The sequence below is a fragment of the Actinomadura sp. 7K507 genome (genome assembly GCF_004348425.1).
GTDB lineage: Bacteria > Actinomycetota > Actinomycetes > Streptosporangiales > Streptosporangiaceae > Spirillospora.
Genome location: NZ_SMKK01000005.1, coordinates 1 through 57671, shown reverse-complemented (window position 1 = coordinate 57671; position 57671 = coordinate 1). Strand labels below are relative to the sequence as shown.

Here is a 57671-nt window from a genome sequence, read left to right as displayed (position 1 = left end):
CTCGCACACTCGCGGTCTTCTATACGATCGAGGACGCGCAAGGCGCATAACGGGATCTGACGGGCAGGCATCGGGGCCGCCCGCACGGAGGGGAGAAACGCACACGCATGGGCGATCTGAGCTGGGGACGCGTCATCACCGCCGGGGTCGTGCTGGCGGCCGCTCTGGCGATCGCGGTGTTCCTGCGTCTGCTGACCAGCCGGCTGACCAAGCAGGCGGGCAACACCCGGTCGCCGTGGGACGATCTCGGCGCCCGGCTGATCCGGGATCTCGCGGTGCCCATCTCGGTGATCCTGGGCCTCTGGATCTCGGCCAAGGTGCTGGAACTGCCGCGGGGCACGCTCGACGCCACGGCCAAGGTCCTCACCGCCGTGACGATCTTCGTGATCACGCTGTGCCTGGCCCGGCTGATCGCCGCCGGGGTCAGCTCGGTCGCGCTGGCCAGGCAGGGCGTCGCCGGCAACGTGACGATCTTCGCCAACATCACCCGGGTGATCGTGCTCGGCGTCGGCATCATGGTGATGCTGCAGAGCCTGGGGGTGTCGATCACGCCGCTGCTCGGCGCCCTGGGCGTCGGCGGCCTGGCGGTCGCGCTAGCGCTGCAGGACACGCTGGCGAACCTGTTCGCGGGCGTGCACGTCCTGGCGGCCAAGACCATCGAGCCCGGCGACTACATCAAGCTGTCCACCGGGCAGGAGGGGTACGTCGTCGACATCAACTGGCGTAACACCTCCATCCGGACGCTGTCGGACAACATCGAAGTCATCCCGAACATGAGGTTCTCCGACACGATCCTCACCAACTTCAGCCGTCCCGCACAGGACATGTACATCCTGGTGGACGCGAAGGTGCACTACGAGGCCGACCTGGACGCGGTCGAGGACCTCTGCATCGAGGTCGGCCGCGACGTGATGAAGGAGGTGCAGGGCGGGGTGGCCGACAGCGACATCTTCGTGCGGTTCAAGAACTTCGACGACGGGGCCGTCGGTTTCCACGTGATCCTGCGGTCCTCGGAGTTCGGCGACCAGTTCCGCATCAGCCACGAGTACCTCAAGCGCCTGCACCGGGCGATCCGCGACCGGGGCATCCAGCCGCCCTACTGGCAGCACCGCGTCTCCCTCGACGACAGGCCGGCCGGCAACGGCGTGCCCGTCCCGAGGGGAGTCCCGGGGGGAGAGGCGCCGCCGCGCCGGGAGGAACTGGCCCGCGACCGGGGGCAGGGCGGCGACGCCGAACCCGCCGGGGAGGGCGACGCGGCCCTCTGAGCGCCCGTCCGAGCGCCCGTCTGATCGTCCGTTGATCGTCCGTCCGGTCGCTCCGGTGCGGCCCGGTGCGCGGGCGCCAGGAACGGTCTACGCGGGCGGGGGAGTGTCGTCGCCGATGCCGTCCGCGGTGAGCAGGCCGCCGAGGCTGTCCTCCCCGTAGCGCAGGTGCTTCTCCAGGGAGACGAGCGCCCCGTCCTGGGGGAGCGTCCGGAACCGGACGTCGTCGGCCAGCGCCCTCATGATCAGCAGACCGCGGCCCTGCTCGGCCACCGGCTCCGGATGCGGGACGCGCCCGGCGTCGAACCCCGTCCCGGAGTCGATCACCTTGATCATGCAGCGGCAGTCCTGGATCGTGGCCCGCACCGTGTAGTCGGCGCCGTGCTCGGCGTGCCTGATCACGTTGGTGCACGCCTCGGTGAGCATCACCTCGATGTCGTCGCGGATCTCGTCCTCCACCCCGAGGGCGGTCAGCGCCGCGTCCAGCAGCCTCCGCGTCGCCGGGACGCTCGCCGCGTCCCGGGGGAGCAGGAGGTCGAGGCTGATCTCCACATTGTCTCCGTCCACGTTCCGTCCAGGAGAATCGTGCCCTTTCGGACACGCTCAAACATGGAACGGGACGCCCTGCCCCCGCCGGGCGGGCGGCTCAGCCGCTGGCGACGGCCGCGTTGTACTGGCGGACCAGCTTTCGGGCGGCCGCCGCCGCCGGGCCCGTCCGGGCCGTCAGCTCCTCGATGCGCCGCTTGTGCCGCCGCCGGTCCGGCCCCGGCAGGACGGTCTTCAGCTCGCCCGCCGCCGCCAGCGCGACCGCCGCCGCGTCGTAGCTGTGCACATGGGCCACCGGACGTCCCCGCAGTGCCGACGACGCCCCGCCCCACAGCGACTTCACCACCCGGGGATCCTTGACGATGATCTCCTGGCGGGGGATCAGCCCCATCACCCGGCGCGTCCGCACGCGGATCCACCCGTCGCGGACGAGCTCGTCGCGCACCTTGCCCGCCAGTGCCTTGCCGTCCTTGCGCACCCAGTGCTGCCACGACCGGGGCCGTGACTCGGTGATCTGCGCGAGCACCCCGTACGGATCCTCACCCGGCGTGCCAGGGACGGGCTTGCCCCGCTCCTCGCCGAGCCGGCCGTCGAGGTACAGCTCGGTCAGGGCGGCCGCGCGCAGCACGTAGCCGAGCTGCGTCCCCCCTTTGCTCATCTTGTGCTTCTTCAGGTCGTAGGCCAGCAGGTACATCCGCGCCGGCAGCGATTCCGGAACATGGACCATGACTATTCCTCGCCCCCGCCGGGCGGCGGGTCGTTCTCGTCCTCGGTGGTCCTGCGGGGGCGCCCGCGCCCGCGCATTCCCCGGGCCGACCCGGGCATCCGCCCGGCGTCGGCGAGCGCCCGCCGCAGCAGGAACTCGATCTGCGCGTTGGTGCTGCGCAGCTCGTCCCCGGCCCACCGGGCCAGCGCGTCGTGCACGGCCGGGTCGAGCCGCAGCAGGATCTTCTTGCGCTCAGTCACTGGTCGTGGGGGTCACTGGTACAGGCTTCCAGTGTTCACCACGGGCTGAGCGTCCCGGTCGGCGCACAGGACGACGAGCAGGTTGCTGACCATCGTCGCCTTGCGCTCCTCGTCCAGCTCGACGACGCCGTCCTCCTCGAGCTGGTTCAGCGCGAGCTGCACCATGCCGACCGCGCCCTCCACGATCCGCTGCCGTGCCGCGACGACCGCGCCCGCCTGCTGGCGGCGCAGCATCGCCTGCGCGATCTCCGGCGCGTACGCCAGCCCGGTGATCCGCGACTCGATGATGTCCACCCCGGCGGACGCGACCCGCTCGGACAGCTCCGCCGACAGCTGCGCGGTGATCTCGTCGGCGTTGTCGCGCAGCGAGATCCGGTCGGCGGCGTCGTAGGGGAAGCTGCCCGCGATGTGCCGGACGGCGGCCTCGGTCTGGAACGCCACGAACTCCACGAAGTCGTCGACCTCGAACATGGCACGCGCGGTGTCGGCGACCTGCCACACCACCACGGCCGTGATCTCGATCGGGTTCCCGTCCAGGTCGTTGACCTTGGCCAGCCCGGTCTCGTGGTTGCGGATCCGCGTCGAGACGCGAGGGCGGACGGTCAGCGGGTTCACCCAGCGGAGCCCGTCGTTGCGGATCGTCCCCTTGTAGCGGCCGAGGAGCTGCAGCACCCGCGCCTCGTTGGGCGCCACGGGCGTCAGCCCGGCCGCGACGACCAGCCCGGCGATCATGAGCAGCGTCCCGGCGGTGATGCCCGCGGCGAGGCCGGCGACCCCTCCGGACGCGACCCCGATGAGCACCACCGCGACGCCCAGCAGGATCAGCGCCACGGCTAGCGCCAGCATGGCCCAGCCGCCGCGATCCCCTGCCGGGCGCTCCGTGATCTTCGGGCGCGGCATGTCCACCTTCGTCGTCTCGTCGACCATGTGAGTTCTCCTCGTCTTCGTTATCACCAACCTAGCAAAGTGATATCACTTTTCCTAATGCGGGGGTCGGTCAGCGGACGGTGACCAGGTCGGGCTCCTCCTCCTCGGTGATCACCTTGGGAACGTCGCGGAGCGTGATGAGCGAGAACACGGCGACCAGCGCGGCGAGCCCGGCGCTGCACAGCAGGGCCGCGTGCATGCCGTCCACGAACGCGTCCCGGGCGGCGGCGCCGACCTGGCCGGCCAGGTCCCCGGGCAGGGTCGCCGCGGCCTGGAGCGCCCCGGCGATGGAGTCCCCGGCGGCCGACGCCGCCGGGCCGGGCACGCCCGCGGGCAGCTCCAGAACGCTCCGGTACACCGCGTTCAGCACGCTGCCGAGCACCGCCATGCCGAGCGCGCCGCCCAGCTCCATGCCCGTCTCGGAGATCGCCGACGCGGCGCCCGAGCGGTCCTTCGGGACCGACGCGAGGACGGTGTCGCCGGTGACCGTGAGCCCGATGCCCATGCCGACCCCGGCCAGCAGCATCGCGGGCAGCATCATCCAGTACGAGGTGTCCAGGCCGACCGTCAGGAACAGCGTGTAGCCGCACGTGGCGAGCAGCATCCCGGCCGCGACGACCCGGGCCCGGCCGATCGCCGAGATCAGCGGCGGCGCCAGCAGCGCGCCGCCGATCATGGCGCCTGCCGCGCCGGGCAGCCCGGCCAGGCCCGCCTTCAGCGGCGACCAGCCGAGCGCGAGCTGGAAGAACAGCGAGAAGATCAGTGACTGGGCGACCAGCGCGAACATCGCGAACATGTTGGTGACGACCGAGCCGCTGAACGCGGCGCGCCGGAACAGCCGGACGTCGATCAGCGGCTCGTCCAGCCGGCTCTGCCGGACCACGAACGCGGTCAGCGCCAGCGCGCCGGCCGATGCGGAGACGTAGATCCATCCCTGGTCCAGGCCGTGCGCGGCGGCCTCCTTGACCGCGTACACGATGCCGAGGACGCCGGCCACCGACAGCGGCACGCTGAGCAGGTCGAGCCGTCCCGGAACCGGGTCGCGCGACTCGGTCAGCAGCACGGCGCCCGCGACGAACGCCGCCGCCATGACGGGCACGTTGACCAGGAAGACCGAGCCCCACCAGAAGTGTTCGAGCAGCGCGCCGCCGACGACCGGCCCGAGCCCGACCGCGAGCCCGGCGACGCCCATGAACGCGCCGACGGCCGCCGTCCTCTCCTTGGCGTCGGTGAAGGCGCGGCGGATCAGCGACAGGCAGGCCGGCATCAGCGTCGCCCCGGCGACGCCGAGCAGGGCGCGGGCCGCGATCAGCAGCTCGGCACTGGGCGCGTAGGCGGTCAGGACGGACGCGGCGGCGAACAGCGCCATCCCGGCCAGCAGCAGCCTCTTGTGGCCGATGCGGTCGCCGACGCCGCCCATCGTGACCAGCAGCGCGGCGAGGGCGAACCCGTAGGCGTCCGCGATCCACAGGATCTGGGTGGACGACGGGCGCAGGTCCGCGCTCAGATGCGGCACGGCCTGGTTGAGGGCGGTCAGGTCGATGCTGGGCACGGCGGCGACCAGCAGGCAGGTCACCAGCGTGGCCCATTTGCGTGTGGAGGAATCCATGCACGCGACCGTCGCGGGGCGCGCTGACCGTCCGCGCACCGCCGGCTGACGGCGCCGCCGGCACCGGTCAGCGGTGCGTCAGCAGCGCGAAGGCCCGCGGGCGGGGGAGCGCGGCCGCTTCGGCGAACACCGCCTCGTACGCCGCGCCGCCGAGCAGCGCGCGGGCGGCGGCCGCGACCCGCCCGGCGTCCGGGTCGCCGGGGATCCGGCCGCGCCGCAGCGCCGCCGCGAAGCCCAGCAGCCGCGCCGCCCGCTCGCCGTCGCCCTCCGCGACCGCCACATCGGCCAGCCCGATGGCCGCGATCGCCTGGTAGGCGTGGATCGGGCGGTCGGACGACGCGTCCAGCGCCTCGTGGAACAGGTCCAGCGCGCGTCCGCGGTCGCCCTCGGCGGCCGCCAGCCGGGCCAGCCCGACGAGCGCGGAGCCCCGCACCTCGGCGGCGGTGAAACGCTCGGAGGTGCACCGGGCCAGCGCCGTCTCGTACAACCGCCGCGCCCCGGCGGCGTCGCCGCGCAGCCGGGCCACCTCGCCGAGCCCCTGGTACCCGCCGGCGATCTTCTCGGGGGCGCCCGCGCGCCGGGCCGGCTCCAGGCCGCGCTCGTACCCGGCGTGCGCCGCGTCCAGGTCACCGCCGTGCAGATGCGTGAGGGCGCGCTGGTAGAGCAGGTCGGCGGTGTCCTCCAGCGCGCCGAGCTGCTCCACCAGCTCCAGCGCCTCCTCCTGAAGCGCGAGTGCCCGGTCCCGGTCGCCGCGCAGGTCGGCCACCTGGGCGAGCGCGTCCAGCGAGCTGGCCGTGCCCCAGCGGTCACCGCAGGCCCGGAACCCCCGGACGGCCTCGGCGCACGCCTCCTCCGCGTCCGCCAGGTCGTAGTGGATCTGGGCGAGGAACCCGGCGCCCATGCTGAGCAGCGCCTTCGTCCACGGGTCGTCGCCGGTCTGGACGGCGCCGGTCTGGCCGGCGGCGTCCTGGCCGGCGGTGTCCAGGCCGGCGAAGAAGCCGTAGTCGGCGGCGGGCCCGGAGATCATCGCCAGCATCACGAGGGTGGCCGGGTACCTCAGCGGGCCCTCCACGCGGCGCAGCAGCACGGTCGCCCGGTCGAGCCACCCGGCCGCCCGCTCACCGGTGACGCCGCCCGACACCGCGTTGGTGGCGCACAGGGCGTACTCCTCGTACAGCCCCTCCGGCGGCTCGCCGACGACGTCCAGCAGCTCGGACGCCAGCGACGCGCCCTCGATGCGTCCCCTCAGCAGCCAGTACCACGTCAGCGACGCGGTCAGCCGCAGCGCCGTCGCCGGATCCCGGCGGACGGACCGGCGCAGCGCCGCGTGCAGGTTCCCGTGCTCGGCGGCGAGCACCCCGAGCCATTCGAGCTGTGCGGCGCCGCGCAGCCGGGGGTCGGCTTCGCGTGCCAGGCCGAGGAAGTACCGCGCGTGCGCCTCCTCGAACCGCTCCGTCTCACCGGCCTCGGCGAGCCGCTCCGCGCAGAACGCGCGGACGGTGTCGAGCATCCGGTACCGGTCGCCGCCGGCCTGCAGCAGGGACTTGTCGGCCAGCCCGGCGACCAGCTCGTCGGTGTCGTCGGTGTCGCCGAGGTCGCAGACGCCCATGGCCGCCTCCAGCGTGAACCCGCCGGAGAAGACGGTGAGCCGCCGCGCGAGCGTCCGCTCCGCCTCGTCCAGCAGGTCCCAGCTCCACTCGACGACCGCCCGCAGCGTCTGGTGCCGGGGCGCGGCCGTGCGGTCGCCGCGCGACAGCAGCCGGAACCGGTCGTCCAGCCGCGTCGCGACCTGCGCGACCGGGAGCGACCGCAGCCGCGCCGCCGCCAGCTCGATCGCCAGCGGCAGCCCGTCGAGGGCCCGGCAGATCCGCCCGACGGCGTCGCCCTCCATCACGAAGTCCGGCCGGACCGCCTCGGCCCGGTCGAGGAACAGCCGCACCGCCGGATACGCGGCGAGCTCCGCCTCCGTCGCGCCGTCCGGCGGCGGTTCCAGCGGCGGCACCGGCCACAGCGCCTCACCGGTGATCCCGAGCGACTCCCGGCTGGTCGCCAGCACCCGCAGCCCCGGGCAGGCGCGCAGCAGCCGGTGCGTGAGCGCCGCGACGGCCGCCACGACGTGCTCGCAGTTGTCCAGGACGAGCAGCAGCCGCCGCCCCTCCAGCCCGGTGATCAGCCGCTCCTCGGTGTCCGCCGGCAGGCCGGGCACCGGCCGCACCCCCGCCGCCCGGAGCCCGAGCGCACCGAGCAGCGCCTTGGGCACGTCACCCGGATCGACCGGCGCCAGATCGACGAAGCAGACCTCGCCGTCCTCCCGCCGCGCCGCCTCGACCGCCAGCCGGGTCTTGCCCGCGCCACCGGGCCCGAGCAGCGTGACGAGCCGCCCGGCCGCGAGCATCTTCCCGACCCGCCGCAGCTCGGTCTCGCGACCCACGAAGCTGGTGAGCTGCGCCGGCAGCCTGGGCCGGACGGTTTCGCCGCCTTCACCCCGCAGGATCGCCACATGCACGTCCGCGAGCTCCCGCGAAGGATCGGCGCCCAGCTCGTCGGCCAGGATCCGGCGGCCCTCCTCGAACACCGCGAGCGCCTCCGCCTGCCGCCCTTCCGCGTGCAGCGCCCGCATCAGCGTCGCGCGCGCCCGCTCCCGCAGCGGCTGCGCGTCCACCAGCTCCCGCAGCGCCGGAACGACCGCGCCGGCGTCGCCGTCCTTGACCGCGGCGTCGCCGTACTCCTCGACGACCGAGGCCCGCTCCTCGTCCAGCCGAGCCACCTGCGGCCCGGCGAACGGCGCCCCCAGGTCCGCCAGCGCGGGCCCGCGCCAGAGCGCGAGCGCCTCCCTGAACAGCCCGGCCGCCCGCGCGAACTCCCCGGCCGCCAGGGCCTCGCGCCCGCCGGCCGCCAGCAGCCCGAACCGGTGGACATCGACGTCGTCCGGATCGACGGCGATCCGGTATCCCGCCGGATGCCCCTCCACCAGGCCCGTGTCCCCGAGCCCCCGACGCAGCCGCGACACCTGCGACTGGAGCGCGTTCGCGGCACCGTCCGGCGGCTCGTCCCCGTACAGCCCGTCGATCAGCCGCTCGTGAGCGACGACCCGTCCGGCGTCCAGCAGCAGCATCGCCAGCAGAGCCCGCACCCTGGGCCCGCCCACCGGCACGGCGACCCCGTCCGCGCAGACCTCGACGGGCCCCAAGACGCCGAAACGCATGACCCGATTCTCCCGTATCCCTCGACTACGGTGGTGCCACCGACCCCGGAGGAGCACCATGAGCGAGATCCAGACCGTCACCGATTTCCTCTCGGCCCTGGAAGACCTCGACATCGACCGGGCCCTCACGTACGCCGACCCCGAGATCGTCTACCAGAACGTCCCGCTGCCGCCCGCGCGCGGCCTCCCCGCCGTCGAGAAGACGCTCCGCGCCATGGGCCGCTACGGCTCCGGCTTCGAGGCCCGCATCCACAACATCGCCTCCAGTGGCCCGGTCGTCCTGACCGAGCGCACCGACGTCCTGGAAGCGGGTGCGTGGCGCGCCGAGTTCTGGGTGTGCGGCACGTTCAAGGTGCAGGACGACCGCATCACCCTCTGGCGCGACTACTTCGACTGGACGACCGTCCTGGCCGCCTCCGCCAAGGGCCTGGGCGGCGTCCTCCTGTCGGCCCTCTCGCCCCGCCCCAAGACGACGTAACCGGTCCCCGCCGCGCGACCGGCCGGGGCACGCGCGCCCGCCGCTTCCGCCGGGCAGGCCCGGTACCCGACGCGCCAGACCCCGGTCCGGTGGACGGCGGCGTTCCCCCGGTCCCGTCTGCGTTCGCGAAAGAGACGGCAAAATCCGGTGTGATTCCCTGAAGTTTACGTTTCGGGCACCGGGTGCATTACCCGTGCGGTTCCAAGATGATCGAGGAATTGCGTCGCCGGAAAAGAGGGTGGCAATTCCCAAGGGGAACCAAGAAACGGGGGAAATGGGATGAGGCGTACTTTCGCGGCTTCGCTCGGCGCGGTCGTCGCAATCGCCGGGTTCGCGGCCTTCGCGCCTTCGAGCCAGGCGTCGGCCCCAGGCCGCGTCCACGTGGTGAAGCCGGGTCACTCGATCCAGAAGGCCGTCGACAAGGCGCGGCCGGGCGACGTGATCCAGCTCAAGGCGGGCCGCTACGACGGGGGAGTCCTCGTCCGCAAGCCGCTCACGATCCGCGGTGCGGGCAACAAGACCGTCCTGAGCCCGGGCAAGAAGGACCACTGCGCGAAGGTCAAGCAGCGCGGAATGGGCATCTGCGCGGTCGGCCGCGCCGGGCACCCGGTCAAGGACGTCACGGTCAAGAAGCTGAGCGTCCGGAACTTCAAGGAGACCGGGGTGTTCGGCTACTACACCGACAAGCTGACGGTGGAATACGTCCTGGCCATGAAGAACGGCGAATACGGCATCGCGGAGTACCGGTCCACCCGCGGAAAGTTCGCGCACAACCGGGTCGTGCACTCCGGTGAGCACGCCGGCCTCTACGTCGGCGACATCGCGAACGCGCACGGGACCGTCGTCACCGGGAACCACGCCTCCGGCAACGCGATGGGGCTGCTCGTCCGGCATGCCCGCAACGTCAAGGTGTGGGACAACACCTTCGTCCGGAACTGCACCGGGATCACCCTGGTCGACGACGGCCAGAAGGGCGGCCAGGGCAACACCGCGATCTGGAAGAACAAGGTCTCGAAGAACAACCGCAAGTGCAAGGCGCACGGCCCGGTCCCCGCGCTTCACGGCACCGGCATCCTGGCCTTCGGCGGCGACCACAACAGCATCCAGAAGAACGTGGTCAAGAAGAACAAGGGCAAGCTGCCCTACTCGGGCGGCATCGTCCTGAACCGCGGCGTTCCGCCGAAGAACCGCCCCGCCGAGCGCAACCTCATCAAGGCCAACCACGTCCGCGGCAACGCGCCGTACGACCTGGTCGACAAGAGCGGCAGCAAGACCAACCGCTTCCACGCCAACCGCTGCAAGACGTCCACGCCTCGCGGCCTCTGCTGAACGAGGACCGGCCGGGGAGGCCACGCCGGGAATCCACCCGGCGTGGCCTCCCGCAGAAAGGGCGCCCGGGAGCCGAACCGCCGCGCACACCGGGCCCGCCCACGCCATGATGGACCTCTGCCGAACCAGGGGAGGGCCATTGACGTCGACACCGGCCACACCGGCCGACGCGCCGGCCGCACCGGCCGCCCGCGCCCGCCACCCCGAACGCTGGCTCGCCGCCTGCGCCCTCTTCTACGGCCTCACCCACCACATCGGCTTCGGCCTCGCCGGACTCGGCACTGTGGGCGACACCCGGTGGGCCGACTGGGTCGACATCCTCACCCCCTACGCCGTCCTGCTCACCGCCGCCGCCGCACTCCACACCGGCCAGGCCGACCGCCGCAGCGGAATCGTCTTCCTCGTCGGCGCCATCACCTACGTCGAAGGACACGGCATCCACCTCGCCGCGAACTCCGTCGGCAACGACACCCCCGGCATCCCCGTCGTCCACCTCTGGGACGAAGTCGCCGGCCACTACATCTGGTACGCCGGGCTCGCCCTGGTCTTCGCCGCCCTCGCCCGCACCCTCGCGCACCGCCCCGCCCCGCCGTGGCCCCTCGCCCTCGTCCTCGCCCTCACGGTCGCCCTCACCTGGACCACCAACTCCCTCGAAGGCGGCACCGCCCTCATGGGCCTGATCATCGCCGCCGCCTTCACCGCGTGGGGCCTGCGAACCCGGCACCACCTGGGCCGCATCCTCATCCCCGCGTTCGCCCCCGCCGCCGTCGCCCTAGCCGTCTGGGGCATCTGGCACCGCGGCTTCCCCCAGCCGACCGACCTCGGCTGGCTCTGACCCGCCCGCCACGAGCGGAACGCAGGCGAGGACGTGCACACGCGCCGCGTCCTGTGCCGCCTAATGCGGAGACGCGGCGATCCGTGCGCGTTGGCTTTCGTCGTCGGAGAGGAACGACGCCAGCCGCTCCCCATGCTCGGTGATGGTGGTGCGGTCCTCGGGTGAAAGACGCTGAAGCGGGGTGACCACCACCGTGCCGTCGTCGATCGTCCAGGTCGCGGCGACTCTGCCGTCCACCAGGACGACGCGCTCGCCGGCGAACGAGAGGTTGCGGTCGGCGTCGTCGATGATGCGGCTGCGGTCGTGGTAGCCGAGGATCGCGTTGTCGAACGCCGGGAGGAACCGCACCGGTGCGGGCGTGTCGGGGTCGGGACGCGGCGCGCCGGGGAGGTCGAGCAGCTCGCGGCCGCGCTCGTCGCGGAAGGAGACCAGCTCCTCGCGTACCGCGGACACCGCTGCCGGAAGACCGGCCAGGCCGCACCAGGCGCGCAGGTCCGCCGAGGCCGCGGGCCCGTACGCGGCCAGGTAGCGCCGGACCAGCGCCTCGCCGACCGGGTCGGATCCGTCCTCGGGAAGTGGGGCGATCTCACCGCCGAGCCACGAGGGGATCGAGACGTGGCGCACTCCCGCCTTGGTGCGCCACAGCCCGCGCGGCGGGGCCTGCGCCAAGGGGACCAGCGAGATGAGCATCTCGCCCAGTGCGAGCCTTCCCGCCTCCGGCCAGCGTCCCTGCACGGCCTCCGCGAGTTCCCTCGTGGTGCGGGACTCGCCGCCGGCCATCACCTTACGGCCGGCCTCCGCGAGCTCGTCGAGATCCACCGTTTCGAGTTCGCGGCGGTAGATGCCCAGGACCCGCTGGCGGAACATGGCGTCGAAACGGAACCGCCAGGCGAGGACATCGCCGGCCGTGAGCAGGTGCACGGTGCGGCGCATCAGGTGGGTGCGCACCACGCGCCGCTCGGTCAGCAGGTCCGAGAGCGCCGACGGGGCGAACGCGCGCAGCCGGGACCAGAGCCCGACGAACGGCTCCTGCGGCTCCTGCGCCTGCAGCCCGCCGAGGTGCGCGACCGCATCGAGAACAGGCATGTCGGCGGGGTCGAGCAGCAGCTGCCTGGCGAGCGTCGCGCGGTTGAGCGCCCGGTTGTTCAGTACGGTCATGCCGCCACTCCACCACGTCCGTCGGACATCCGGGCCGCCTCTGCGGTCGGGAACGTCCGAGCCGCAACACGGCCGCGGTGACCGCACGCCGCGGATGCTAGTACCTCAGCTGGTGGAGATCGCGGCTCAACAGCCGGCACGGGGCAGCGTGCCATCGAGGAGGTAGGCGTCGACCGCCCTGGTCGCGCAGCGGTTGTGGGGGTAGGACCCGTGGCCCTCGTCCCGCACGGTCAGCAGGACGCCGACCCCCGCGCCCAGCTCGGCCGCCATGCGCCTGGCGCCCGCGTACGGCGTCGTCGGGTCGCCGGTGTTGGCGACGACGAGGATCGGAGAGGCGCCCTCCGCGCTGACGTCGGGGTTGGCGCGCTCGCCGTCGAACGGCCAGTCGGAGCAGAGGTAGACGTACCTGGACCAGGCCTTCCCGAAGACGGGGGAGGCCGCCGCGATCCGCTTGACCATCGCCTCGGACGCGGTGAAGCCGGGCCGCACGTTGGAGTCGGCGCAGGTGATCGCGACATAGGCGGACGTGCCGTCGCCGTCCGAGGTCTCGCCGCGGACGCCGAGCTCGGCCGCACCCACGGCGCGGCGCTGGGAGCCGTGGCTGTTGGTCTTCTCCAGCAACTTGCGCCCGGTGCCCCGCTCCATGACCTCGGTGAGCGCGTCCGCCAGGGGCCTCCAGCCTTCGCGGCCGAGGTCCAGGAAGTTCGCGATCGCGGAAGCGGCGAGGCCTCCGTCGAGTTCCTCGCCGCCGGCCGGTGCGGGCTTTTCGTCCAGCCTGCCCAGCAGCCGGACGACGTGCCGGCCGGCCTGCGCGGGGTCGCTGCCGGTGGGGCAGTCGTCGTAGGCGCCCGCGCAATGCCGGGTGAACCGGTCGAAGGCGAGCTGGACGGCCTTGACCTGGTTGAGGTCGCTCAGCAGGTGGTCAAGGGTCGGGTCGACGGGGGCTTCGAGCACGAGCCTGCCCACGTTCTCCGGGAACAGGTGGGCGTAGACGCCGCCGAGCGAGGTGCCGTAGGAGACGCCCAGATAGTGCAGCTTCTCGTCGCTGAGGAGATAGCGCATGAGGTCCAGGTCCCGCGCCGTGTGCGAGGTGCCGACGTAGGGCAGGAGCCTCCCGGAGTGCTTCTTGCAGGCGTCGCCGCCCCCGTACCCGTCCTTGCCGCATCTCACGGGGGCGGTCCCACCGACCCCCCGCGGGTCGAAGCTGACCAGGTCGTAGCGCTCGCCCAGCGAGGTGTAGTCGTCCGCGAACTCGGGGAGGCCGACGACGCCGGACCGTCCGGGGCCGCCGAAGTTGAGGAGGAGCGACCCGATCCGTTCCCGCTCCGGCCCGGTGGCCCCTTTCCGGATCAGCGCGACGTCGATCGTGGCGCGGCGGGGCCGCCGGTAGTCCAGCGGCGCCTTCATCGTGGCGCACTCCCAGCCGTTCCCCGGGGCCTTACCGCCCCCCTGGGCCGCGGACGGTGCCGGGCAGGCCGACCAGCGGAGCCGCTGGCCTGAGGTGAAGGCGGCGGGCAGGCCCGGCGGCGGGTTCGTCGCCTTCTTCTCGACCCGGCGGGTCGCCTCGCCGCCCTGGAACGGCCCCGGGCCGCCCCCGGCGACATCGCACCCGGCCCCCGCGGCCACGACCACGATGGCGAGCAGGCCGGCGGCGGAGCGCCGGCGCAGCGCGGCGGGCGCCATGGCGAGCCGCGAGATCCCGCTCCGCGCACGCACCTGCGAGTCTCCCTGCCCTTGACACCCCGGACGCCGGTTCCGGCTAGGACGGCAGGAGATGCCTCTCGTAGGCCGTGGCTACCGCTGCGGCCCGATCTTTGACGTCCAGTTTGGCGTAGATATGGGTGAGATGGGTCTTAACTGTGGCTTCGCTGATGAAGAGTTCGGCGGCGATCTCCCGGTTGCCGGTGCCGCGGGCCACCAGGCGCAGGACCTCCAGCTCGCGGATGGTCAGGGACTCGCCGCGGGGCTCGCGTACGCGGGAGACCAGGCGGGAGGCGATGGCCGGGGACAGGACGGTGCGGCCTTCGGCGGCGGCGCGGACGGCGTCGAAGAGGTCGTCGCGGGGGGCGTCTTTGAGGAGGTAGCCGGTGGCGCCGGCCTCGATCGCCGGGATCGTGTCGCTCTCGGTGTCGTAGGTGGTGAGGACGAGGACCTTGCAGGGCAGGCCGCGGCGGGTGAGTTCGGTGATGGCGTCCACGCCGCCTCCGCCGGGCATGCGCAGGTCCATGAGGACGACGTCGGGCCGCAGTTCTTCGGCGAGGGCCACGCCTTCGCGGCCGTCGGCGGCCTCGCCCAGGACCTCGAAGCCGGTGGTGGCGGCGAACATGCCGCGCAGGCCGTCCCGGACGACGGGATGGTCGTCGACGATCAGCAGCGTGATGTCAGCCATGGCGGATCAACGGTACGCGGGCGGAGACGGCCGTCCCGCCGCCGGGTTCCGACTCGATCTCCAGGGTTCCGGCGACGCGTTCGGCGCGTTCGCGCATGGCGGTCAGGCCGTATCCGCCGGACGGGCCGCGGGACGGGCGGGTGAAGCCGCGGCCGTCGTCGCGGACGTCGAGGGCCACCTCGTCGTCCATGTAGGAGAGGGTCACGCCGATGCGGTCCGCGCGTGCGTGGCGGGTGGCGTTGGTGAGGGCCTCCTGCGCGATGCGCAGGAGCGTGGCCTCGAGTTCGTCGTGCAGGGATTCCACCGTTCCGGTGACGGTGAGCTGGGCCCTGCCGTCGCTGATCTTCTTGAGCGCTTCGGGGAGCGTGTCGTGGTCCAGGTGGGTGGGCGCGAGGTCCTGCACGGAGCGGCGCGCCTCGCGGAGGCTCTCCCGGGCGAGGTCGGTGGCGCGGCGGACGTGCTCGCTGTCCTCGGCGGCCTGCAGCTGGGTGATGACGCCCGTCAGGCCCTGCGCGATGGTGTCGTGGATCTCGGCGGCCAGGCGGCGGCGCTCGTCGCTGACGCCGGCTTCACGGGCCTGGACGAGGAGCTGGGCGTGCAGGGCGGCGTTCTCGGCGAGGGCCTGTTCCAGCCGGGCGTTGGCCGATTCGAGTTCGGCGATGTTCTCGGCCTGGATGCGGGCCTGCTCCTCCTCCCGGCCGGCCAGTCCGCCGATGATGAAGACCAGCGCCGAGTTCAGCACGAACAGGCCGCCGAAGATGGCCGCTTGCCCGGCGCCCGACGGTGGGAGGCCGCCCGACTGGGCGCCGGACATGATGACCGCCGTGATCAGCAGCCCGGCCCGCGCCGGGCGCGCCGTCAGGTAGCGGTGGGAGTCGAAGTACCCGAACGTGGCGTAGACGCAGAAGAAGGGGTTCAGCCAGGACAGGGTGAACGCGACGACCGTGCGGATCCAGTAGTAGACGATGACCGGGATCTTGCCGGTGGCGTGGAGGCCCTGCAGGACGAGGGCGGTGACGACGAGGGTCGCGGCCGTCCGCTGCTCCGCGGCCGACATGCCGATCTCCGGGATCAGCAGCAGCGCCAGGAGGGTCGCCAGAGCCAGCAGGCCGAACGGTCCCCAGCGGAAGAACCGGTCCCACTGCTGCTGAATCGTCTCCATGGATCTATGGTGTCCTATTCCCAGCGGAACCAGCGCGCGGCGGCGGCGATCAGGACGGCGGACCAGGCGGCGATGACGCCCAGGTGCGTCCAGTCGGGCCAGCCGCCCCCGCTGGCCTGGCCGAGGGCCTGGGACGCGGCGCCGAACGGGAAGTACTCCACGACGCGCTGCAGCACGTCGGGCATGGCCTGGACGGGAATCCAGACGCCCGCCAGGAACATCGTCGGAAACACGACGATCATGCCGGCGACGTTGGTGGCCTTGGCGGTCCGCGTGACCGCGGTGATCGCCGAGCCCAGCGCGAGCGCGCTGAGCGCGCCGAGCAGCAGCACCGCCAGGTAGCCGGGAATGTGGCCGGGCAGCGCCACGTCGAACGCGACCCGGCCGACGGCGATGGCCAGCAGCGCCGACCCCAGGGCGGCCGCGAAGTGCAGGACGATCTGCGCCGCCAGCAGCGAGGCGGGCCTTACGGGCGTCGTGGACATGCGGCGCAGGATGCCGTGCTCGCGGTAGCCGGACAGCACCGGCGGCAGCGCCATGAGCCCGGCCATGATCATGGCGACCAGCACGGTGACCGGGACGTACACGTCGATGACCCGGTTCCCGCCGAGGCCGGGGTCCGGCTCCCGGAACGAGGGGATCAGGCCGAGGATCCCCAGCAGGATGCTGGGGAACAGGACGATCCAGAACAGGCTGAACGGCTCGCGGAGGAAGAGCCGGAACTCCGCTCTGACGACGGCGGTGGATGCGGACACGTCAGTTCTCCCGGTCTTCGGTGAGTTCGAGGAAGGCGTCGTCCAGCGTCGAGTCGGTGACCCGCAGCTGGTGGGCGGTGATCTTGTGGCGGGCCAGCAGAGAGATGACCGCGTTGACGGTCGTGTCGGTCCCCTGGACGGTGAGGCGGCCGTTGCGGCGTTCGATGGTCGCGGCCTCGGGCAGGTAGGCCAGGTCGCCGTCGTCCAGGGGCCGGGACGGGGAGAACGAGATCACGGTGCCGGCGGCGCTGCGGCCGACCAGCCCCTCGGGGGTGTCGAGGGCGACGATGCGGCCCCGCTTGAACACCGCGATCCGGTCGCAGAGCCGCTGGGCCTCCTCCATGAAGTGCGTGACGAGGAGCACGGTGACGCCGGAGTCGCGGACCTCCTCGATCAGCTTCCACGTCTCGCGGCGGGCGCGCGGGTCCAGGCCGGTGGTCAGCTCGTCCAGCACGACGACCCTGGGGCGGCCGATGAGGGCGAGGGCGATGAAGAGGCGCTGCTTCTGGCCGCCGGACAGCTTGCCGAAACGGGTGGTGAGCTTCCCGGTGATCCCGAGCCGCTCGGCGAGCTGCCGCCACTCCGCCGGTTCCGGATAGAACGCGCTGTAGAGCTCAAGGGCCTCCCGGACGGTCAGCTTCTCCTGGAGCTCGCTCTCCTGGAGCTGGACGCCGAGGATCCTGGTGAGCGCGGCGCGGTCGGCGCGCGGGTCGAGGCCGGCCACGCGGACGGCGCCGGCGTCGGGCTTGCGCAGACCCTCCAGGCATTCGACGGTCGTGGTCTTGCCCGCGCCGTTGGGGCCGAGGATCCCGAAGATCTCCCCCTCCTCGACGGTGAACGCGACGCCGTCCACCACTGGTTGGCCCCCGTAGCTCTTGCGGAGGCCGTCGACTTCGATGATCGCCATGTCGCAAGCATCGCCGGGGGCGGCTCCCGCCCACATCGCCCAGGCCGCCCGTCCCGCCATCAGCCGATCGGTTGACCCCGCCCTACGACCGGCGCTGCGCTATGCGAGCCCGCCAGGTCCGGACCGCAGCGCGGCCTCGTGGTGCGCCGCACGTGTTTTTGTGAGCTAGCACAAACTTGCCAGCATTTCCTGTCGTGGTTGTGACAAGCCTTGAGGTGTGTCTTCGAGGACCATCACCGGCATGAAACGTGCATGGATGATCGGAGCCGCGGCCGCCCTGGTCGCCGGGCTGGCGGCCCCCGCCCACGCCGCCGAGCGCCCCTGGCGGACGATGCCCGCCCCCTTCGGCCTCTGGCCCCAGAGCGGCCTGACCGACGTGACGGCCCGGGGGCCGCAGGACGTCTGGGCGGCCGGGTTCGAGGGCCACGCGTGCGTGGAAGTGCCCATCACCGGCGGCGTCCCACTGAGGCTCTGCAGTTCCAACGCGATCGTCCGCAAGTGGAACGGCTCCTCCTGGGAGAACCGCAACCCGCCCGGTCTATGGAACATGAAGGTCCGGGATCTGGAGTCCTCCGCCTCCGGGGACGTCTGGCTCTCCGGCGAGAAGAACAACGGGGCGTACCTGGCCCGCTGGGACGGCTCCGGCTGGTCGCGGGTCACTCCGCCCGAGCCGTGCGGGTCCGCGACCAACCTGCGGGTGGCGCCCGTCGGCGACGCCGTCTGGGCGTCCAACGGGTGCCTGGCCAGATGGCGGAACGGCACGTGGACCGCCTACGACACCGACTTCTACGTCCACACGATCCACCCGGTGAGCGACACGGAGCTGTGGGCCAGGGGCACCGACCTGCCCTTCCGGGACGTCATCGCCCGCTGGGACGGCGACACATGGGTGGAGGCGGACGTCCCCGAGGGCTACACCTTCCTCCTGGCGGCCGGCCCGCAAGGCGCCCTGCTGAGCGGTCCCGGCAAGACCGAGTTGATGCTCGGTACCGGCGGCACCTGGACGGCGATTCCGAGGCCGCCGTCCTCCGGCGGCTATCGCGTCGGCGAAGACGGCGCCCTGTGGTCGGCCGACGACCCCGACGACCCCGACGAGCCCGGCGCCCGCTTCTACCGCTTCGACGGCCGGACCTGGCAGTCCACCCCGATGCCCGCGCTCGCGCGGACGGGCTTCGGCGACACCGATCGCGGCGGCTTCGACCTCACCGGGATCCCCGGCACGAACGGCGCCATGGTCGCGGTGGCCACGGCCGAAGACGGCGGCCCCCTGGCGATGACCGACCTCCCGTGACCGGACGGGAACCCGCGTGATCAAGTCCGCCTCCGATGGCCGGATGCGGACGCCGTGCGGTGGGGACGCGACCGGCGCCGGCGGCATCTTGAACACTGGGTGACCGGCCCGTCGGGGATGCGAACGGGACCAGGGGATGGGGGAAGATGGAGCCGCTGCGTCCCGCCCTGCACGTTCTGAGACACTGCACGTTCCGAGACGCCGTCGCCCCGATCCGCCGAACGGACGAACATGTACGCACTCATACCCATCCTTGCCTGCAGCGGGATTCTCCTGGCCTTGGGCTGGTTGCTGGTGCGTGACTGGTGGAGTCTGGCCCGCCGGGGCACGGCGGCGACCGGCCTCGTCGTCGAGTACCGGAGGCGGGGTCCGACGGAGGTCGCCGGCAAGCAGATCACGGCCATCTTCGAGTTCGCGACCGCCGAAGGCCGTTCCGTCGAGGCCGTCAGCTACACGCGCACCCTGAGGACGCCGCGCCCAGGGGAGGAGGTCCCGGTCTTCTACGACCCGGCCGACCCCGCGGAGAAGGCCGACCTGGCCAAAGTCCTCCGCTTCAAGCTCGTCGCCGGCTCCGCGCTGCTCGTGCTCGCGACGATCATGCTGGTCGCGGGCACGCTCAGCGCCTTCGGCTTCTGACCCCGCGCCGTCGCTGGGCCGATGGGTCAGCGATGGGCCGCGATGAGGCGTCGCATTGCGGCATGGGCGGGTGGGCCCCAGGTGGGCTTGCCGCCGGGCCGGCCGTGGACGCCGGCGTCCGCGATGAGGATGCCGCTGAGGGCGCGTAGCACCGCCCATCCGCGGGCACGGCGCAGCGTCGCGGCGTCCGGAGTCGGCTGGTAGGCGCCATGGAAGTGGCCGGCGGCGCCGTCCGGCAGCAGGATCCAAGCGGCAGCAAGATCGCAGGCCGGGTCGCCCGCGAAGAGGTCACCGAAGTCGACCACCCCGCAGATGGCGCCGTCCGCGGTGAGGACGTTGGCCGGATGCAGGTCGCCGTGGAGCCAGAGCGCCGGGCCGGACCAGTCGGGCGCGGCGGCGGCGTCCTCCCAGACCGCGCGGACGGCGTCAGGATCGGGGACGAGTCCCAGCTCGGTGGCATGGGCGAGCTGCTCGGCGAAACCCTCGGAGTAACCGGCCAGCGGCCCTCCGCGGCCCCGACCGGCGGGCGCTTGCTCGGGGGCGGCTTGGTGAAGTGCCGTGAGGAAGCCGGCGAGCGCGGCGGCCGACTCCGGAGCACGCGTGATAGGGGCGCGGTCGGCAGGCGCGCCCGGCACCCACGTGGTGACGATCCAGGTTCGCGGATACCGCGCTGACGGCTCGCCGAGGCGCTGCGGAATGGGAACCGGCAGCGGAAGGCTAGGGGCGAGTCCGGGTACCCAGGTGTGCTCCTTGCGCAGCAGCTCGTCTGCGGACTGCGTCGCCCAGGGCAACCGGACGGCGAGGTCGTCGCCGATTCGCCACAGCTGGTTGTCCCAGCCACGCGCGCCGAGCCTCACGGGGCGATCGGCCAGGTCGGGGTGCTGGTCGCGCAGCAGACCCCGCACCAGCTCCGCGGTGATCTCGATCTCGACATGCGTCATGCGGGACAACAGTAGCCATCCCCGATTCGCCAACACGACAGACGATGATCAGGGGTGTTGCCCAGGCGTCACCGGCTCTTGTCTCGGGCTTCGTCGAGCGAGCGCCGTCCGGTGATTACGAGGAGGATGTCCTTGGAGGTCATCGCCACGACGGTGGATCCCTCGCCGACGACCGCGCCGGAGTCGGTGGCGGCCAGTTTCCTCCCGGCGAGGTCGACCCCGAAGTGTTTCAGCTGCCGGGTCGTGTTCGATGCCAGGACCAGGGCGAGCCGGTCGGCCGATGCCGGGGGCAGGCCGAGCGGCTCGGTGAAGTCGAGGCCGTGGATGACGTCGTGGCTGAGGGCACCGGCCTGCCCGCCGCCGGGCGGCTGCCAGGGGTGGTCGATGTTGCGCTGGAGAAGGTCGAGGAGTTCGGCCTCGCTCATCGCCCGGGCCGCCGACCGGGCGTCCCGGTCGGCGTACCTGCGGAACGAGAACCCGGCCCGGACAAGCCCTGCCATCATCCCGATCGGCTTGGTCCGGAACGGCATCGTCATGTGGGCCACCACCTCGCGGGTCCGCCAGCCGTCGCACAGGGAAGCCATGTCCCACTGCTCCGGCGTGAGGTCGCCGAGCAGGCCGGCGAGCCGCTTCCGCTCCTCGCGGGTCTCGCTGATCAAGTGGGCCGAGGTCGTCATCGGGCTGTCCTTCCGCGTCGTCGGGTTTCATCGACTTGTACGACGCGTCGGGCCAGGACTCATCGGTCACACGGTGACCTGCTCCGCACCTCGGAGGGACTCCGGGAGGCCGAACTCGGCGAACCTGTGCTGTGTACCGAGGAAAGTCACCAGGTGGGCGATATGTCCGTCTCGTATGTCGACCGATACGAGCGCGAACGGGCGAAGGACGCCGTCGTCGCCGGGCCGGTACTGCCCGAACCCCGGGGCACCGTTGATGCGGCAGGGCACCAGTCGCGCGCCCGCGCAGGAGTCGCTGGTCCCGATGACCGCGGCGATCTTCCGTGCGCCCTCCAGCCGCCACTGGAACGGCGGCATCGACGCCACCGCGTCCTCACGCATCACCGCGGTCAGTCCGGCGATGTCATGGGTCTCGAAGGCGGTCACGTACCGGCGCAGCAGATCACGCTGGCCGGCGTCTTCGGGGTCGTAGGTGTCGAAAGGGTCGGGCCGGTCGGCGTCCAGCGTGGCCCGTGCACGCTGCAGCGCGCTGTTCACCGCGGGCACCGTGGTGCCGAGGATCTCGGCGGTCTCCTGGGCGGTGAACACCAGGACGTCACGCAGCACCAGGACGGCCCGCTGCCGGGGGGCGAGGTGTTGAAGCGCCGCGATGAACGCCAGCCGGACCGTCTCCCGCCCCAGGACCACGTCACCGGGGTCCTGGCCGCCCAGCAGCCGCGAGTCGGGCATCGGCTCCACCCACGCCTCTGGCGGAAGCGGCGCACCGAGATCCGAGTTCTGGGCCGACGCCACGTCCATGACCAGGGCCCGCCGCTTCGCCGCCCGGAGCATGTCGATGCAGACATTGGTGGCGATCCGATGCACCCATGTGCTCAACCGGGCCCTGCCCGGGTCGTACTGGTCCCGCTTGGACGATGCTCGGATCAGCGTCTCCTGCACCGCGTCGTCCGTGTCGGCCGAAGAGCCGAGGAGCCGGTAGCAGTAGCCGGACAGCGGGACGCGCAGAGCCTCCAGATCCTCGATCGCCAACTCCCCTTCCCGCACGAGCCACCTCCATCGACCGGCCGCGACGTCCCACCCGAAGGCTAGCTCCCGGCAACCGGCCGCGGCTCCCGTCCCGTGCGGGGTCAATCTCTTCCTTACTGTAACGAACCGGTGTGGTTTGGTTACGATTCCTGGGTGTCTGCCTCGACTCCCACCCGGCGTGAGTTACTGAAACGCGGCGGCCACCGGTGCGCGATGTGCCAGCGGTCTCTGGTGATCGACGCCGGGGCCGGGGGAGACGAGTACAACATCGCCGAGGCGGCGCACATCGTCGCGGAGAGCCCTGCCGGCCCCCGGGGTGCCGCCGGCCGTCCGGCGGACATCGACGGCATCGACAACCTGGTGCTGCTCTGCCCGTCGGACCACCGCACCATCGATAAGGGCGCCGGTGATTGGCTGTGGCCGTCTGAGAAACTGCGCCGGCTGAAACGCGACCACGAGTCGTGGACGGTCGTCATGGACCAGCGGCCACCGCTCCAAGCGCAGAGCCGCGGGAAACGGAAGCGGACGCCCCCGGGCCCCGGCGACGTCGTCCTGGTGGACGACGAACCGTACCGACTCTGCGGCGAGGCGGGCCGCGCGCCGGATGTCGCCGGCCACGTCGAAGGCGCCTACGAGACCGTGTTGCACGACGACGGCTCGACCTGGTGTCAGGGGCACGCGTACGGCGAGGGCTCCACGGAGGGCCACGCCTGGGTGCGCCGCTTGGAGGCGTCTCCCGGCACCGGAGAACTGCGGGCCATGCTCGCGAAAGAGATCGAGCTGCTCGTCGAAGTCCCCGTCCTCCCAGGCATGCCGCGTCTCCTGGGCGTGGAGATGACGGCGGAGGCCATCACGCTCGTGACGGAGATCCGGTCCCCGGTATCGGTCCGCGGCAGGCTCACCCGGACGCGGCCGATCCCCGGACGCGATGAGCTGATCTTGCTGGTGGACGCGCTCCCGCACCTGTGCGAGGCACTCGGGAGCCTGCACGACCGCGGCCTGGCCCATCGCGCGCTGGGCCCCGGGACGATCCTTATGCCGAGGCCGGGCCTGCTCATGCTCCGCGACCTCGGTCTCGCCGCCGCCGAGCCCCGGGTGGGGGAGCGGGACGACCGCTACCACGCACCCGAGCAGGCGGCGGGCACGACGGTTCCGGGGCCGCCCGCCGACGTCCACCGGCTGGCACGGATCCTGTTCGAGCTGATCACCGGACGTCCGGCGGGCCGTCGTGAACGGCAGGCGGCGCCGTCCGTCCTGAACCCTGACATCCCGCCCGCCTGCGACCCGGTTCTCCGGGACGCCCTGGCCTCCGACCCGACACGCAGGCCCGGAATCGGCACGTTCGCCGCCGATCTGCGGGCGGCACTACGCAACCCCCGACCCGCGCGGCCACCCGGACAGCACCGGAACTGAGCCCGCACCCGACGACGGCCGCAAGGGAGGACGCGGTGCACGACCATGTCGACCTGCCGAGACCGGTTCATCTCGTCTCATCGCTCCGCTTCGTGGAGAGGCTGACCGAGCAGCGCCACCGCTACCCGCGCCTCCCGGACCTGCCCGGCATCCGCCGGGACCTGCGCGAGGTCGCCTCCAGAGGTCCCGTGCCCGCCCGGGTGGAGCGCGGCCGCAACGGGCGCGAAGACTTCCTCAAGCTCTACATCGACGGCCGGTACGTCCTGACCCTGAACGTCACCAGACGCGGCAACGGATACTCGGTCAGCGGCGCGTACCCGATGGGCTTCGAGCACCACGACGAGATCGTCCGGGGCGCGTTACGCCTCCGCACACCCGCGTGGATCTACCACGACCGTATCCAGGACCTCCCGGTCGACAACGACGCCGGATGGGACTTCCTGCGCGAACGGTGGCGGCAGGCCGGCGCCGGCGCGACCGCGCCGGCCCCATCCGCCGCCACGATGCCGAAGCCCCACGAGGAGTTCCTCGACGCCCTGGACGCCGTCATCGAAGAGGGCCGCCGCGCCGAGCTGGCCGCCACCGAGACCGACGGCATGATCTCCTACCGCCGGGTGGACGCCTCCGCCGCGCGCCGCAGGTCCGCCCGGAGCATCCACGACTTCCAGCTCGTCGGCACCCGCCGCCCGCTCGTCGGCACCCGCCTGCACGTCCGCGACCGACCGGACCTCCGCGGACGGGTCGACCTGCTGCGCGGCACCCTGATGACCGTCCGCTTCGAACGCCCCGTGGACCTGGACGCGATCCCGAAGGTGGGCGCCTTCACCGAGTCGCCGTCGGACATCCCCTTCAAGCGGCAGGCGGAGGCCGTCCGGATGCTGCGCGACAGAGAGGCCGCCAACCCCCACCTGCTGGACGTCCTGGCGGGGCACCGGTTCCGCCCCTACACACCGGCGGCGGCCGAGCCGGCCCGTGCTCTGGATGAAAGCCAGATATCGGCGTTCCGCAAGGCCGTCGCGGTCCCCGACGTCGGGCTGATCCTGGGCCCGCCGGGTACCGGCAAGACCCGCACCATCACCGAGATCGCCCGAGCCTGCACCGCGTCAGGGGAGCGGGTGCTGATCACCTCCTACACCAATCGCGCGGTCGACAACGTCCTGCAAGAACTACCGGACGACATGGTGGTGCTGCGGGTGGGCCGCGAAGACGGCGTCACGCCCGGCTGCGAGCATCTGACGCTGGACGCGCAGGCGGCGACGCTCCAGGGGGAGATCCTCCGCCGGACCGAACCCGCCCTCCGCGATTACGTGCCCGCCGGGAAGGGCCGGGGCGAGGCGGACACATGGCTGCGGCAGCTGGACGCCTCCATCGCCGGGCTCCGCGAGGCGGACGCGGCCGAACGGCGCAGAGCCGGCCTCCTGGACGACCGGTCCGCCCAGCTCACCGCAACGGTGGACGAGCGAGCACGCCGCCTGACCGCCGCCGCCGACGAACACCAAGGTGCGCTCGCCGGCCACGACGCGCACCTGGAGGCCCTCACACGGAGCCGGGACCGCGCCGCGGCCAGAGCCCGGCGCCCGCTCATCGGCCGCCTCCTGCGAAGACGAGTGAACCGCCTCGCCGCCGAGCACCGGCAGGCCCGCGCCGAACGCGAGCAGATCCGGGACGCGCTCGCCACCGTCCTCCGGGACCGGGACGGCGCCGAGGCCGAGGCCCGGCAGATCGTCGCCACCTCCCCCCAGCTCCTGAAGCTCCGCAGCGCACTGGACGACGCGAGGACCCGATCCCACGACCGCGCGCAGACCGCCGTCGACGACGCCGAAGAACTGCGCGCCCTGATCAAGGGCGCCCCCGTCCCGCCCGCGCCCGGCCCCTCCCTGACGGCGCTCGACGCGTTCCGCGATCGGGCCGCCGATGCCCTCGACCTGATGCGCCGCCGCCTGGACCTGCTGACCGAATGGCGCGCCCACCTCGGCAGCCGCACCGAGCAGCTCTACCCGGAACTGGCCCGCTACGCCGACGTGATCGGGGCGACGTGCATCGGCGCCGCCACAAGCCCCGAACTCCGCGGGCTCGACTTCGGCCTCGCCGTCGTCGACGAGGCCGGGCAGATCAGCACGCCGAACGTCCTCGTCCCGCTGGTGCGGGCACGCCGCGCCGTCCTGGTCGGCGACCACAACCAGCTCCCGCCGTTCGTCGACCAGCAGGTCGAACGCCGCGCCCGCGACGACCCCCGCGCGCTCGACCTCGTCACCAAAAGCGCGTTCGAGCTGCTGTTCCCCGGCGTCCCGGACGGGCACCGCGAGATCCTGCGCTACCAGCGACGGATGCCGCCGGTCATCGCGCGGTTCGTTTCCCAGCACTTCTACGGCGGCTTCCTGGAGTCGGCCGTCGAACGCCCGCACCGCGACGCCCTGTTCGCCTCTCCGCTGGTGTTCGTCGACACCGCCCGCCTTCCTCAGCGCACGCGTCACGAGCGCGCCCCCCGCCCCGGCGAACGCTGGGCCGACAAGGGCTACGCCAACGACACCGAGGCGGGCGTCATCTCCGACCTCATTGCCCACTACCACGGGACGGTCGCCGACTGGGCGGCCATCCTTCCCTACCAGGCGCAGGTCGGCCTGGTCACCGAGATGCTCGCCGGACGCCTCGCCGACGAGGAGGCGGCCGCCGCCGGGGTCGGCACCGTCGACTCCTTCCAGGGCGGTGAACGCGACCTCATCGTCTTCGGATTCACCCGCAGCAACGCCACCGGTGGCGTTGGCTTCCTCAACGAACTGCGCCGCGCCAACGTCGCGTTCTCCCGCCCCCGCAGGCTGCTGATCCTGGTGGGCGACACCGCGACCCTGACCCAGGCCCGCGACCCCGCCTTCCGCGCCATGGCCGGGGCACTGCTCGACCATGTCCGAACCAGCGGGGACATGCACGACGTCCGCGAGATCCAATCCCTGATCGCCCGGGAGGGGGAACGGTGAGAGAACCGCTCTACGACCCGGCCCGCGCCTTGGAGGACGTCGCGCTCATGCCTGGTCTCCGGCCAGTGCGCCTGCACCGGATAGCGCTCCCGCTGTTCGCCGTCGAGATCGACTCCGTCGTAGAGGCCCGCGAGCCCTACGAGTTGCTCGACCGCTTCGCCGGCCGCGCGATCGCCGAGGCCCGGCTTGACACCGTCCCGGACATCGCGGGCTTCCTCGGCCTGGACGAGGCGATGGTGGACCGCGTCCTGCGCTTCCTGGGCGGCATCGGCCACGTCGTCTCCCGCCCTGACGGCACCCTGGCCCTGACCGACCTCGGCGCCCGCTCCGTCCGCGACGGCACCCGCTACGTCTCCAAACGCGACCGCCAGAAGCTCTACTTCGACGGCGTCCTGGGCGAACCCCTCCCCGCCGCCTACTACGGGCGCAGAGTCGTCGTCTGGGATACCGCCCAGGCCGCTGAACAGAAGTGGCACCGCCTCATGAGCCACGCCTGCGCTTTCCGGGACGACTCCCTGCACCATCTCGCGTCCCGCCCGGACCGCCAGGACTTCAACGTTCCGGACGAACTCCGCGAGGTGACGTCCCACTCAACCGGGCTGGCCTACCTCCCCTGCTACGCGATCCGGACCCAGACCGACCAGGGGCCGTCCTTCCTCACCTACTCCGCCGTTGCCGAAACGCGCGACGAACACCTCGAACGCATTTGCCTCCACTGGCCGGCCCTTACCACCACCCTGGACGCAGGCGACACCGACGACGTGCGCGCCGAGTTCGAAGACTGGCTGGCCGAACGCGACATCGACCCAGCACACCTCGACTGGACGACAGGCGAGACCCTGCGCCTCACCCTCCCTGCCTCACGCTTCGCCATCCGTCCCGCACCGGGCAGCCCCAAGGGCACCTTCGCCCTGACCCGGGTCGGCTCCTACGTGACGCCCCGCAACCACGTCCTGCAACTGTGGTGCGACGACGAGGATCTGCGCCGCGAGGCCGCCCTGGAACGCGCCCTGACCCGCGTTACCGCCTCCCGCACGATCGAAGCCACAGAGGCGGAAGCGTTCCTGTCCCGCCTCAGCACCCAACTGGCAACGGCCCTCACCCTCGACGACCTCCGCGTTCACGCCCACAAAATCAGGCAGGGCCCCCTGCCCTTTTAATCACCCTTCGACTGCGGGGAATGGCCGGTGCCATGATGGCGGTGACTCCACCCACCGCACCGTCCAGTGGTGTTCAACGGGCTTCTAGCGAGACATCCCAAGAGCTTTGAGGGCACGATCTCGCTACAGGAATCTGGGGGGTCCAGGAACCAAAAGTGCTCACCTGCCGGCGGCTACCAGGCACCGAGTCTGCCGGATGGCGACTCGCTGGCTCTCATTAGGAATCCCGGTCGTTCACGGCCGGGAGGAATCGCTTCCCTGCCCAGAGCCCGGACGTGAGTCCGGGTTCTTGCTGGTCGATGTGATCACGGTCCTTGACCGCGAAGACAAGCTGGCTATGCAGGGTGAACGCCGCATCAAGCCGCGCTTGACAAGAGGATCCGAAACTCGCCGTAACGGCAGAGTCACATACTGTTATGGTGCGGGTGTGAAGCTGGTGGTCCAGGTCAAACTGCTGCCCGACGCCGCCACGGCGGAGGCGTTGCGGGAAACGCTGAAGCTGTGCAACCGGGCCGCCGGTCACGCCTCCCGGCGGGCGCACGCCACCGGTGTGACGGGCAAGACGGCGCTGCAGCGGCTGGTGTACGGCGAGTTGAAGGCGATGGGCCTGTCTGCGCAGCCGGCGATCCACTGCGTCCGCAAGGTGGCGGGGGCCTACGCGACGCTGGCGCAGAACTTGAAGGCGGGCAACTACGGGCCGCCAGGTTCACGGCGCCGCGCCCGGGTGGAGAACGCCCCGGTGCGGTTCCGTAAGGACGCTGCGCAGCCGTTCGACGACCGGTCGCTGTCGTGGCGGATCCAGGAACGGACCGTGAGCATCTGGACGGTGCGCGGTAGGCTCAAAGACCTGGCCTTCGCGTGTTCGGCCGAGCAGGCGGCGATGCTGGCCGCGTACCGGCGGGGCGAGTCGGACCTGGTGTGGCGGGGCGGCTGCTTCTACCTGTACGCCACCTGCGAGGTTCCCCCAGCCGAGCAGTACGTCCCGGACGGGTTCACAGGGGTGGACCTGGGCATCGCCAACATCGCCACCACATCCGACGGCACCGTCCACTGCGGCAAGCACATCAACCAGGTGCGGCACCGCAACCGCCGGCTCCGCCGAAGGCTGCAGGGCAAGGGCACCAAGTCCGCCAAGCGGCTGCTGCGCCATCTGTCGGGCCGTGAGGCGCGTTTCGCGGCCGACACCAACCACCGCATCTCCAAGCAGATCGTGACCGAGGCTCAACGCACCACACGCGGGATCGCCCTGGAAGACCTGGGCGGCATCCGCGCGCGGGTCCGGCTACGCAAGCCCCAGCGGGTCACCCTGCACGCCTGGAGTTTCGCCCAACTCGGCGCGTTCATCGCCTACAAAGCCGAACGCGCCGGCGTCCCGGTCGTCCATGTGGACCCGCGGCACACCTCGCAGGGGTGCTCGGCGTGCGGCCACATCGACAAGAACAACCGCCCCGACCAAGCTACTTTCCGGTGCACGTCGTGCGGCTTCGCTGAGCACGCCGACGTCAACGCAGCCCGCAACATCGCCGCACGCGGCGCAGCGGGCTGGGCAGTGAGTCACGCTGCCGACGACGCGGCCTGACCCGTACCCGCCAGGTACGCCGGTTAGAGTTGCAAGCTCGGCCCTTCAGGGCCGAGAAGCTGACCCGTACGGGAGCCAGGTATGTCGCAGGATTGGCCGGACTTCTCCACACGACTCGGCCGCGTGCTGGCCGAACTCGCCCCAGGGGAGCGGCCGGTCATATTGGTGGTGATGGACGCGTCCGAGCCGGGGTGCATGGTGCAGTACATCTGCGGCGGCGACGGCGGCGGGACGTGGGCCGAGGTGGCGAGCAACAAGTCCCTGCCGAAGCACCGCCGGCTCTCCAAGGACGACGAGCGGCGGCTGAGCGCAGCCGGGTGGGACAAGCCCCGCGGGTCGAGGTGGTCCGTCGGGCAACTGCCGAACTGGTCCACGGACCGTTTCAGCGACCCGAAAGCCGACCACGGCGCACTCGCCGACATGAGCGTGGCCGCCCTCCGGGACGTCCTGCGCGTAGCCTCGCCGGCGGGCCTCATGTACGACGCGTTCGACCAGGAAACCGGCGAACCGGTAACTCTGGGCGCCCTTGGCGTGCCCCGCGAACCCCGCTGAGAAGCGGGCGGTACCGTGCACGGCATGGACCAGGGGGAGAGGCCTGCCGAAGCCGAGTTGCTCCTAGCCGCCCGCGCCGGGAACCGGGAGGCGTTCGGGCAGCTGGTCGAGCCGTTCCGGGACGAGCTGCGGGCGCACTGCTACCGGATGCTCGCCTCGGTCCACGACGCGGAGGACGCCGTCCAGGACACCCTCGGCCGGGCCTGGCGGGGGCTGGGCGGGTACGAGGACCGGGGATCGGTCCGGCCCTGGCTCTACAAGATCGCGACGAATCGGGCGCTGACGCTGATCGAACGGCGCGGGCGGCGGGAGCTGCCCACCGACATGAGCCCGGCGGGGGCGCCGGCGGTCGAGACGGCCTGGGTGGAGCCGTATCCCGGGCGTTGGATGGCCTGGACGGACGACCTCGGCCCGGAGGCCCGCGTCCTCGCACGGGAGAGCGTGGAGATCGCCTTCGTCGCCGCCCTGCAGCACCTTTCGGCCTCGCAGCGGGCCGCTCTGCTCCTCTGCGACGTGCTCGGATACCCCGCCCGCGAGGCCGCCGAGGTGCTGGAGACGACGCAGGCCGCGGTCAACAGCGCGTTGCAGCGGGCGCGGAAGGCCGTCCCCGGCATCAGCCAGCAGCGCACGCTGGAGGCGATCGGGGAGGCCGCGCAGCGGGAGCTGGTCCGCCGGTACATGGCGGCCTGGGAGGCGCAGGACGTCGACTCCATCGTGGCGATGCTCGCCGAGGACGCCAAGTACTCGATGCCGCCCATGGCCGCCTGGTACGAGGGGCATGCGGGCATCCGCGCCTTCCTGGTCGAGGGCCCGCTCCGCGACCGCTGGCGTTTCGTGCCGGCGCAGGCGAACGGGCAACTGGCCTTCGGCACCTACATGTGGGACGACGCCAGAGCGGCGTACGTCCCGGCGGGCCTCGACCTGCTCGTCCTGCGCGACACCCGGATCGCCGAGGTCGTGTCCTTCCTGGACGCCGATTTCTCAAGTTTCGGCCTCCCCATGGAATTGCCCGGCCCGCAGCGATGATTTCGCGGCCCGGCCCGGGTTGTAGTCCCGACGGACGAACCGAGCCGGAAGGACACGACATGCAGACCGACCAGGAGCAGATCCGCGCGCTGATCGACCGCTGGGCAGAGGCGGTGCACATCGGCGACATGGACCGGGTCCTCCAGGACCACGCCGAGGACATCGTCATGTTCGACGTCCCGCCGCCGTACGAGGGAGTGCGCGGCCTCGGCGCCTACCGCCGGACGTGGCCGCCCTTCTTCGAGTGGCAGTCGCAGGGCGCCACGTTCGACATCGAGTCGCTGGACGTCATCGCAGGTGACGACGTCGCCTTCGCCTACGCACTGCTGCGTTGCGGCACCAAGGAGGAGTTCACGGCCGACCCTGACAACCGCCTGCGCCTGACCCTCGGTCTGCGCAAGGAGGAAGGCCGCTGGGTCGTCGTCCACGAGCACCATTCGTTCCCGCACGTCTCTCCGGAGCCGGCCGCGTCCGGTGAGGAGGAGGTGCGCCGGGTGCACGAGGACTGTTCCCGGGGCACCGCGGCGAAGGATCTGGACGCCCTGATGGCGGGCATCGCCGACGATGTGGTCTCCTACGAGCACGAGGAGCCGCTGCAGTACACCGGCGTCCAGGCCGTGCGGGAGTCCTGCGCCCGCAACCTGGACGCGGCCGGTGACACCCGGGTCAGCCTGGACATCCCCGATCTCACGATCCTGGTGCGCGACGACCTCGCGGTGGCCTGGGGCCTCAACCACGTGCAGGTCACAGAGCCCGGCAAACCCGCGGCGGACAGCTGGTCACGCGGCACCCGGGTGTTCCAGCGCAGGGACGGCGCCTGGCTGATGATTCACCAGCACGTCTCCCTCCCCTACGACCCGTCCACCGGCGAAGCAAAGCCCAACCTGCACCCATAAGAGCCCGGATCGGGGTCAAGCCTCCTCAACGGGCTGCGGCCGGGCGCTCAGCCGTCTCACCCGCTGACCGGGCGGCATCCTGTGATCGTGACTTGGCGCGGCCGAGGGCGAGGTCGACGTTCCCTCCGATCCAGCGGCCCTCGGCGCGCCAGATCACCGACATGCCGAACGCCTCGGTGAGGACCTCCGGGGCCCAGGGTTCGGCCGGCGGCTCGGGAAGGACGAGGAAGCGGTGGTCGGCCGGCTCGCCTTCGGCGTGCTGCACCTCCAGGATGCGCAGGACCGCGTCCCGCATGCGCCGGTAGGTGTTGCCGCCCTCGCCGAGCACCTCGTAAAGGACCTTGCCGCCGGTGCCGTCGCAGATCACGTCGGCGGTGGGGGAGTCCACGACGGGGACGAGGCCGGCGGTGTAGAGCTCGGAGATCAGCGCATGCCGGACGCCCTCATGGACGGTGCTGCGCCGTTCCTCCCGCACCATGGCTTCCAGGTCCGCGATGAACGCCTCGAAACCCGTGTCGGACGAGGGATCGCCGGGTTCGGCCGGAGGTGCGGATGCGTCGATCACGAGATCGCCTTCCTCTGGATCGTCGGTCGCGGGGAGCAGCACCGGAGGGATGGCCGCGGCGTGCACGATCACCAGCGACCGGGTGCACCGCGTGATCGCGACGTAGAGCAGGCCGGGGCCGCCGGGGTTCACCGCGGCGATCTCGGCGGGCTCCGCCAGGACGACGTGGTCGAACTCCAGGCCTTTGGCCTCCGCGACCGTCAGAACGGTGGCGCGGCCCTCGGGGAGCGACGCACGGGCCGACGGCACCTCGTCCCGCCACGCCTCCGGGACGATCACCGCGACGGACCGGTCGTCGCCAGGTGAGACGAGGGCCTGCGCCCGTGCGAGCACCTCGTCCCGCAGGGCGGACGCGGCCACCGGGACCATCGTGATCGCGTCCGGGCCGACCGGCCGGATCGAACGGGGGAACGCCGCCTGCGGGGAGACGGTGCGGCCGAGCACCTCCGCGAACTCCATGACCTCCCGTGGGACGCGGTACCCGACGGTCAGCTCCTCCAGGTGCCAGCCGTCCTCGCCCGCGAGCGCCGCGCCGAGCACGGACCAGTCCTGGTAGGTGTGGTCGCCGGTCGCCTGCGCGAGGTCGCCGAGGACGGTCATGGACCCGGCCGGGCAGCGCCGCGCCAGCGACCGCGCCTGCATCGGCGTGAGGTCCTGCGCCTCGTCCACCATGATGTGCCGGTAGCGCGGCGGGCCTTCGCCGTTCAGGAGGACGCGGAGTTCCTCCAGGCAGACCCGGTCCTCGCGTGACCAGGGCTCCTCGCCGACGCGGGCGGCGGGCGGTCGCGCGATCGCCGCCTGCTCCTCCTGGGTGAGCACCCCGTCGGAGGCCGCCCTCAGCACGGCCGGGTCGCCGAGCAGACCGCGCAGGACGCTCTCGGCGGTGACGTTCGGCCAGATCTTGTTCACCAGCCCGGCGACCTCGGGGTCCCGTGCGACCCTGTGGCGGACGTCCGTGTCGGTGCGGCGCGGCATCTCCTCCGCGTGAAGGTTCATCAGGTGGTCGACCAGGCGGGCGGCGAATCCGCGCTTGCGGGACGCGAACGGCGCGTGCTCGTCGCCGTCCATGAATCCGCGCAGCGTCTCGCCCGGCACCGCCAGCCGGACGCCCTCGAAGACGAAGCTGAAGGAGTCCTCGCGCAGCCTGCCGATCACGCGGGATCGCGGGATGCCCGCCACGGCCCGCCGCAGGACCTCGGCCATCCGGGCGTCTGACTTGACCAGCCGCGCGGCGAGGGGCTCGGCGCCGCGCGGTTCGTCCCACAGCCTGTTCAGCTCGACCGCGGTCACGTCGCGGGTGCCGAGGCGGGGGAGGACGCCGCGCACGTAGCGCAGGAACCCGGGGTGCGGGCCGACGACCAGTACCTCGCCCGTCTTGAAGTGGCGGTTGTAAAGCAGCCACGACATGCGGTGGAGCCCGACGGCCGTCTTCCCGGTGCCGGGCCCGCCCTGGACGATGAGGACGCCCTTGCGCTCGTCGGACACCAGCAGCAGCTGCTCCCGCTGGATCGTCTCGACGATGTCGCGCATGTGCCCGTCGCGGGCCCGTTCAAGGTCTTCGAGAAGGAAGTCCTTCAGCCCGTCGGCGGGCGAGGCCGCCGGCTGTTCCGCGGCCGCCTCGCCCGCCGCGGCGGGCTCGTCCTCGGCAGCCGGAGGAGCCACAGCGGGCGAGGGAGTCACGGCAGGCTGGGGTGGCCGGGCGGCAGGGGGTGCTGCCTTGATCTCATCGCGGTAGTCCTTGACCTTGTCGCGTTCGCAGCGGAGCCGGCGCCGCAGCCGCATCCCGCCGGGGGCGTCCGGGCGCCGCAGCATCCACTCGGTCGCCATCGGCGTCTGCCAGCTGACGACGAACGTGTCGTGGGACTCGTCGCGGACGTTGCGGCGCCCGATGTACCAGGTCCCGGACTCGCCGTCCTCGTCGACGTCCACGCGCGCGATCACCAGGGCCTCGCCGCCGAGGTCGCCCTCGAACCGCACCTCGGGCGCCACGTCCCGGATGAACGCGGTGCCCGCCCGCGAGTCGGTGATCTCCGAGGGCCTGAACGTCTCGCGGTTGGTCGCGAACCTCCGCTCATAGCACGCGTAGGCGTAGTCGACGGCGCGCTGCTCCTCCGCGAGCGTTGCCTTGCGATCGGTCAAATCGTGGCTCCTGTCATCCCCGCCCGCCACTGACGGCGAATGTGCTCGATGTGCTGGGAGCTGCTCTCTGTGCCTGGTGGGACGCCTATCCCCGGCCACCGGTTGCCATCCCGCCGAGGCCGGTCACGTCCGGCTCCGGGCGGCCGCAAGCAAGATCCAGTACCTGTGGATCAAGCGTTCTAGACTTCGCGGATGACTAGCGAGCTCGCCGGTTTCACGGTGCCGGGTTCTGCGGCGCCGTACCCCCGTGTGGCCGGTCCCTTCGGTGAGCGGCGCCAACACCGACGTCGGGGAACGGGCGGGCATGGACACGATCGGGTTCGCCCGGGTGAACTGGTGGCCTTCGGTGCGGCCGTCCGCTAGGCGGTCCGACCGCTCGCGCGTTGCGGCGTGCGGCCTGGTCATAGCCGTTTCCGTGGCCGCGTGCGCCGAGCGGGGCTGGGATGTGGCCGAGGACTGGGCCGGGCTGCCGATCGACGACTCCGGCGGGCGGTGGCAGGTCACCCGCGCTGAACGTGTCGATAATTCTCAGCCCCCCGGCGAGCATCTCTGGCTCACCGGCATCGCCGGCCTGCCCTCCGGGGAGGCGTGGGCGGCCGGGGAGGGCCCCTGGTCGAGCGTGCTGCTCCGGTGGGACGGTGAGCGCTGGTCCTACGATCAGGGGCCGCGCCGTGCTTCCTATACGCGGAAGTCCGTCCGGGTGCTGCCGGAAGCCGGCCGCTCGGAGTGCCGGCGATGGATCTTCGGCTCCACCTGGAAACGGGTGCAGGCGTGGTGCTGGAACCGGGGGCGCTGGAAGTCCACGGTGCTGTCGTCCACCGGGCGGACAGGTCTGCGGGACGTCGCGGTGCTGGACGGCGATCAACTGCTGGCCTCAGGGGAGGACTTCCTCAAAAAATGGGACGGCCGCCATTGGCGCGACATGCCGGCACCTTCCCCGCCCGACGAACTGGCCGTCGGCTCCGCCGGGGATATCTGGGGGCTCTGGAACGACAATACGATCCGCCGCCGGCAGGGCAAGTACTGGGAACCGACCCCCGTTCCCCGGCTTTCCAAGGAAACGACCAACGAGAACAGGCCGGGAGTCGGCCCCAGGAAAACCGGACCGTGGATCCACGGTATTGCCCCGGTCACTTCGAACAGCGTCTGGGCCGTCGGGAACGTCCAGCGCGGTTATGGCGAAAAGCCGCGCTATTACTACAGTGATTTCGTTCTTCACTGGAACGGCCGCCAGTGGCAACGTACAACGCTCGGCCTGAAGGGGATCGGGCTCACGCACGTGACACCCGACGGCCGCGGCGGCGTCTGGGTCGCGACGTCCGGGCGCTACATCCTTCACCATTCCGCCGGGCGCTGGAGCCGCGTCCCGCTCCCGGCTCCAGCGGGTTCGACCCTGAGGTTCGAGGCCCTGGCGAACGTGCCCGGCCACCCCGACACATGGGCGATCGTGGAAATGGTCTCGGAACGCGGATCTCGAACGACCAGGCTCATCTTGCGGTATCGACCGCTATGAGCGGGGTGGGCCCGCCTCGATTCGCCGCAGGGCGTCTCCGTACTCGCCGGGCTGGGGCCGGAAGCCCTCCAGCCACCAGGTCGCGCCGGCCGCGCCGATGGCCTCGACGGTCGTGCGGGCCTCGCCGGGACGTTCCGCCGGGGTCCGGCCGGTGATCACCACGTCGAACGGGCCGGTGCCGTCGCGCCGCTTGCCGACACCGGTGACGAGTTCGGTGACCGCTTCGGGGGTCGGGTCCCAGGAGCCGTCCGCCGGGCTGATCATCATCGGCGCGACGCCGTCCCAGCGGGCCGCCCGGTCCAGGGGCCGCCGGTTCGGCCAGTTGCAGCCGATCCAGACCGGGGGGCGCGGACGCTGGACCGGGGTCGGCTGGAACGTCACGTCCGCGGCGGTGACGTACTCGCCGTGAAAGTCCACCTTCTCTCCCGACCACAGCAGCTCCAGTACCGCCAGGCTCTCGTCGAGCCGGCCCGCCACCTGCGCCGGCTCCACCGGCTCGCCCCAGGTGCCGAACTCGGCCTCCAGCGTGAACCCCAGTCCCGCACCGAACACCAGCCGTCCGCCCGAGAGGCGGTCCAGGGACGTGGTCTGCCGCGCCAGCACCCCGGGACGGCGTCGCGCCGCCGCCGTGACCAGCGGCCCGAACCTGATCCGTTCGGTCTCCGCGGCCACCAGCGTCAGCAGCACCCAGGGGTCGCCGACCTCCAGCGCGCCGAAGGGGAAGACCACGTGGTCCCAGACGAAGAACCCGTCCCAGCCGGCCTCCTCGGCCCGCCGCGCCAGTCCGGCCACCTGGCGCGGTTCGGCGAACTCCCCGATGTTGGGCACGCACACTCCATAGCGCATGCGCGAAGACTAATCACTCGATCGCCGCCGGCCGGAAAACGACCACGACCGGCCAGGCGCCCGACGAGCCGGAACGCCCTTCGCGTGGCCGGGGAGGTGCGAGAGCATGAGGGGCGTGCGTATTCACCGGATCAAGATCACGTTGCTGGACATGCCCGTCCCGGTCTGGCGGGCCGTCGAGGTGGCCGCCGACACCACGCTCGCCGACCTGTACGGCGTCGTCCAGAAGGCGATGGGCTGGGAGCTGGGCTATCACCTGCACGTTTTCGAGACGCCGAAGGGACGTTTCGGTGAACCCGACCCCGAGTCGGAGATCCTGGACGCGGCGCGCGTGACCCTCGACGACGTCGCGCCCCGCTTCGCGTACATCTACGACTTCGGTGACAACTGTCGCCACGACATCGTCGTCGAAGAGACCTTCGCCGCCGACCCCGGCACCCGATATCCGCGGCTGACCGGCGGAGCCGGCGCATGCCCGCCCGAGGACTGCGGAGGCGCGTACGGCTACCCGCTGCTGCTGGAAGCCCTGGCCGACCCCTCGCACGAAGAACACGAGCACTACATGGAGTGGACGGACGGGGGCCACGACCCGGCGGCCTTCGACGTCGAAGCGGCGGACCGCGGGCTCCGCGACCCGGAGCTCACGGGCATCGACGAATGGCTCACGGACGAGCGGATTCCCAAGGCCCTGCGCGCGAAGGCGTCCGGCATCGTCAGCGCCACCGACGCGTTCTGCCTGGACCACCTCGACATCGGGTTCGCCGAGCTGTGCCGTAAGGCCGCGGCGGCGCTGGCCCGCAAGCGTCCGAGCCCTCTCGCGCGGGGCGACCTGAGCATCTGGGCCGCGGGCATCGTGTACGCGATGGGGCGCGTCAACTTCCTCGGCGACGGGACGAACCCGCTGCACATGTCCGCCTACGAGATCTCCACTCTGCTCGACGTCAAGAGAACGACGATGCAGAACAAGGCGTCACGCGTCCTGGAGATCCTCGAAATCGAGACGTTCGACCCGGAGTTCGCCCACCCCGGCCTCGGGGCCCATCCCCTCGGGGAGGCCGCCGAACTGCTCCGCCTGCTGTCGGGCCCCGAACCCGAGCCGATACCCCTCGAAGATCTGCTCGACTCGATGATCGACGCAGTCCCTGAAGAACTCCTGGATGACCCCGACCCCCTCCAACCCGAGATGTTCTTCTCCGAGATGATGGGCGCCTGGTGGGGGCAGGAACTCGTCGACGCCGACGTGGACGAGGTCTTCTGCGGCGGGCTCATCGAACGTGCCGCCGGGCGCCGTACCCCGCAGGCGCTGGCCATCCTGCGCGCCCTCGCCGTCCTCGCACCGCCGCCGTTCGACGGCCGCGCGTCCGCGTCCGCCGGCGAACTGTCGGCCGCCGGCGTCCCGGACCCGGTCTGGGCGGACACGATCGGCCGCGTCCGTGCTGGCGAGTGCTGGAGCTACCACGACATCTACGGGGACCAGCGCTCGATCTTCTGCGGCTTCGCCTATGGCGGTGCCGAGCACACCCTCTGCGTCCTGGTGGACGACTCTCTCGGCCGGATCGTCAAGGACGCCTACATCGCCGATCAGCCGGACCTGCTGCTCAGCGAGGTCAAGGCGCAGCAGTCCCGCGACCCGGCCACGGTCTTCGAGCCCGTCGACCCCGCCATCGCGCGCGCCTTGCTCGAAACCGCCTTCGCCGACACCACCGATTCCGCGCCGGTGAGCGAGGATTTCGCGAGCGGCCGCGCGCTCGCCCTGAGCCGGGTCCGAGCCCTGCCGGCCGGAGGCGTCCTCGAACCGTCTCCGGTGCACGATGACGAGGCCCGGCAGCGCCTTGTCGACGCCTTCCTCGAAGACAATCCGGGCCTGCCGCCCGGCATCGTCCGGGGAATCATCGACTACGGCTGCGACCACGACCTCGGCAGGCCCCTGAGAGTGAGCCCCGCGAAACTGGACCATCTCACCTTGATCCCCGCCCTGTCGTCCATCGGGGACGTCCTGCCCGCCTGGACCCGCTGGGCGGCGGCCCGCCAGGACCTCCCGGAACCCGCCAGGAAGGCCCTCGCGGAGATCGCCGACGAACAAGCGGAACTTCTCAGAATCTGATCTCAGCCAAGAGCCCGGCGGCCCATTGGTCACTACTCCGGGCGGGCCTTCCCGCAGGGGGTGGAAGTTCATCCAGGCTTGTGCTTTTTCCTTTGCCGCTTGCGGGTCTCTCTCTTCTTCCGACGCCGCGCTGCCTCGGTCCATGCGGCCTCTTCGGCGATGGACCAGGCTGGACGGCGACGCAGCAGCTGTCTCACGTACGCGGTCTTCCATGAGCCTTTGCCTATCCGGAGTTCGCGAACCACGTCCTCGGACAATCCGGGCAACTCGGCCACAGTGGCGTCGCTGAGCCGCGACGTGGCTTTAGCGGCCGAGTCGAGGACGGCGTCACGCCGCACCTCGTCCTGGCGGATCACCTCCGTGGCCGCCCGCTGGAGTTCGATCACAACGGTGGTGGCGGCGGCTCGTAACTCAACGTCCGCGCGGACGTGGTCGGCGGGGCATCCAGATCACCCGCCCGGTAGTAGAGAATGTGCAGGACTCTTCCGTATCGGTGGACGTCTTCTTCGGCGACCGGCATCAGCCTCGCCGCGGTCGCCGCCCGCTTGAACCGCTCCACGCTGACGCCCAGACGTCGGGCGCATTCGGTGGCGTCACAGCGCCACCGCGAGCCCGAGCGCCGCCCGCACTGCGAGCTCCCCGGTGTCCGGCGAAGGGCTGGGACGCGGTTCGCAGCCGAGATCACCAAGCTCTTCGCCAAGAGTGAGCATATGCTGACTTTCCGGTGAGAATGGGCCCCGCGGCCCCCGCCGCCGGGGCTATCGTTCATGCGTGCCCCGCCGCCCCCGCCCGTTGCAGGACCCCGAGCAGCCTCGGTCTCAGCCTCCCGCCCTCATCGCCGCTTCCCGTCGGGCCTGCGCGCCGTCGACGAACCCGCCCCCCGCAAAGATCCGAGGTTCGTAGCCCAGACCGCCGGAGTGGCATGACGGCCGCCCCGGAGGGGTTCGGCCGCGGCTCAACCGATGGCGCCTCGGCTGCTCAGCAACGACGACGAAGGGACTGCGCATGTCCGACGACGATCTCGAATACACCCTCAGGGACGCGGTCCGCCACGGTGGCATCGTCCTCAAGACCGGTGTCGTGGCGATCGTCGTCGTCCTCGTCCTCAGCGTCATGTACGTGTTCGGCTGGGGCCTCTTCTCCAAGACCACGGCGCCGTGGCGCGGCGCGGCCGAGCAGCGGGAGTCGGTCGAGGGAAGCGGGGACTACCGGATCGCCGCCTACGACCATTTCCATGACCTGTGCGCCCAGGTGCAGTCCGACGAGGCGTCGCTGAGGAACCTGCGGCGCGAGCTGGCGTCGGAACCGAAGCCCACCGAAGAGCGCGCCTTGCAGATCAACGCGTCGATCACGGCGCTGGAGAACAACCGGGCCGCGAACATCAACCAGTACAACGCGGATGCCGCGAAGAAGCACACCGAGGGCCGGTTCCGGAGTTCGGGACTGCCGTACCGCCTCAGTCCGAGCACCAAGGAGACATCGTGCACGTCGAGTTCACCATCACCCGCGCGGACCTGAGGCGCTTCCTCGTCCTGCTGGCCCTCGCGGGCGTGGCCATGGCCGTCCTCGCCGGCTGCACGGAAGGCGCCGACGACAAGGAGCAGGACCGCACCACGGGCGGGTATTCACGACTGGTGGCGCAGCAGCCGAGCCAGACCATGAGCTACTCGCCGACCCGGAACACGGCCAACTACTGGATCAAAACCTGGAGCAAGCCCGGGAAGCTGAGTTACGTCTACCTGCAGAACGGCGACGGTGACCTGCTCGGCTACTACGTGTTCAAGGGCCTGCCGGTGCCGTACTGCGTCAGCCTCACGCCCCCGGACAAGGTCAGCGGCACCGGTGACGCGGGCGTCGTGCGCAAGGCCCCGGCCGTCGACGGCGTGTACTACGGCCAGGGCGACTGCAGCCGCTACTACGGCATCGACGCGACGACCAACTCCTACGTCGAGTACACGGCCGGGCTGGGAATCAACGTGCTGCTCTACGACCAGCCGCTACCGAACCGCCCGAACGTGAAGCCACTCGGCCACACCCGCCTCGACCAGGACGGCAAGCCCGTCAAGGAATAGCCCACTGCCGGGCGGCATCGCAGTCTGTCACCTGGTCGGATACGCCTAGCTCGCGGCGCCCACGACGGTCGCCGCACTGGGCCGCACGCGCCGAAAGGACCGTGCGCCGAGCGGCGGCCGACCGTCCTGCCGCATACCCGAAGAATGTCGCGACCTGACGTTAGGTTCTGGGAATGAACTCGACCCCCGGAAGCCCGGACCACCCCGCGATGACCGGCCCTCAGGCGGACTGGTCGGGCATCGTCCACGGCGACTTCGCCGATCTGGATGAGTTCCGCCGGCGCTTGGACGCCGGGGCCGATCCCTGCGGTGAACTGTGGCAGTACAAAACCCCGCTGCACGTCGCCGCGCAGGAGGGCTCGCCGGAGGTGGTGTTCGAGCTGGCGAGCCGCGCCCGCGACGTCGATGCTCTCTGCCAGGGCCGCAGTGCCCTGTGGAACGCCGTCTATCACCACCGCGACGACAACGTCCTGGTGCTGATGGAATCGGGCGCGGACCCGTGGCTGCCGATGATGGACGGCTGGTCGCCGGGAAGGCTCGGCCTGGCGGCCTCGCTCGATGACTTCTTCGAGGTTCCCCAGGGGCAGATGCTCACGCCGCGGGAACGTGCGATGGCCGAGAGCGGGCCGGAGTTGGCCGAGGTGTTCTCCGGCATCCCCTACGACGGGTTCTCGGTGGCGTGCGTGGCGGACCTCACGGCCGTGCAGGCGCTGCAACGGTTGAACGTCGGCGAGGTCATCGTCGTGAGCGACGACGTTCCGTGGTACGAGTTGGACTTCTGCGGCGATATGGATGTCCTCGGTTTCACCGACGTTCCCGGCGGTTGCGTGATCGCCCAGCCTTGGGCGTACCGCGCCCGCGAAGTCATGGAAGCGGTGACGCCGGGAACGTTCGCCTGCGGCCTGTATGCCAACCCCAAGAGCGGCAACCAGGGAAGCATCGCCGAGAACGGCAAGCTGATCAATTGGGACCTGCACCCCGGCTACGACCCGGACTCCGACGCCACCGCCCGCGACGTTCTGGCGGCTTTCGCCTCGCGCGGCAGCGCCATCGTGCACTGCCTGGTGTACGCGGGCCTGCGTCCCGACTCGATGGACTGCCTGGAGGCCCCGGACGCCTGGATCAGGCTCGGCGCGTCCGGCTCCCCATGACTCTCCAGCACGCGCAGGACCGCGTACCGGCGGGCGAGAGGCCGCTCAGCCCAGGACGATGCGGTCCGGCAGGCCGTCGATCCGGCCCTCCTCCTTGAGTTCCAGCAGGTCCTGCTCGAATGCGCGTGCGATGTCGGAGCCGCGGCGATTCCAGCCGAAGAACCGGGCGGTGTGGGTGGTCAGCTCGGTCTCGTTCATGCCGGGGGATTCGGCGATGATCTCGAGCAGGGCCATCCGCCGCTCCGCGGGAGGCACCTCGGCGACCTTCCGGGCCACTCCGTCTCCGGGCTCGCGCGGGATGACCGGGCGGTCCCGCAGGGTGATGGTGTCGCCGTCCTGTTCGACGTCGCGGTCGGCCCCGAGCAGGCCGTCGAGCGCCCTGTCGAGGTTGGCGCGGATGCGCGAGCCGATCCGTTCGATGCCCCATACCGTCGCCGCCCTCCGGTAGAGGAGTTCGCGTTGAACGGGCGCCTCGGCTTCTAGGGTCTCGCGGAAGAGCCGCTGGAGCAGGCCGAGTGATTCCGGCTCGTGCATCTCGTAGTAGTAGAGGTGCCCTTCGACGCGTGCGCGGCGGTAGCGCGCGGCCCAGTCGCGGGGCTGCCCATCGTCGGCGGATTCCATGGTCACCCGGGGCGGCTCGGCCGCGGAGGGCGGCTCGGGGACGACCACGATCGGGCCTTCATCGTCGTCGGGTTCGGGCTCCTCGGCCATCGCGGCGATGGCCGATTCGACGGCTTGCCGCAGCCGGGTCTCCGCTTCCGGACGGTTGCGGTACCAGTCGGTGCCCCAGATGCGGTGCAGCTCCCAGCCGAGCCCGCTCAGCACCTCTTCCCGCAGGCGGTCGCGGTCCCTCGCGGCCTTGGACGAGTGGTACATCGCCCCGTCGCATTCGATGCCCAGCGCGAACCGCCCCGGCATGGCGGGATGGCGTACCGCCATGTCGATCCGGTAGCCGCCCACGCCGACCTGCGGCTGGACGTCGTAGCCCCGGTCCGCCAGGACGTCCAGCACGGATTCCTCGAACGGGCTCTCGGGCGCCGCGTCGTCGGCGATCGGCCCCTGCTCCAGAACGGCGGGCCCGCGCTCGGCGTAGTCGAGGTACTTTTTGAAATGCTCGCGGCTCCTGTTGGTGCCCTCCTTGATGTCGGAGCCGGATATCGACGAGATGACTTCGACGCGGTGCCGGGCGCGGGTCACGGCGACGTTGAGGCGCCGCCAGCCGTTCTCCCGGTTGAGGGGGCCGAACGCCATGGTGAGCCGCCCGTCGGGACCGGGCCCGTACCCCACCGAGATGATGACGACGTCCCGCTCGTCGCCTTGGACGGTCTCCAGGTTCTTGACGAAGAACCCGTTGAGCCGGTCCTCGGAGAAGAACGGCTCCAGCTCGGGATGGCCGTCCCGGGCCCGTTCCACGGCCTCTTCGATGGCGTGCGCCTGCGCGTCCGACATCGCCACGACGCCGAGGCTGAGGTTCGGCCGCGTCCGGTAGTGGTGCAGGACGCGTTCGGCGACGGCGTCCGCCTCGATCGGGTTGCGGCGGCTGCGTCCCCGTTCGTAGACACCCGGCACCTTGGTGAACGTGACGCCGACGTCATCGCCGGACTCGAACGCACCGGGGAACGTCACCAGGCCGCCGCCGTAGAACCGGCGGTTGCTGAACGCGATGAGTCCCTCGTGACGGCTCCGGTAGTGCCAGGACAGCGGCAGGCTCCGGATGAGGCCGCTGCCCTTGCACATGTCGAGGAGCGAGTCGAAGGAGTCGGGGACGTCCTCGTCGTACTCGTCGTCGTCGGAGTCGTCGGTCTGGGCGAAGAAGTCGGTCGGCGGCAGCTGCTTCTGGTCGCCCGCCACGATGAGCGAGCCGCCCCGGTAGACGCAGTTGACGGCGTCCTGGGGGAGCACTTGGGACGCCTCGTCGAAGATGACGACGTCGAAGCGGTATCCGGGCGGCAGGAACTGGCTGACCGTCAGCGGGCTCATCATCAGGCACGGTTTCACAAGCGGGACGATGTCGGAGGTCCTGTCGAGCAGCGTCCGCACGGGCATGTGCCTGCCCTTCTTCTCGGCCTCCCGCTGGATGACGGCGGCCTGCCCGACGTTGGGCCGGGGACGGCGCGCGTTGCACGCCTCGATCACCTGCGCGTGGGCGTTGGCCACCAGGGCCCGGTCGAGGTCGCGGAACCGTTCGACGAGCTTGTCCCGTTCGACCGCCCGGACGGGGGTGAGGCGGGAGTCGCCGCCCATGACCTGCTCGGCCCAGGCTTCGAGGACGGCCCGTTCGACGGCCCGCGGGAAGTCGGCGCCGTCCAGTCCCTTCTCGGCGGCCCGGCCGACCAGCCCGTCGAGCCCGTGCCGGCGCAGGGTGTCGCGGGCTTCGTGGAAGGAGCGCCACTCCTCGGGGCCGGACCGGTCGGCGGCGAGCAGGCCGGTGAGTTCGTCGAACGCCGCGGCGGTGCCGGTGAGCCGGGCGTGCAGGTCGGACCGCCGTGCGGTGCCGAACAGCTGGGCGAAGTCGGTGACGGCGGCGCGGAACTCGGTCCACACCCTGCGCAGTTCCTCGTCGGGACGGGCGGCGAGCAGCGCGCGGGCGGCCTGTTCGGGCAGGGGCTCGTCCGGCGCCCGGACACCTGCGGCCCATTCGAGTGCGCCGGAGAGTCCGGTCGTGTCGGTTTCCAGTCCCGCGTAGAGAGCACCCAGCAACCGCTCGTACCGAGCCCTCTGAGCCAGGAACGCCTCGCGTTCGGCACGCACCGCCTCCACCCGGGCGGCGATGCCGCGCGCCTGCCCAAGGGTGAGGGCCGCCGGGGCCCCGAGCACCGGCCGCACCTCGGCGATCAGCTCGGCGGCGGCGGCCAGCGGCCCGAGGTGGGCCGAGTACCAGGCGGCGGCGTCGGCGAGGGTCCCGGCCGCGAGCCTCGGACGTCCGCCGGGCCGCGGCGCCGGGACGAGCGTCCGCCGCCACCGGTCGAGCCGCTCGCGGACGTGGTCGGCGGCGGCGCAGGCGCCCGCGTCCGGCCGTCCGCCGGCGCTGACCTGCTCCGCGAGAGCGGACGGGGAGTTCAGTCCCGCGGTGAGCCGGCCCATCTCCTCGGCGCCCTCCAGCAGCCCGTGGACGAGCCGGAAGTCGGTGTGCTCGCCCTGCCAGTAACGTCCGAGGAGCGGGCTCTGGGACGCGGCCGCCTGATGCAGTGCCGTGGCGGCGTCGTACCAGGCGAGTGCCTGTGGAAGCCGTTCGGCGGCCTCCTTGGTCCATTCACCCGACACGGTCAGTCCGGCGAGCAGCCGCTTGTCGCCACGATGGGCGCCGGACAGCTTCCCGAGCGCGGAGGTCTCGCCGAACCGCCGGACGAGGCCGGGAAAGTCGGGAACGGTGAAGATGTTCTCGGTGAACACCTGGGCCGCCGCGGCTCTGGCCTGGACGAGGACGTTCACGCGGCCTTCGAGATTGGCGGCTGCGAGGATGGCGGCGGACCTGCGGTCGCTCGTCAGCCAGTCCGCTTCGGGGCGGTGCGGCCATCGCGCGAACTCGGTCAGCCGGCAGAGGGCGAGGGCTTGCTCGACGGTGACCGGTGCGGGCATCCCGTAGACGGCGGCGATGTCGGCCAGGGACGCCTGGGCGTCGCGCAGCATCGCCGCCTGGTCCCGGAAGTCGACGCCGAGTCCGCGGAGCCACTCCTCGGTGAGCCCCGGCAGGTCGAGTCCCTCCGTCGCCAGCCCGGCCAGCGCCGTCTCCTCGGAGGACGGCTCGGTGTCGATGCCGGGTGGCAGGTGGTCCCATCCCGGTCCGACCTCTGCAGCGACGGCGGCGGTCGAGGCGCGCAGTGCGCCGAGCCGGGTGACGAACTCCGACACCTCGGCTCGCAGCGCCGGCAGCCCGGGGGCGGTGAGCCACGCCTCCGGGACGTCGGGACGGGCGGCCGTGGCGTCGAGCAGGGCGAGCAGCCGCTCGGTGGCGCCGAGTTCGGTAAGGCCCAGCGGCCCGGTGAGGTCATCGTGTGCGGCGAGGCGGCGCTGGAGCGCGTCGGCGGCCTCGCGCAGAAGTTGCAGGCGCGGCTGCGGCTGACCGCTCCCGGTGAGGTCCCGCCACGCGAAGCCGGAACCGTCGGAGACGGGACGCCACGCGTCGCCGAGTCTCTCCGCGGCGGCGCGGACGTCCTGGAGCCCGCCTGCGGTCAGGCCGTCCGGCAGCGCGGTCGGCAGCGGCGGCACATCGGCCAGTGCGCTGAGCCGCCCGATCACGTCGTGGAGTGTCAGGCCGAGCGGTGGCCGGGTCTCGTTCATCGCCGCCGCGTAGGCGGAGAGTTCCTGGCGGGTGCGCAGGAGGCGTTGCCGGTCCTCGTCCGCGCCGGAGCTGACGGCCTTGGGACGCTGCGCGAGGGCGTTTCCCAGCGTCTTCGCGACCTCCTTGCGGCTCGCGTGGTGGCTGTGCAGCGCCAGGACGAAGGCCCCGAGCCCCACGGAGTCCAGTCGGTTGCGGACCACGTCCAGCGCGGCCGCCTTCTCGCTGACGAAGAGGACACTGCGGCCCTGATGCATGAGCGCCGCGATCATGTTCGCGATCGTCTGGCTCTTTCCGGTGCCGGGCGGGCCGTCCATGATGAACGACCGGCCGTCGAGCGCCGCCGCGACGCATTGACGCTGCGACGAGTCGGCGTCCAGGACGAGGGGCGTCAGCTCGGGAGGCTGGAGTTCGTCGATCCTGTCGGCGTCGGCGGGTTCGAAGTACAGCTCGTCCTCGGGCAGGCGCGCGGCCTCGCCGAGCCCGATGGCCTGTACCAGGGGATGGGCCAGGATCTGGTCCTCGTGGTCGAGCAGGTCCCGGTACATCGCCTCCTTGTGGGCGCGGAAGGTGGCGAGCACGACGTCGTCGTTGACCTCCCAGTCCGGGTGTTCCGCGACGGCGGCGCGCACGGCGGAGAGGGTGCCGTGGAGGTCCTTCATACTGTCGGGGTCGGGCCAGTCGAGGCCGAGCTGCCCCATCTTGACGGCGAGCGCCGGGTTGGGAACGGCGTCCTCGCTCTGCTCTGTGACCAGCCTGAACACGCCGGGGCCGAGCCGGTCGAGCCGCACCGGGACGAGCAGCAGCGGCGCCAGGCTGAAGCCTTCCGCGCCGGGCTCGCGCCACTTGAGGAACGCCGTCCCGAGCTGGAGGGTCCACAGGCCGGTGTCGTTGAACATCTGGTTGGAGTCGCGGTAGAGCTTGCGGAGCGCGGCGTCGAGTGCGATCCGGGTGTTCTTCTGCGTGACGATCCCGCTGGCGTCCGAGAGCGTGACCAGCCCCTCGTGGTCGGCGTCGTCCTCGGGAAGCTCCGCGAACCGCAGGCCCGAGTCGAGGTCGACCAGCAGCGCGCCCGCCTGCGGTGACCGGATGGCGAGCGTGGCCGTGCGGGTGTGCCGGAAGTTCAGCAGCCGGTTCCGGCCGGTCAGATCGATCAGGTTGTCGCGCCACTTGCCCAGCACGTTCCGCAGCGATGCGCGCGGCATTTCGTCCATCACCGAGTCCGCCATCGACCTACCCCCTCCGGACGAGACCCGTCGGTGAGGTCTCAGCCAGGTACCAGAGCGATTCTGACACTGCACATCCTGTGTAGACGGGTCCGGAGGAGGACGGCGAGAGCGATGTGCACAGTGGGACGCCCTGCTCGGCTCACCGGTTGTCCGTTGGCGGCCATCGGCCACATCGGATCCGTGAACTTGATCGACCAACAGACTATGTGTTTAGAGTCCCGGTGAGTATAAGGTGTCTTCTCGAATCGCCCGGCCGTTTCAGGAGGTGGTGCCGTGAATCCGGACGACCACCTCCCGAGGCGTTCCGGCGCCGCCCCGGTTGACCGGAGAATGTGTCCGAATTCGGCCAGGCGTGTCAAGCACCACGCAAAGCATCTCTGCCCGAGGCGCGCTGACCAGGGCCCTCCACTCCTCGCACCCCTTCCACCTGGGGCAATGCCGAGTCAAGAGGTGCGCTCACCCGCTGCGCCCCGAAGGGCTGGTCCGCGATGCCGCACCGTCACCGCCCGGCGACTGGCGGGTAACGGCGTCGCCGCCTCGCGCGCCCGCCTATCCTGGCTCCCCGGCCGGTCGTCCGGCCGGACGACCCTGGTCAGTGCCGTCCTGGGAAGGCGGGTGCCGATGAAGCCGCTCGAACCGTCCGATCCCCGGACGATCGGCGGCGTCGAGCTGCACGGCAGGCTCGGCCAGGGCGGCATGGGCGTCGTCTACTTCGGGGTGACCCCGGACGCCGAGCAGGTCGCGGTCAAGGTGATCCGGGACGGCCTGGCCGGCCAGCCTGACATGCGCGAGCGCTTCGACCGCGAGGTGCTCGCGATGGGCATGGTCCAGGGCCCGCGCGTCGCCGGTCTCGTGGCCGCCTCCGAACCAGGCGCCGGCAAGCCGTGGCTGGCCATGGAGTACGTCCGCGGCGAGACGCTCAAGGACTACCTGGCGGGGCGCCCCGCGCTCACCGCCGAGATGGGCGCGGCGCTGGGAGTGATGCTGGCGGAGGCGCTCACCGGCATCCACGCCGCCCGGATCCTGCACCGCGACCTCAAGCCCGGCAACATCCTGCTCGGCCCGGACGGCGCGAAGGTCATCGACTTCGGCCTCGTCGACCTGGTGGAGGCGGAGGAGAGCCTCACCCGGACGGGCATGCGCCTCGGCACACCCGTGTTCATGCCGCCCGAGCAGGTCGAGTCGGCGAAGGACCTCACGCCGGCGGCCGACGTGTACTCGACGGGCGCCACGCTGCTCTACGCGCTGACCAAGAACTACCCGTACGGGCACAAGAACGAGCACGCCCTGTACTTCGCGATCGCGAACCCCGACAAGGGCCCGGACGTGTCGGGCCTGCCCGCGTCGCTGGCGCCGGTGATCGAGGCGATGCTGGCGCACGCCCCGGAGTCCCGGCCGACCCCGGCGGACGCGTCCGCCGAGTTCCGCGGCGTCCTGGACGCCGCCGGTCTGTCGGTCCGCGACGCCCGCGTCCATTTCGCGACGCTCACCTACGTGGAGCGGCCGGACGATCCGCCGTCCGACATCGAGCCGCCCCGGCGTCCCGCCCGTCCGCGGCATCGGGAGCGTTCGGCGCCCCGCCCGGTCGTCGCCTCGCTCGCGGACCGGCTGGCCCTCGCCTACGCGCCGGGCGCGAGACTCTGACCGTCCGCCCGCGCCGCCACCCCCAGACCCGTGAACGACCCAGTAAGGAGCCCGCCGAGTGACCTCCTCCGCAGACACCGGGACCCCGTACGCGCCGGGTGCGCGCATCGAGGTCCGCGACGCGGAGTGGATGGTGCGCACCTGCACCCCCACGCCCCGCGACGGCAACAAGATCACAGCCGTCGGGGTCTCGGAGTTCGTGCGGGACGAGGACGCGGTCTTCTTCACCAGGATCGACGACGTCGTCCAGCTCCGTCCCGAGGACACCCAGCTCGTCGCCGACACGTCCTCCGCGTTCGCGCGCAGCCGCCTCTACCTGGAGTCGGTGCTGCGCCGCACGCCGCTCCCGCAGTCCGAGCGGGGCCTGGCGCTGGCCGACCGGTTCCTCCTCGACCCGCTCCTCTACCAGCAGCGCCCGGCGGAGCTGGCGCTCAAGGGCCTGCGTCCCCGCATCCTCCTCGCCGACGTCGTCGGTCTCGGCAAGACCCTCGAAATCGGTCTGATCCTGGCGGAGCTGATCCGCAGGGGACGCGGCGAGCGCATCCTCGTCGTGACGCCGCAGCAGGTCCTGGAGCAGTTCCAGCACGAGTTGTGGACGCGGTTCGCGATCCCGCTCGTCCGGCTCGACTCGGTCGGCATCGAGCGGATCCAGCGCGACATCCCGGCGGGGCGGAACCCGTTCCTGTACTACAAGCGCGTCATCGTCTCCGGTGACACCCTCAAGAACCAGGGCAAGTACGGGCAGCACCTGGAGAACATGCATTGGGACGCCGTCGTCATCGACGAGTCCCACAACGTCATCAACAAGGACACCCTCAACAACAAGCTGGCCCGCCTCCTGTCCAAGCACACCGACGCGCTGCTGCTGGCGAGCGCGACCCCGCACAACGGCGACCCCGAGTCGTTCGCGGAGCTGATCGGGCTGCTCGACCCGGCCGCCATCGCGAACCCGAAGCGGTACTCGGCGTCCGACATCGACCACCTCTACATCCGCCGGACGAAGATCAGCGACGAGGTCCGCGACCGGATCCGCGGCCGGTGGCCCGACCGGGGCCCGTCGATCTCGCTGCGCACGCCCGCCACGCCCAAGGAGGAGGCGATCTTCGCCGAGCTGGCCGAGGTCTGGCTGCCCGGCCCGGACCGCCCCGGCGGCTCGGTGGTCGACAGCGACCGCCGCCTCGTCCCCTACACGCTCGCCAAGGCGTTCCTGTCGTCGCATGTTGCGCTCGGTTCGACGGTCGCGAAGCGGCTGAAGAACGCCACCGAGCCGCGCGAGACCGAGGCGCTCAACAACCTGGCCTTCCTCGTCGAGCAGATGGGCGACGCGGACTCCGCCAAGCTCAGGGCCCTCGTGGACGAGTTGAAGAACATCGGCGTGAAGGCCAAGGGCTCGGTGCGCGCCGTCGTGTTCTCCGAGAGCATCCCGACCCTCGAATGGCTGGCCCGGACCGTCCCCGCGGAGCTGGGACTCACCCCCGACCAGGTGCAGATCATGCACGGCGGCTTCTCCGACCAGCGCCAGCAGGAGATCGTCGAGGCCTTTTCCCTTGCCGACAGCAAGGTCCGGCTGCTGTTCACCGGGGACGTGGCGTCCGAGGGCGTGAACCTGCACCGCCAGTGCCACCACATGATCCACTACGACCTGCCGTGGAGCCTGATCCGGATCGAGCAGCGCAACGGCCGCATCGACCGGTACGGGCAGGAGCACGAGCCGCAGTTCCGCGCGATCGTCCTGACCTCGGAGACCGAGGGCGCGCTGGACGACACGACCGTCGCCGAGAAGCTGCTGAGGCGCGAGGAAGACGCCCACCGCAACATCGGCACGGCAGAAGCGGTCACCCGCGAGTTCACGGCGAAGAAGGAAGAAGATCGACTCATCAAGGACCTCCTCAAGGGCAAGTCGGTCGAGGAGTCCCTAGCGGAGGCGCCGCCCGTCGACTTCATGGCCGAGCTGTTCGGCGCGGTGGAGCAGGGCGAGGCACGCGCGGAGGTCAGGCGGGCCCGCGTCCCGAAGCTGTTCGGGTCGACGGAGGAGTTCGTCCGGGAGGCGCTGCGCACCGTCTGCCCCGGCCTGCGCGTCGATGACGACGGCGGGCTGCTCGCCTTCGCGCCGCCCTCCGACCTCGTCCATCGGCTGTCCGCCCTGCCGGCGTCCTACCTGCGCACCCACAAGATCACCGAGCGGATGAAGGTCACCTTCGACCACGACCTCGCGCAGCGCAAGCTGGACGAGGCCCGCCGCACCAAGACCATGTGGCCGGACATCGCCTACCTGTCCGACCTCCATCCGATGGTCGAGTGGCTGGTGGACAAGGTGCAGGTGCAGCTCGTCCGGCGGCAGGCGCCCGTCATCTCCGCGAAGGTGGACGAGCCGACGTTCCTCGTCCAGGGCATCTACTCCAACGCGCTCGGTCAGCCGACGGTGGTCGACTGGATGGCGATCAGCGGCCTGCCCGGCGCGCCGGTCGTCCGCGACATGACCGAGGTCCTCACCGAGGCCGGGGTCGGTCCCACGATGATCAACACCAGCCGGGCACCCGACATCGAAGGACTCACCCCTCTCATCGAGCCGGCGATCCACGCCGCGCGCCGCCACCTGGACGAGCAGCGCGACCGGCACGACGACGAGGTGGCGCGGCCCCTCCGGGAGTACGACGGGCAGCTCGAACTGTGGGAGCGCGAGAGTTTGAAGAGCCTGGACGGGACGTCGCACGGCGCGAAGAAGCGGGGGCAAGTGAACGACACCGTCGCCGACCAGAAGCGGTTGCTCCAGAGCATGGAGACGACGGGGGAGCCGCTGCTGCGCATCCTCGCCGTCCTTGAGGGGGACGCATGACGTATGACTCGATCGTCAACCGCGGCGACTACTTCTCGGCCCACTACCTGGCCGAGGTCCTCCCCAAGGACCTGAAGAAGAAGGACGGGCTGCTCGCCCGCTGGGCCGAGACCGAGAAGGACGGGCAGCCGACCCCGCGCACCGGCCTGCGCGGTCTCAAGCGCAGCTACTTCAAGGACCGTCCCATCTTCGCGGACGCCCTGGAGACCGTCCGCGAGGGCAGGGACATCCCGAAGATCGAGGAGTGGAAGAAGTCCCTCCACGAGCTGCACGGCGACATCCTCCGCGCCCTGGGCTTCGACGCCGAGCCGCGCGTCCTGACGGTCGAGCGGTCGGACAAGCGGTACGAGGTCGCCGTCGCGCACGCCGAGCCGGCCGACCGTCCCAGCGTCATCGCGATCGAGTGCGGATGGGCCCCGGACGTCGACGCCGCCCTCGACATCACCGACGCCGGACGGCTCCTCACCCCCGTCGAACTCGACCACCCGCACATGCTCCGGACCGGGGACAAGCTCGCGTCCTGGCTGTTCGCCGCCGACGACCCGCCCCGCTACGTGCTGATCCTCGCGGGCGGCGTGGTCATCCTGGCCGACCGGATGACCTGGGGTGAGGGACGGTACCTCGCCGTCAGCCTGGACATCGCGCTCGGCCGCAGCACCGCCGCGTCCAGCGAGATCGAGACGATCGCCGCCCTGTTCAGCGCCGACTCGCTGCTGCCGCCCGAGGAAGGCGGAGCCGAACCCCTCGCCGAACTGCTCTCCGGCTCCCGCCAGCACGCCGTCGGCGTGTCCAAGGAGCTGCGAGAAGGACTCCGCGAATCCGTCGAGATCATCGCCAACGAGGTCCTCACTCGGATGCGGGAACAAGGCGTCCGCCCCGAAGAGGTCATGGAACCGGCGGCCTTCGCCAAGGAACTCGGCCGCGAATCCCTCCGCTACCTCTACCGGATTCTCTTTCTGCTGTATGCCGAGGCCCGCCCGGAACTCGGCATCCTCCCCACCGACGACGAGGCGTACGTCAGGGGCTACAGCATGGCCCGCCTCGGCGACCTGATCGTCCGCGACCTGGTCTCGGAGGAGTCGCGCCGCAGCGTCCACCTCTACGAGTCGCTCGACCTGCTTTTCCGCATGGTCAACGAAGGGCACAACCCGCGCGGCGCGGGCCTCACCCTCGGCTCGGACGGTGAAGGACTCCGCTTCGAACCCCTCAAGTCCGACCTGTTCGACCCCGCCCGCACCCGCCTCATCGGCAAGGCCGCGATCGACCTGGACGAGGACGAACCCGACTCCACCCCTATCGACACCCGCCTCCGCAACGAGGCTCTGTATAAAGTGCTGCGCCTCCTCATGCTCGCCAAGGGCAAGCGCAAGGAACGCGGCGGCTTCATCTCGTACGCGCAGCTCGGCATCAACCAGCTCGGCGCGGTGTACGAGGGGCTGATGTCGTACACGGGGTTCATCGCGAAGGAGGAGCTGTACGAGGTCGCCAAGAACGGCGACCCCAAGGACGGCTCCTGGATGATCCCCGCCTCCAAGGTCGACGACTACGAGGACGCCGTCTTCGTCCGCCGCGTGGACGAGAACGGCATCAAGACCGAGGACCGCGTCCGCTACAAGCCCGGCGCCTTTGTCTATCGGCTCGCCGGCCGCGACCGCCAGACCAGCGCGTCCTACTACACGCCCGAGTCACTGACGCAGGTCACCGTGCAGTTGGCGCTTCGCGAGCGTCTCGACCAGGACGGGACGACGACCAAGGCCCGCGAGATCCTCGACTGGACGATCTGCGAACCCGCCCTCGGCTCCGGCGCATTCCTCAACGAGGCCATCAACCAGGTCGCCGCCGAGTATTTGAAACGACGGCAGGCCGAGAAGAACCAGAGCCTCGAACCCGACCGCTATACGGAAGAACTCCAGAAGGTCAAGGCGTACATCGCGCTCCATAATTCGTATGGGGTGGACCTCAACGAGACTGCCGTCGAACTGGCCGAAGTCTCGCTGTGGCTGAACGTCATGCACCGGGGGCTACAAGCTCCGTGGTTCGGCCTGCACCTGCGCCGGGGCAACTCGCTCATCGGCGCCAGCCGCCGCCTGTACGAGGCGCACCATCTGAAGAAGAAGGCGTGGCTCACCACCGCGCCTGCGGACCACCCTTTCCGCGACGGTCCGATCCCCGACGGCCACATCCATCACTTCTTGCTGCCCGCCCAGGGCTGGGGAGCGGTGGCGAGCGAGAAGGAAGCCAAGAACCTTGCGCCCGACGACGCCAAGCGCCTCGGTGACTGGCGCAAGGGGATGCTCAAGGACCCGTCCACGAAGAAGAAGCAGGGACAGAAGCTCACCCAGGTCCAGCGCCTACAGGGCCTAGCCCGCCGCGCGGAGTACCTGTGGGACCTGGTTATTAAGCGCTTGGAGCTGTCCGAGAAGGACATCAGCCGCCGTATCCAGGTGTGGGGAGCGGACGACCTCCGCGAACCGGGGGAGGAGATCGTCTCCCGCGAGCAGATCCTTGACGATCTCACGTGGCCGGGGACGCCCTTCTGGCGCCTCAAGACGTTGATGGACGCGTGGTGCGCTCTCTGGTTCTGGCCGCTCGACAAGGCTGGCCTGCTGGACGGCTCGGACGGCATCTACGAGCGGTTGAAGGGCAACGTCCTCGACAGCGCACCGCCCACACCCGCCGAAGTAGAGGCACCGGACCCCGATCCGGCCGGTTTCCCGCAGAGTTGGGAGGCAGCGTCCCTCTTCGGAGAGACCCCTGTCCAGATCCCGATCAACGAGTCGAAGCCGCGCCCCAGGTCACCCCGCAAGCCCGCCCGCGTCGAGCGCCGCTCAGTGATCCCGCTCGCCAATCTGGACGACTGGCTCGACTTCGCCGAGGCCCTCCTTGGCGCTGATGACATCCCCGAAGACTCCCTCGGTGCCCATTTCGCCTCCTTGGGGGAGTTGGGCGAACACGAAGACCAGCTCCCTGCCTGGACGGGCATGGACAACGAATTCAAGCTCAGCGAACGCTTTCCCTGGCTCCGCACAGTCGAAGACATTTCCGCCCAGCAAGGCTTCTTCCATTGGGAACTCCAGTTCGCCCAGGTCTTCTCGAAGGGGGGCTTCGACGTTCAAGTGGGTAATCCTCCATGGGTGCGACCCGACTGGGATGAAAATGCTGTCTACGCAGAGTTCGATGCCTGGTTCAAACTAGTCGATAAAGCTCATGTAGAAGAGGTGCGACAGCGAAAGGGAGCGGTTCTGTCGACCGAATACAATATGGCCAGGATCAAGGAGGAACTTGCTCAGCACAGTGGAGTGGCTGAATTCTATTCCCTGATATCGACATTTGCTCAGCTGGCTGGCACACGTCCCAACCTCTATAGAGCATTCATGATTCGCGCCTGGCGGAGTCTTGCGCCTCGCGGTATCGCGGGGCTGTTGCATCCAGATACCCACTTCGCTGGAGTAAAAGAGGGACAGCTCCGTGCGGAGGCGTATCAACATCTACGATTTCATGTCCATTTTCACAATAGACGGAAGATCTTCTCTGAGATTCACGCCAACACCGAATTCGGTATTCATATCTACGGAGTTAGGCAAGAAGTATCCTTCGTCAATATCAGCTGGCTTTTCGATCCAGCTACTCTCAACGAGTCGCTGACGCACGACGGATCCGGTGAGCTCCCTGGCATTAAAAATAAGGGAACCTGGGATTTGCGAGGCCACCGCGATCGCCTGGTTCGCGTCGATCCCAGCGTTCTTGCTGAATCCGCGCGGCTTGCTGGAGAGGCGGAAGGTGCAGCCTCAACTGCAAGACTTCTATCGCCGGTTACCACCGCAGAACAGCAGGCGGTGTCCGTTCTAGCTCGGCAGCAAACCAGGCTCGGTAGTGCGACTCGCTACACTAGTATCGGATTCGACGAAGGCAAGGCCAAGCGCGAAGGGCTGCTACGTTGGATGACCTATGACCCCGAATCGTGGGCGGATGTCGTCCTTCAAGGGCCCATGATTAGCATTGCCACGCCTCTGGCCAAGCGACCATTGATTCCATGTCGGACAAACAGAGACTATGCCGCCTACGATTTGGTCACCTTGAAAGATGACCAAATTCCACGGACCAACTATCGTCGGACGTCAAATTCCCGACAATACACGGCCGCATTGGATATTTGGGGTGGAGAGCCCTGCACCACATATTATCGTCATGCCTGGCGACGTATGATCCCGTTTGACACAGAGCGCAGCCTATTCGCCTTTATTGTGCCGCCCGGTCCTGCTCATGTGGATGGCATTCGCAGCATGGCCATGGAGTCCCCCTTGGAAACTGCGCTTACGACGGGTTTCTGGTCATCACTTCCTCTCGACTACCTTTTGCGAGTAAGAGGTAAATCGGATGTGGGTCACACTGAGGCTGCCGCGATGCCAGCTGTGGACCCTAGACACCAGCTGTCAATGGCGCTGCTACTTCGTACGCTGCGCCTAAACTGCCTCACGGACGCATTCGCCTCGTTGTGGAGCCAGCTTTACGATGAGCAATGGCGGTTCGAATCGTGGGCTGCAAGTTGGCCAGGGTTGTCACCTCTCGAAACTGCAACGTCCCGATGGGATAGATCGGTTCCTTTGAGAAATGAACGTACACGGCGGGCAGCACTCGTCGAGATCGACGTCATATCAGCACTAATGCTCGGCTTCTCGGTGGAGCAACTCATCGCGATCTATCGCTCGCGTTATCCGATCCTGTCGGACTATGAGGCGGCAACCTGGTTCGACATGGATGGCCGCAAAATTGCGGCTAATCACCATGCGTATGGATGCGGTCAGGCTAAGAGTGACTACGACCAACTAATGGAGTACTTGAACAGTCCGAACCAAGGTTGCGGTCCTGCGGGGTACAAGGCACCCTTCTACAGGGCTGATCGAGAGGCTGAATACCGGGAAGCATATGCTGTTTTCTCGGATCGTATGGAGCGCGCAAAATAGAGGGTGGACGCCTCAATGATGGGGTGCGTCAGCACGATGCACGGCCGTCGCGCTCTGGATTGCTTGTCCTGGTCACACGACAAGGGCCGCGGTGACCTGCGTGAGGCGGGTGTGTGGCGGTGCTGAGCATTGAGTCGCAGCGGATCGGTTCTCTGGCTCCTTTTGCAAGGGCTGACAAGATGGTTGGCGCGGTCCCCGTTGGAGCGGGTGAGGGTTGAGCGGTGGATGACCGGCGGCTGGGGCTCGTCCACATGATGGCGTTTTGTAGTGCCCTCCGGCCTCCTCGGTAGTCGCGCGCAGAGCGGTGTCGGACGTTGACCTGCGCCATATCGCCTCGATGGGAGGTTCCATCAGAGCGGCATGCCGCAACTCAACGTGGGGTCAGGGCTTGAGGCGGGCCCAGACCCATTTGCCGCCGGACGGGTCGGGGGTGTGGCCGCACTCGGCGGCGAGGGCCGCGACGATCGGCAGGCCCCGGCCGCCATTGTCGTCCCAGTGCTCCTCAGGGCTAATGCGTTCTCAGGTAGTGAGATCGAGTAGTTGAAGTGCGTGGGTGGGGTGTGCCCGGTAGTGGTCGTTGGCGGCGGCGATGTTGGTCCAGCCCATGAGGTTGGCGAGGGCGATGGCCA

40 protein-coding genes are annotated in these 57671 nt (G+C 70.6%); 21 read left to right on the top strand and 19 right to left on the bottom strand.

The window, feature by feature from the left end:
- Positions 1-107: 107 nt before the first annotated feature.
- Positions 108-1265: a mechanosensitive ion channel family protein gene (locus E1285_RS02270; RefSeq protein WP_132147362.1), complete on the top strand. Its 1158-nt coding sequence runs from the start codon at positions 108-110 to the stop codon at positions 1263-1265.
- 87 nt (positions 1266-1352) lie between these two features.
- Here the strand turns inward: E1285_RS02270 and E1285_RS02265 are convergent, their stop codons facing one another.
- The 6 genes from E1285_RS02265 to E1285_RS02240 form a co-directional block, all read right to left on the bottom strand.
- Positions 1353-1829 carry an ATP-binding protein gene (locus E1285_RS02265; protein WP_243722485.1) on the bottom strand — a complete coding sequence of 159 codons (477 nt, stop codon included), beginning with the start codon at positions 1827-1829 and terminating at the stop codon, positions 1353-1355.
- Between the two features lie 79 nt (positions 1830-1908).
- Complete coding sequence (locus E1285_RS02260; protein ID WP_132147359.1) at positions 1909-2535, bottom strand: GPP34 family phosphoprotein; 627 nt, start codon at positions 2533-2535, stop codon at positions 1909-1911.
- Between the two features lie 2 nt (positions 2536-2537).
- On the bottom strand, positions 2538-2774 hold the full coding sequence (locus E1285_RS02255; protein WP_132147356.1) for a hypothetical protein: 237 nt from the start codon (positions 2772-2774) through the stop codon (positions 2538-2540).
- A 12-nt stretch (positions 2775-2786) separates the two neighbouring features.
- Positions 2787-3674 carry an SPFH domain-containing protein gene (locus E1285_RS02250; protein ID WP_243722492.1) on the bottom strand — a complete coding sequence of 296 codons (888 nt, stop codon included), beginning with the start codon at positions 3672-3674 and terminating at the stop codon, positions 2787-2789.
- A gap of 97 nt (positions 3675-3771) precedes the next feature.
- Positions 3772-5310 (bottom strand): MFS transporter, encoded by a 1539-nt coding sequence (locus E1285_RS02245; RefSeq protein ID WP_132147350.1) that lies wholly within the window; start codon positions 5308-5310, stop codon positions 3772-3774.
- 67 nt (positions 5311-5377) lie between these two features.
- Positions 5378-8515: a BTAD domain-containing putative transcriptional regulator gene (locus E1285_RS02240; protein ID WP_132147347.1), complete on the bottom strand. Its 3138-nt coding sequence runs from the start codon at positions 8513-8515 to the stop codon at positions 5378-5380.
- 58 nt (positions 8516-8573) lie between these two features.
- Between E1285_RS02240 and E1285_RS02235 the strand changes: the two genes are divergently transcribed.
- The 3 genes from E1285_RS02235 to E1285_RS02225 all read left to right on the top strand — a co-directional run bounded on the left by E1285_RS02235 (position 8574) and on the right by E1285_RS02225 (position 11157).
- Positions 8574-8993: a limonene-1,2-epoxide hydrolase family protein gene (locus E1285_RS02235; protein WP_132147344.1), complete on the top strand. Its 420-nt coding sequence runs from the start codon at positions 8574-8576 to the stop codon at positions 8991-8993.
- Between the two features lie 279 nt (positions 8994-9272).
- Positions 9273-10322 (top strand): right-handed parallel beta-helix repeat-containing protein, encoded by a 1050-nt coding sequence (locus E1285_RS02230; RefSeq protein WP_132147341.1) that lies wholly within the window; start codon positions 9273-9275, stop codon positions 10320-10322.
- A gap of 139 nt (positions 10323-10461) precedes the next feature.
- Complete coding sequence (locus E1285_RS02225; protein WP_132147338.1) at positions 10462-11157, top strand: hypothetical protein; 696 nt, start codon at positions 10462-10464, stop codon at positions 11155-11157.
- Between the two features lie 60 nt (positions 11158-11217).
- Here E1285_RS02225 and E1285_RS02220 read toward each other — a convergent pair whose 3' ends face one another.
- From E1285_RS02220 to E1285_RS02195, 6 genes are all read right to left on the bottom strand, one after another.
- A complete protein-coding gene (locus tag E1285_RS02220; RefSeq protein WP_132147335.1) occupies positions 11218-12315 on the bottom strand; it encodes a winged helix DNA-binding domain-containing protein in 1098 nt (365 codons plus the stop codon).
- Positions 12316-12441: 126 nt separating this feature from the next.
- Complete coding sequence (locus E1285_RS02215) at positions 12442-14031, bottom strand: alpha/beta hydrolase (RefSeq protein ID WP_207946354.1); 1590 nt, start codon at positions 14029-14031, stop codon at positions 12442-12444.
- A gap of 43 nt (positions 14032-14074) precedes the next feature.
- Positions 14075-14704, bottom strand: a complete 630-nt coding sequence (locus E1285_RS02210; RefSeq protein ID WP_132147332.1) for a response regulator transcription factor — start codon at positions 14702-14704, stop codon at positions 14075-14077.
- Entirely contained in the window at positions 14697-15866 is a 1170-nt protein-coding gene (locus E1285_RS02205; protein WP_132147329.1) for a sensor histidine kinase, read from the bottom strand. The genes E1285_RS02210 and E1285_RS02205 overlap by 8 nt, the downstream gene beginning before the upstream one ends.
- A 14-nt stretch (positions 15867-15880) precedes the next feature.
- Positions 15881-16621 (bottom strand): ABC transporter permease, encoded by a 741-nt coding sequence (locus tag E1285_RS02200; protein WP_132147326.1) that lies wholly within the window; start codon positions 16619-16621, stop codon positions 15881-15883.
- A gap of 1 nt (position 16622) precedes the next feature.
- Positions 16623-17528, bottom strand: a complete 906-nt coding sequence (locus E1285_RS02195; protein ID WP_165966418.1) for an ABC transporter ATP-binding protein — start codon at positions 17526-17528, stop codon at positions 16623-16625.
- A gap of 241 nt (positions 17529-17769) precedes the next feature.
- Between E1285_RS02195 and E1285_RS02190 the strand changes: the two genes are divergently transcribed.
- On the top strand, positions 17770-18819 hold the full coding sequence (locus E1285_RS02190) for a hypothetical protein (protein WP_132147323.1): 1050 nt from the start codon (positions 17770-17772) through the stop codon (positions 18817-18819).
- 231 nt (positions 18820-19050) lie between these two features.
- Positions 19051-19455, top strand: a complete 405-nt coding sequence (locus E1285_RS02185) for a DUF3592 domain-containing protein (RefSeq protein WP_132147320.1) — start codon at positions 19051-19053, stop codon at positions 19453-19455.
- A gap of 26 nt (positions 19456-19481) precedes the next feature.
- Here the strand turns inward: E1285_RS02185 and E1285_RS02180 are convergent, their stop codons facing one another.
- From E1285_RS02180 to E1285_RS02170, 3 genes are all read right to left on the bottom strand, one after another.
- Positions 19482-20396: an aminoglycoside phosphotransferase family protein gene (locus E1285_RS02180; RefSeq protein WP_132147317.1), complete on the bottom strand. Its 915-nt coding sequence runs from the start codon at positions 20394-20396 to the stop codon at positions 19482-19484.
- Between the two features lie 68 nt (positions 20397-20464).
- Positions 20465-21073 carry a maleylpyruvate isomerase family mycothiol-dependent enzyme gene (locus E1285_RS02175; RefSeq protein WP_132147313.1) on the bottom strand — a complete coding sequence of 203 codons (609 nt, stop codon included), beginning with the start codon at positions 21071-21073 and terminating at the stop codon, positions 20465-20467.
- Between the two features lie 66 nt (positions 21074-21139).
- Positions 21140-22117: an RNA polymerase subunit sigma-70 gene (locus E1285_RS02170; RefSeq protein WP_207946353.1), complete on the bottom strand. Its 978-nt coding sequence runs from the start codon at positions 22115-22117 to the stop codon at positions 21140-21142.
- Positions 22118-22252: 135 nt separating this feature from the next.
- Between E1285_RS02170 and E1285_RS02165 the strand changes: the two genes are divergently transcribed.
- From E1285_RS02165 to E1285_RS02135, 7 genes are all read left to right on the top strand, one after another.
- Entirely contained in the window at positions 22253-23512 is a 1260-nt protein-coding gene (locus E1285_RS02165; RefSeq protein ID WP_132147309.1) for a hypothetical protein, read from the top strand.
- 35 nt (positions 23513-23547) lie between these two features.
- Positions 23548-26487, top strand: coding sequence for an AAA domain-containing protein (locus tag E1285_RS02160; RefSeq protein WP_132147305.1), 2940 nt, complete (start codon positions 23548-23550; stop codon positions 26485-26487).
- Positions 26484-27647 carry a hypothetical protein gene (locus E1285_RS02155; RefSeq protein WP_132147302.1) on the top strand — a complete coding sequence of 388 codons (1164 nt, stop codon included), beginning with the start codon at positions 26484-26486 and terminating at the stop codon, positions 27645-27647. Before E1285_RS02160 ends, E1285_RS02155 begins: the two co-directional genes overlap by 4 nt.
- Before the next feature lie 427 nt (positions 27648-28074).
- On the top strand, positions 28075-29226 hold the full coding sequence (locus E1285_RS02150; RefSeq protein WP_132147299.1) for an RNA-guided endonuclease TnpB family protein: 1152 nt from the start codon (positions 28075-28077) through the stop codon (positions 29224-29226).
- A gap of 81 nt (positions 29227-29307) precedes the next feature.
- Positions 29308-29778, top strand: coding sequence for a hypothetical protein (locus E1285_RS02145; RefSeq protein WP_132147296.1), 471 nt, complete (start codon positions 29308-29310; stop codon positions 29776-29778).
- Positions 29779-29802: 24 nt separating this feature from the next.
- A complete protein-coding gene (locus E1285_RS02140) occupies positions 29803-30804 on the top strand; it encodes a sigma-70 family RNA polymerase sigma factor (protein ID WP_132147293.1) in 1002 nt (333 codons plus the stop codon).
- A 59-nt stretch (positions 30805-30863) separates the two neighbouring features.
- Positions 30864-31700, top strand: a complete 837-nt coding sequence (locus tag E1285_RS02135) for a nuclear transport factor 2 family protein (RefSeq protein ID WP_132147290.1) — start codon at positions 30864-30866, stop codon at positions 31698-31700.
- A gap of 25 nt (positions 31701-31725) precedes the next feature.
- Here the strand turns inward: E1285_RS02135 and E1285_RS02130 are convergent, their stop codons facing one another.
- Positions 31726-34404 carry an ATP-binding domain-containing protein gene (locus tag E1285_RS02130; RefSeq protein ID WP_132147286.1) on the bottom strand — a complete coding sequence of 893 codons (2679 nt, stop codon included), beginning with the start codon at positions 34402-34404 and terminating at the stop codon, positions 31726-31728.
- 265 nt (positions 34405-34669) lie between these two features.
- On the opposite strand from E1285_RS02130, the gene E1285_RS02125 reads away from it, so the two are divergent.
- Positions 34670-35917, top strand: coding sequence for a hypothetical protein (locus E1285_RS02125; RefSeq protein WP_132147283.1), 1248 nt, complete (start codon positions 34670-34672; stop codon positions 35915-35917).
- Here the strand turns inward: E1285_RS02125 and E1285_RS02120 are convergent.
- Complete coding sequence (locus tag E1285_RS02120) at positions 35912-36763, bottom strand: LLM class flavin-dependent oxidoreductase (RefSeq protein WP_132147280.1); 852 nt, start codon at positions 36761-36763, stop codon at positions 35912-35914. The two genes, E1285_RS02125 and E1285_RS02120, sit on opposite strands and share 6 nt — an antisense overlap.
- Before the next feature lie 106 nt (positions 36764-36869).
- Here E1285_RS02120 and E1285_RS46430 point away from each other — a divergent pair, with 106 nt between their 5' ends.
- Positions 36870-38867 carry a DUF6398 domain-containing protein gene (locus tag E1285_RS46430; RefSeq protein WP_207946352.1) on the top strand — a complete coding sequence of 666 codons (1998 nt, stop codon included), beginning with the start codon at positions 36870-36872 and terminating at the stop codon, positions 38865-38867.
- Positions 38868-38935: 68 nt separating this feature from the next.
- Here E1285_RS46430 and E1285_RS02110 read toward each other — a convergent pair whose 3' ends face one another.
- Positions 38936-39253, bottom strand: a complete 318-nt coding sequence (locus E1285_RS02110; RefSeq protein ID WP_132147277.1) for a hypothetical protein — start codon at positions 39251-39253, stop codon at positions 38936-38938.
- A 619-nt stretch (positions 39254-39872) separates the two neighbouring features.
- Here E1285_RS02110 and E1285_RS02105 point away from each other — a divergent pair.
- The 3 genes from E1285_RS02105 to E1285_RS02095 all read left to right on the top strand — a co-directional run bounded on the left by E1285_RS02105 (position 39873) and on the right by E1285_RS02095 (position 42090).
- Positions 39873-40385, top strand: coding sequence for a hypothetical protein (locus tag E1285_RS02105; protein ID WP_132147274.1), 513 nt, complete (start codon positions 39873-39875; stop codon positions 40383-40385).
- A complete protein-coding gene (locus tag E1285_RS02100; RefSeq protein ID WP_132147271.1) occupies positions 40349-40939 on the top strand; it encodes a hypothetical protein in 591 nt (196 codons plus the stop codon). Before E1285_RS02105 ends, E1285_RS02100 begins: the two co-directional genes overlap by 37 nt.
- A 173-nt stretch (positions 40940-41112) precedes the next feature.
- Positions 41113-42090, top strand: a complete 978-nt coding sequence (locus E1285_RS02095) for an ankyrin repeat domain-containing protein (RefSeq protein WP_132147268.1) — start codon at positions 41113-41115, stop codon at positions 42088-42090.
- Between the two features lie 45 nt (positions 42091-42135).
- Here the strand turns inward: E1285_RS02095 and E1285_RS02090 are convergent, their stop codons facing one another.
- Positions 42136-47598: a DUF3320 domain-containing protein gene (locus E1285_RS02090; protein WP_132147265.1), complete on the bottom strand. Its 5463-nt coding sequence runs from the start codon at positions 47596-47598 to the stop codon at positions 42136-42138.
- 621 nt (positions 47599-48219) lie between these two features.
- Here E1285_RS02090 and E1285_RS02085 point away from each other — a divergent pair.
- The 3 genes from E1285_RS02085 to E1285_RS02075 are packed head-to-tail and all read left to right on the top strand — an operon-like array spanning position 48220 to position 57042.
- Positions 48220-49242 (top strand): serine/threonine-protein kinase, encoded by a 1023-nt coding sequence (locus E1285_RS02085; RefSeq protein ID WP_165966417.1) that lies wholly within the window; start codon positions 48220-48222, stop codon positions 49240-49242.
- Between the two features lie 58 nt (positions 49243-49300).
- Positions 49301-52078, top strand: coding sequence for a DEAD/DEAH box helicase (locus E1285_RS02080; protein WP_243722482.1), 2778 nt, complete (start codon positions 49301-49303; stop codon positions 52076-52078).
- Complete coding sequence (locus E1285_RS02075) at positions 52075-57042, top strand: class I SAM-dependent DNA methyltransferase (protein ID WP_132147259.1); 4968 nt, start codon at positions 52075-52077, stop codon at positions 57040-57042. The genes E1285_RS02080 and E1285_RS02075 overlap by 4 nt, the downstream gene beginning before the upstream one ends.
- Positions 57043-57671: the final 629 nt, after the last annotated feature.

Excerpts from the sequence above, each read along its gene's own strand:
- E1285_RS02085 (WP_165966417.1), top strand. The coding sequence starts at position 48,220 with ATGAAGCCGCTCGAACCGTCCGATCCCCGGACGATCGGCGGCGTCGAG.
- E1285_RS02095 (WP_132147268.1), top strand. The coding sequence starts at position 41,113 with ATGAACTCGACCCCCGGAAGCCCGGACCACCCCGCGATGACCGGCCCT.
- E1285_RS02205 (WP_132147329.1), bottom strand. The coding sequence starts at position 15,866 with ATGGAGACGATTCAGCAGCAGTGGGACCGGTTCTTCCGCTGGGGACCG.
- E1285_RS02245 (WP_132147350.1), bottom strand. The coding sequence starts at position 5,310 with ATGGATTCCTCCACACGCAAATGGGCCACGCTGGTGACCTGCCTGCTG.
- E1285_RS02270 (WP_132147362.1), top strand. The coding sequence starts at position 108 with ATGGGCGATCTGAGCTGGGGACGCGTCATCACCGCCGGGGTCGTGCTG.
- E1285_RS02120 (WP_132147280.1), bottom strand. The coding sequence starts at position 36,763 with ATGCGCTATGGAGTGTGCGTGCCCAACATCGGGGAGTTCGCCGAACCG.
- E1285_RS02180 (WP_132147317.1), bottom strand. The coding sequence starts at position 20,396 with ATGACGCATGTCGAGATCGAGATCACCGCGGAGCTGGTGCGGGGTCTG.
- E1285_RS02195 (WP_165966418.1), bottom strand. The coding sequence starts at position 17,528 with ATGGCGATCATCGAAGTCGACGGCCTCCGCAAGAGCTACGGGGGCCAA.
- E1285_RS02220 (WP_132147335.1), bottom strand. The coding sequence starts at position 12,315 with ATGACCGTACTGAACAACCGGGCGCTCAACCGCGCGACGCTCGCCAGG.
- E1285_RS02210 (WP_132147332.1), bottom strand. The coding sequence starts at position 14,704 with ATGGCTGACATCACGCTGCTGATCGTCGACGACCATCCCGTCGTCCGG.
- E1285_RS02075 (WP_132147259.1), top strand. The coding sequence starts at position 52,075 with ATGACGTATGACTCGATCGTCAACCGCGGCGACTACTTCTCGGCCCAC.
- E1285_RS02140 (WP_132147293.1), top strand. The coding sequence starts at position 29,803 with ATGGACCAGGGGGAGAGGCCTGCCGAAGCCGAGTTGCTCCTAGCCGCC.
- E1285_RS02235 (WP_132147344.1), top strand. The coding sequence starts at position 8,574 with ATGAGCGAGATCCAGACCGTCACCGATTTCCTCTCGGCCCTGGAAGAC.
- E1285_RS02090 (WP_132147265.1), bottom strand. The coding sequence starts at position 47,598 with ATGGCGGACTCGGTGATGGACGAAATGCCGCGCGCATCGCTGCGGAAC.
- E1285_RS02175 (WP_132147313.1), bottom strand. The coding sequence starts at position 21,073 with ATGACGACCTCGGCCCACTTGATCAGCGAGACCCGCGAGGAGCGGAAG.
- E1285_RS02185 (WP_132147320.1), top strand. The coding sequence starts at position 19,051 with ATGTACGCACTCATACCCATCCTTGCCTGCAGCGGGATTCTCCTGGCC.
- E1285_RS02240 (WP_132147347.1), bottom strand. The coding sequence starts at position 8,515 with ATGCGTTTCGGCGTCTTGGGGCCCGTCGAGGTCTGCGCGGACGGGGTC.
- E1285_RS02260 (WP_132147359.1), bottom strand. The coding sequence starts at position 2,535 with ATGGTCCATGTTCCGGAATCGCTGCCGGCGCGGATGTACCTGCTGGCC.
- E1285_RS02145 (WP_132147296.1), top strand. The coding sequence starts at position 29,308 with ATGTCGCAGGATTGGCCGGACTTCTCCACACGACTCGGCCGCGTGCTG.
- E1285_RS46430 (WP_207946352.1), top strand. The coding sequence starts at position 36,870 with ATGAGGGGCGTGCGTATTCACCGGATCAAGATCACGTTGCTGGACATG.
- E1285_RS02105 (WP_132147274.1), top strand. The coding sequence starts at position 39,873 with ATGTCCGACGACGATCTCGAATACACCCTCAGGGACGCGGTCCGCCAC.
- E1285_RS02230 (WP_132147341.1), top strand. The coding sequence starts at position 9,273 with ATGAGGCGTACTTTCGCGGCTTCGCTCGGCGCGGTCGTCGCAATCGCC.
- E1285_RS02190 (WP_132147323.1), top strand. The coding sequence starts at position 17,770 with ATGAAACGTGCATGGATGATCGGAGCCGCGGCCGCCCTGGTCGCCGGG.
- E1285_RS02250 (WP_243722492.1), bottom strand. The coding sequence starts at position 3,674 with ATGCCGCGCCCGAAGATCACGGAGCGCCCGGCAGGGGATCGCGGCGGC.
- E1285_RS02135 (WP_132147290.1), top strand. The coding sequence starts at position 30,864 with ATGCAGACCGACCAGGAGCAGATCCGCGCGCTGATCGACCGCTGGGCA.